The 57,283-nt window shown below is 67.6% G+C and carries 54 protein-coding genes (1 of these 54 cut by a window edge); 29 read left to right on the plus strand and 25 right to left on the minus strand.

The genetic code is table 11. From position 1 onward, the window contains the following. Positions 1-264: 264 nt before the first annotated feature. The 3 genes from holA to RIF23_RS12735 form a co-directional block, all read right to left on the minus strand. Positions 265-1,233, minus strand: a complete 969-nt coding sequence (gene holA, locus RIF23_RS12725; protein ID WP_310912705.1) for a DNA polymerase III subunit delta — start codon at positions 1,231-1,233, stop codon at positions 265-267. A gap of 195 nt (positions 1,234-1,428) precedes the next feature. After that, complete coding sequence (locus RIF23_RS12730; protein WP_310912706.1) at positions 1,429-3,858, minus strand: ComEC/Rec2 family competence protein; 2,430 nt, start codon at positions 3,856-3,858, stop codon at positions 1,429-1,431. Continuing rightward, positions 3,855-4,565, minus strand: a complete 711-nt coding sequence (locus tag RIF23_RS12735; RefSeq protein ID WP_310912707.1) for a ComEA family DNA-binding protein — start codon at positions 4,563-4,565, stop codon at positions 3,855-3,857. The genes RIF23_RS12730 and RIF23_RS12735 overlap by 4 nt, the downstream gene beginning before the upstream one ends. Positions 4,566-5,146: 581 nt before the next feature. On the opposite strand from RIF23_RS12735, the gene RIF23_RS12740 reads away from it, so the two are divergent. Then, positions 5,147-5,617, plus strand: a complete 471-nt coding sequence (locus tag RIF23_RS12740; RefSeq protein ID WP_310912708.1) for a GNAT family N-acetyltransferase — start codon at positions 5,147-5,149, stop codon at positions 5,615-5,617. 60 nt (positions 5,618-5,677) lie between these two features. Here RIF23_RS12740 and RIF23_RS12745 read toward each other — a convergent pair whose 3' ends face one another. From RIF23_RS12745 to RIF23_RS12755, 3 genes are all read right to left on the minus strand, one after another. Then, positions 5,678-6,085, minus strand: a complete 408-nt coding sequence (locus tag RIF23_RS12745) for an SSI family serine proteinase inhibitor (RefSeq protein ID WP_310912709.1) — start codon at positions 6,083-6,085, stop codon at positions 5,678-5,680. A gap of 285 nt (positions 6,086-6,370) precedes the next feature. After that, positions 6,371-6,649, minus strand: coding sequence for a 30S ribosomal protein S20 (rpsT, locus tag RIF23_RS12750; RefSeq protein WP_310912710.1), 279 nt, complete (start codon positions 6,647-6,649; stop codon positions 6,371-6,373). Positions 6,650-6,900: 251 nt separating this feature from the next. Next, positions 6,901-7,980, minus strand: a complete 1,080-nt coding sequence (locus RIF23_RS12755) for a hypothetical protein (protein WP_310912711.1) — start codon at positions 7,978-7,980, stop codon at positions 6,901-6,903. A 155-nt stretch (positions 7,981-8,135) separates the two neighbouring features. Here RIF23_RS12755 and lepA point away from each other — a divergent pair, with 155 nt between their 5' ends. The 4 genes from lepA (at position 8,136) to hemW (ending at position 13,542) form a co-directional block, all read left to right on the plus strand. After that, positions 8,136-9,977 carry a translation elongation factor 4 gene (gene lepA / locus RIF23_RS12760; RefSeq protein WP_310912712.1) on the plus strand — a complete coding sequence of 614 codons (1,842 nt, stop codon included), beginning with the start codon at positions 8,136-8,138 and terminating at the stop codon, positions 9,975-9,977. Between the two features lie 56 nt (positions 9,978-10,033). Beyond that, a complete protein-coding gene (locus tag RIF23_RS12765; RefSeq protein WP_310912713.1) occupies positions 10,034-11,062 on the plus strand; it encodes a LacI family DNA-binding transcriptional regulator in 1,029 nt (342 codons plus the stop codon). Between the two features lie 656 nt (positions 11,063-11,718). Further along, positions 11,719-12,237, plus strand: coding sequence for an MOSC domain-containing protein (locus RIF23_RS12770; RefSeq protein WP_310912714.1), 519 nt, complete (start codon positions 11,719-11,721; stop codon positions 12,235-12,237). A gap of 72 nt (positions 12,238-12,309) precedes the next feature. Then, positions 12,310-13,542: a radical SAM family heme chaperone HemW gene (gene hemW / locus RIF23_RS12775; protein ID WP_310912715.1), complete on the plus strand. Its 1,233-nt coding sequence runs from the start codon at positions 12,310-12,312 to the stop codon at positions 13,540-13,542. Positions 13,543-13,553: 11 nt separating this feature from the next. Here the strand turns inward: hemW and RIF23_RS12780 are convergent, their stop codons facing one another. Genes RIF23_RS12780 through RIF23_RS12790 form a run of 3 tightly spaced genes read right to left on the minus strand, consistent with a single transcriptional unit; the run spans position 13,554 to position 15,972 of the window. Further along, complete coding sequence (locus RIF23_RS12780) at positions 13,554-14,156, minus strand: DUF4870 domain-containing protein (RefSeq protein ID WP_310912716.1); 603 nt, start codon at positions 14,154-14,156, stop codon at positions 13,554-13,556. 25 nt (positions 14,157-14,181) lie between these two features. Beyond that, positions 14,182-15,033: a DUF4870 domain-containing protein gene (locus tag RIF23_RS12785; RefSeq protein WP_310912717.1), complete on the minus strand. Its 852-nt coding sequence runs from the start codon at positions 15,031-15,033 to the stop codon at positions 14,182-14,184. Positions 15,034-15,078: 45 nt separating this feature from the next. Next, entirely contained in the window at positions 15,079-15,972 is an 894-nt protein-coding gene (locus tag RIF23_RS12790) for a DUF3097 domain-containing protein (RefSeq protein WP_310912718.1), read from the minus strand. Between the two features lie 120 nt (positions 15,973-16,092). Between RIF23_RS12790 and hrcA the strand changes: the two genes are divergently transcribed. The 3 genes from hrcA to RIF23_RS12805 are packed head-to-tail and all read left to right on the plus strand — an operon-like array spanning position 16,093 to position 19,107. Next, positions 16,093-17,118 (plus strand): heat-inducible transcriptional repressor HrcA, encoded by a 1,026-nt coding sequence (gene hrcA / locus RIF23_RS12795; protein WP_310912944.1) that lies wholly within the window; start codon positions 16,093-16,095, stop codon positions 17,116-17,118. After that, positions 17,119-18,264, plus strand: coding sequence for a molecular chaperone DnaJ (dnaJ, locus tag RIF23_RS12800; protein ID WP_310912719.1), 1,146 nt, complete (start codon positions 17,119-17,121; stop codon positions 18,262-18,264). Positions 18,265-18,297: 33 nt separating this feature from the next. After that, on the plus strand, positions 18,298-19,107 hold the full coding sequence (locus tag RIF23_RS12805; RefSeq protein WP_310912720.1) for a 16S rRNA (uracil(1498)-N(3))-methyltransferase: 810 nt from the start codon (positions 18,298-18,300) through the stop codon (positions 19,105-19,107). 152 nt (positions 19,108-19,259) lie between these two features. Here RIF23_RS12805 and RIF23_RS12810 read toward each other — a convergent pair whose 3' ends face one another. Both RIF23_RS12810 and RIF23_RS12815 read right to left on the minus strand, forming a co-directional pair. Continuing rightward, a complete protein-coding gene (locus RIF23_RS12810; protein ID WP_310912721.1) occupies positions 19,260-19,931 on the minus strand; it encodes a hypothetical protein in 672 nt (223 codons plus the stop codon). Then, positions 19,928-20,488 (minus strand): SigE family RNA polymerase sigma factor, encoded by a 561-nt coding sequence (locus tag RIF23_RS12815; protein WP_310912945.1) that lies wholly within the window; start codon positions 20,486-20,488, stop codon positions 19,928-19,930. The genes RIF23_RS12810 and RIF23_RS12815 overlap by 4 nt, the downstream gene beginning before the upstream one ends. A 286-nt stretch (positions 20,489-20,774) precedes the next feature. Here RIF23_RS12815 and RIF23_RS12820 point away from each other — a divergent pair, with 286 nt between their 5' ends. From RIF23_RS12820 to era, 6 genes are all read left to right on the plus strand, one after another. Further along, on the plus strand, positions 20,775-21,128 hold the full coding sequence (locus RIF23_RS12820; protein ID WP_310912722.1) for an HIT domain-containing protein: 354 nt from the start codon (positions 20,775-20,777) through the stop codon (positions 21,126-21,128). 126 nt (positions 21,129-21,254) lie between these two features. Further along, positions 21,255-22,313: a PhoH family protein gene (locus RIF23_RS12825; protein WP_310912723.1), complete on the plus strand. Its 1,059-nt coding sequence runs from the start codon at positions 21,255-21,257 to the stop codon at positions 22,311-22,313. Positions 22,314-22,332: 19 nt separating this feature from the next. Next, positions 22,333-22,824, plus strand: a complete 492-nt coding sequence (gene ybeY / locus RIF23_RS12830; protein ID WP_310912724.1) for an rRNA maturation RNase YbeY — start codon at positions 22,333-22,335, stop codon at positions 22,822-22,824. Between the two features lie 41 nt (positions 22,825-22,865). Then, positions 22,866-24,236, plus strand: a complete 1,371-nt coding sequence (locus RIF23_RS12835; protein ID WP_407659468.1) for a hemolysin family protein — start codon at positions 22,866-22,868, stop codon at positions 24,234-24,236. Further along, the gene (locus tag RIF23_RS12840) at positions 24,229-24,594 is read left to right on the plus strand and encodes a cytidine deaminase (RefSeq protein WP_310912726.1); all 366 of its coding nucleotides are present in this window, start codon (positions 24,229-24,231) and stop codon (positions 24,592-24,594) included. The genes RIF23_RS12835 and RIF23_RS12840 overlap by 8 nt, the downstream gene beginning before the upstream one ends. Before the next feature lie 158 nt (positions 24,595-24,752). Beyond that, positions 24,753-25,703 carry a GTPase Era gene (era, locus tag RIF23_RS12845; RefSeq protein ID WP_310912727.1) on the plus strand — a complete coding sequence of 317 codons (951 nt, stop codon included), beginning with the start codon at positions 24,753-24,755 and terminating at the stop codon, positions 25,701-25,703. Positions 25,704-25,864: 161 nt separating this feature from the next. Here era and RIF23_RS12850 read toward each other — a convergent pair whose 3' ends face one another. Beyond that, entirely contained in the window at positions 25,865-26,608 is a 744-nt protein-coding gene (locus RIF23_RS12850) for an IclR family transcriptional regulator (RefSeq protein WP_310912728.1), read from the minus strand. 334 nt (positions 26,609-26,942) lie between these two features. Between RIF23_RS12850 and RIF23_RS12855 the strand changes: the two genes are divergently transcribed. Together RIF23_RS12855 and allB are read left to right on the plus strand one after the other, a co-directional pair. After that, on the plus strand, positions 26,943-28,181 hold the full coding sequence (locus tag RIF23_RS12855; RefSeq protein ID WP_407659469.1) for a DUF6986 family protein: 1,239 nt from the start codon (positions 26,943-26,945) through the stop codon (positions 28,179-28,181). A 170-nt stretch (positions 28,182-28,351) separates the two neighbouring features. Next, positions 28,352-29,728: an allantoinase AllB gene (allB, locus tag RIF23_RS12860; protein ID WP_310912729.1), complete on the plus strand. Its 1,377-nt coding sequence runs from the start codon at positions 28,352-28,354 to the stop codon at positions 29,726-29,728. Positions 29,729-29,989: 261 nt separating this feature from the next. Here allB and RIF23_RS12865 read toward each other — a convergent pair whose 3' ends face one another. Then, the gene (locus tag RIF23_RS12865) at positions 29,990-30,502 is read right to left on the minus strand and encodes a hypothetical protein (RefSeq protein WP_310912730.1); all 513 of its coding nucleotides are present in this window, start codon (positions 30,500-30,502) and stop codon (positions 29,990-29,992) included. 421 nt (positions 30,503-30,923) lie between these two features. Here RIF23_RS12865 and RIF23_RS12870 point away from each other — a divergent pair, with 421 nt between their 5' ends. After that, complete coding sequence (locus tag RIF23_RS12870; RefSeq protein WP_310912731.1) at positions 30,924-31,265, plus strand: hypothetical protein; 342 nt, start codon at positions 30,924-30,926, stop codon at positions 31,263-31,265. Between the two features lie 111 nt (positions 31,266-31,376). Here the strand turns inward: RIF23_RS12870 and manA are convergent, their stop codons facing one another. The 6 genes from manA to uraD form a co-directional block, all read right to left on the minus strand. Beyond that, complete coding sequence (gene manA, locus RIF23_RS12875; protein ID WP_310912732.1) at positions 31,377-32,567, minus strand: mannose-6-phosphate isomerase, class I; 1,191 nt, start codon at positions 32,565-32,567, stop codon at positions 31,377-31,379. Positions 32,568-32,806: 239 nt separating this feature from the next. After that, positions 32,807-33,619: an oxygenase MpaB family protein gene (locus RIF23_RS12880; protein ID WP_310912733.1), complete on the minus strand. Its 813-nt coding sequence runs from the start codon at positions 33,617-33,619 to the stop codon at positions 32,807-32,809. 64 nt (positions 33,620-33,683) lie between these two features. After that, complete coding sequence (locus tag RIF23_RS12885; RefSeq protein ID WP_310912734.1) at positions 33,684-35,222, minus strand: nucleobase:cation symporter-2 family protein; 1,539 nt, start codon at positions 35,220-35,222, stop codon at positions 33,684-33,686. Positions 35,223-35,594: 372 nt separating this feature from the next. After that, on the minus strand, positions 35,595-36,491 hold the full coding sequence (gene pucL, locus RIF23_RS12890) for a factor-independent urate hydroxylase (RefSeq protein WP_310912735.1): 897 nt from the start codon (positions 36,489-36,491) through the stop codon (positions 35,595-35,597). A 106-nt stretch (positions 36,492-36,597) separates the two neighbouring features. Further along, the gene (gene uraH, locus RIF23_RS12895) at positions 36,598-36,945 is read right to left on the minus strand and encodes a hydroxyisourate hydrolase (RefSeq protein WP_310912736.1); all 348 of its coding nucleotides are present in this window, start codon (positions 36,943-36,945) and stop codon (positions 36,598-36,600) included. Continuing rightward, positions 36,946-37,488, minus strand: a complete 543-nt coding sequence (uraD, locus tag RIF23_RS12900) for a 2-oxo-4-hydroxy-4-carboxy-5-ureidoimidazoline decarboxylase (protein WP_310912737.1) — start codon at positions 37,486-37,488, stop codon at positions 36,946-36,948. Positions 37,489-37,861: 373 nt separating this feature from the next. Between uraD and RIF23_RS12905 the strand changes: the two genes are divergently transcribed. From RIF23_RS12905 to leuA, 4 genes are all read left to right on the plus strand, one after another. Further along, positions 37,862-38,662 carry a hydroxypyruvate isomerase family protein gene (locus tag RIF23_RS12905; RefSeq protein ID WP_310912738.1) on the plus strand — a complete coding sequence of 267 codons (801 nt, stop codon included), beginning with the start codon at positions 37,862-37,864 and terminating at the stop codon, positions 38,660-38,662. A gap of 60 nt (positions 38,663-38,722) precedes the next feature. Next, on the plus strand, positions 38,723-39,652 hold the full coding sequence (locus tag RIF23_RS12910) for a 2-hydroxy-3-oxopropionate reductase (protein WP_310912947.1): 930 nt from the start codon (positions 38,723-38,725) through the stop codon (positions 39,650-39,652). A gap of 141 nt (positions 39,653-39,793) precedes the next feature. Next, positions 39,794-41,503: a glyoxylate carboligase gene (gene gcl, locus RIF23_RS12915; protein ID WP_310912739.1), complete on the plus strand. Its 1,710-nt coding sequence runs from the start codon at positions 39,794-39,796 to the stop codon at positions 41,501-41,503. A gap of 248 nt (positions 41,504-41,751) precedes the next feature. After that, positions 41,752-43,461, plus strand: coding sequence for a 2-isopropylmalate synthase (gene leuA, locus RIF23_RS12920; RefSeq protein ID WP_310912740.1), 1,710 nt, complete (start codon positions 41,752-41,754; stop codon positions 43,459-43,461). Between the two features lie 69 nt (positions 43,462-43,530). On the opposite strand, the gene RIF23_RS12925 is transcribed toward leuA, so the two are convergent. Next, positions 43,531-44,343: a CAP domain-containing protein gene (locus RIF23_RS12925; protein WP_310912741.1), complete on the minus strand. Its 813-nt coding sequence runs from the start codon at positions 44,341-44,343 to the stop codon at positions 43,531-43,533. Between the two features lie 179 nt (positions 44,344-44,522). Between RIF23_RS12925 and recO the strand changes: the two genes are divergently transcribed. From recO to RIF23_RS12945, 4 genes are all read left to right on the plus strand, one after another. Then, positions 44,523-45,254, plus strand: a complete 732-nt coding sequence (gene recO, locus RIF23_RS12930; protein ID WP_310912742.1) for a DNA repair protein RecO — start codon at positions 44,523-44,525, stop codon at positions 45,252-45,254. Next, a complete protein-coding gene (locus RIF23_RS12935) occupies positions 45,251-46,120 on the plus strand; it encodes an isoprenyl transferase (RefSeq protein WP_310912743.1) in 870 nt (289 codons plus the stop codon). The genes recO and RIF23_RS12935 overlap by 4 nt, the downstream gene beginning before the upstream one ends. A gap of 36 nt (positions 46,121-46,156) precedes the next feature. Continuing rightward, complete coding sequence (locus RIF23_RS12940) at positions 46,157-46,981, plus strand: SGNH/GDSL hydrolase family protein (protein ID WP_310912948.1); 825 nt, start codon at positions 46,157-46,159, stop codon at positions 46,979-46,981. Positions 46,982-47,056: 75 nt separating this feature from the next. After that, positions 47,057-47,866: an SGNH/GDSL hydrolase family protein gene (locus RIF23_RS12945; protein WP_310912744.1), complete on the plus strand. Its 810-nt coding sequence runs from the start codon at positions 47,057-47,059 to the stop codon at positions 47,864-47,866. 57 nt (positions 47,867-47,923) lie between these two features. Here the strand turns inward: RIF23_RS12945 and RIF23_RS12950 are convergent, their stop codons facing one another. From RIF23_RS12950 to RIF23_RS12965, 4 genes are all read right to left on the minus strand, one after another. Beyond that, on the minus strand, positions 47,924-48,343 hold the full coding sequence (locus RIF23_RS12950) for a Fur family transcriptional regulator (RefSeq protein WP_310912745.1): 420 nt from the start codon (positions 48,341-48,343) through the stop codon (positions 47,924-47,926). After that, a complete protein-coding gene (locus RIF23_RS12955) occupies positions 48,340-49,239 on the minus strand; it encodes a metal ABC transporter permease (RefSeq protein ID WP_310912746.1) in 900 nt (299 codons plus the stop codon). Before RIF23_RS12955 ends, RIF23_RS12950 begins: the two co-directional genes overlap by 4 nt. Continuing rightward, positions 49,232-50,032: a metal ABC transporter ATP-binding protein gene (locus RIF23_RS12960; protein WP_310912949.1), complete on the minus strand. Its 801-nt coding sequence runs from the start codon at positions 50,030-50,032 to the stop codon at positions 49,232-49,234. The genes RIF23_RS12955 and RIF23_RS12960 overlap by 8 nt, the downstream gene beginning before the upstream one ends. Positions 50,033-50,156: 124 nt before the next feature. Continuing rightward, positions 50,157-50,510 (minus strand): DUF6703 family protein, encoded by a 354-nt coding sequence (locus RIF23_RS12965; protein ID WP_310912747.1) that lies wholly within the window; start codon positions 50,508-50,510, stop codon positions 50,157-50,159. 155 nt (positions 50,511-50,665) lie between these two features. On the opposite strand from RIF23_RS12965, the gene RIF23_RS12970 reads away from it, so the two are divergent. After that, complete coding sequence (locus RIF23_RS12970; RefSeq protein WP_310912748.1) at positions 50,666-50,968, plus strand: antibiotic biosynthesis monooxygenase family protein; 303 nt, start codon at positions 50,666-50,668, stop codon at positions 50,966-50,968. A 198-nt stretch (positions 50,969-51,166) separates the two neighbouring features. After that, complete coding sequence (locus RIF23_RS12975) at positions 51,167-52,555, plus strand: glycine--tRNA ligase (protein ID WP_310912749.1); 1,389 nt, start codon at positions 51,167-51,169, stop codon at positions 52,553-52,555. Positions 52,556-52,811: 256 nt separating this feature from the next. On the opposite strand, the gene trhA is transcribed toward RIF23_RS12975, so the two are convergent. Beyond that, positions 52,812-53,513, minus strand: coding sequence for a PAQR family membrane homeostasis protein TrhA (trhA, locus tag RIF23_RS12980; RefSeq protein WP_310912750.1), 702 nt, complete (start codon positions 53,511-53,513; stop codon positions 52,812-52,814). A gap of 427 nt (positions 53,514-53,940) precedes the next feature. Between trhA and ppdK the strand changes: the two genes are divergently transcribed. Then, complete coding sequence (gene ppdK / locus RIF23_RS12985; protein WP_310912751.1) at positions 53,941-56,634, plus strand: pyruvate, phosphate dikinase; 2,694 nt, start codon at positions 53,941-53,943, stop codon at positions 56,632-56,634. 365 nt (positions 56,635-56,999) lie between these two features. Further along, positions 57,000-57,283, plus strand: the start of a protein-coding gene (locus tag RIF23_RS12990; RefSeq protein WP_310912752.1) for a YdcF family protein. The gene runs 685 nt beyond the window's last position; 284 of the gene's 969 nt are visible here — the first part of the coding sequence; it begins with the start codon at positions 57,000-57,002; the stop codon falls past the right edge of the window.

Raw genomic sequence — 57,283 nt, forward strand, 5'->3', positions numbered from 1 at the left:
TTTTCCCCGAGGGGAGTCGCACGCGGGCGTGCCGCTCTAGCCGCGCCGCGGGCGTTGTTGCACGCCCGGGGCGCTGCCCCCAGCCCGGCCGACGGACGAGCACGGGCGCACCCCACGGGACTCGCCTGGGCGGATCGGCGCGCATCAGCGCGGCCCGCAGCCCCCATGCGGCATCCGGGGAGAGTTCCCGGCCTGCGACCCTGCCCACCGAGACGGCCCGAACAGCGTCCCACCCCACCCCACAGACCCTCCAAGAAACAGGCCCTAACGCCGATCCCGTGCGGAGACGATCTCCAGCACCGCCCGTTCCAGGGCGTAGGCGGGGTCCCGACCGGCGCCCTTGATCTGTACGTCGGTCTCGGCCACCACCTCCAGAGCACGCCCGAGGCCAGACACGGTCCACCCTCGCGCCTGCTGCCGCAGGGTCTTGATCTTCCACGGCGGCACCTTCGCCCGTTTGGCCAGCTCCCCGTCTCCGACTCCGCGCGGTGGATCAGCCACAACCGCCAGTCCGCGTACGGCCCCAGCCAGTGCGCTGTTGATCAGCACCGGTGCGGTGCCGATCGCCAGGGACCAGCGCAAGGCCTCCAGCGCTTCGGCTCGCTTGCCCTCCACGGCCCGGTCCGCGACGGTGAAGCCGTTCGCCTCGGCCTTCCCCGAGTAGTAGCGCGCCACCGTGTTCGCGTCCACGCTGCCCTCAGTGTCGGCCACCAACTGGGCACATGCCGCGGCCAGCTCCCGCAGGTCCGATCCGACCGCGTCCACCAGAGCCTGGGCCGCATCCCGGGTGACCTGCCGTCCCGCCGCATCGAACTCTCCCTTGACAAAAGCGAGCCGTTCGCTGGGCTTGGTTGGCTTGGGGCAGTCGGTGCGTGTGGCACCCGCCTGGATGGCGGTCTCCAACAGGGCCTTGCCCTTGGCGCCGCCGGCGTGGGTGAGAATCAGTACCACGTCGGGCGCCGGCTGTTGAATATACGGAGTGACCGCCGACACCAGGTCCTTGGTCAGGTCCTGGGCGTCCCGAAGGATCACCAGCCGTCGCTCCCCGAACAGCGACGGAGACGCCGCCTCGGCGAGACTACCCGCATTGACCTGGGCTGGGCTGAGTTCATGGACATCCACGTCCTCCTCGACGCGCCGGGCCGCGGACACCATGCGCGCCAGGACGCGCTCGACGAGCAGCTCCTCGTCACCAACGACGACGTGCAGCGCAGACAGTTCGGGTGCGGCCATGTCTCACAGCATGCCACGGTGTGCGGGCACATGGCGTCTCGGCTGCATACCCCGCGTGAGCCGTCCAGGGGTGCTCACACCTGTGCTGCCGTGCCTCGGCCCCCGCACCTGAACCGGAGCCCCCCGCGTTCGGGCCACTGTCCGGTGTCCGTACTAGGAAATACCGGGCCATGAAGCGAACACGGCCGGGTGCAGCTACGGGGCCTGGGCGTCGGCGCCCCGAACGCGGGCCACGGGACCGTCCCCCGTGGCCACAATTGCGATGTCGCCGTGTAGATCGGTGCGGTAGTTGCGCTCGGTGAGTTGGGTCAGCTGCGCCCACGTCTCGGGTGTGGGATGACCGTGTGGGTTGTTCGCGCCGAGGGAGGTCACGGTCAGGCGGGGGCGGGTGGCGGCCAGAAACTCCGGGACCTGGGTGCCGGCACCGTGGTGTGGCGTCTTGAGCACGTCCACGTCCAGCTGGGGGGTGCGGCGGTCCACCAGGACCTGTTGCGCGGGCTCCTCAACGTCCCCGGTGAGTAGGACAGTGACCCCTGGCTGCACCGGGTCGCTCCACTCGGCCCGCACCACCACGCTCTCGTCGTTCACACTCGGCGCGTGTTCGGGCTCCGGCCACAACACGTCCAGGCGCCATGGCCCGACTCGTGCTCGCTGTCCCGGCCGGGCCTCGTGCAGGTCCACACCGCCGCGCTGGAGTAGCTGGCCGGTGGGGCTGCTCGCGAAACCGGGTGGGGCGAGTCCCGTGGTGACCTCCCGGTGCCGCAGCACACCGTTCACCCCGCCCGTGTGGTCGGCGTGGTCGTGCGTCACCACCAATAGGCCGACCTCCCAAACCCGCAGCTCGCGCAGGCAACGCTGCATGGTTACCGGATCCGGTCCGGCATCGACCACCACGGCGCCCGCGCGACCGGCCGAGAGGACCAGGCCGTCGCCCTGCCCCACGTCGCAGGCCACCATGATCCACGACCGTGGTGGCCAGGGCGGGGCCACGACTTGCACCGTCAGCGCGACCAGCAGGAGTGCCAGGGAGCCGGCGGCGAGTGGGGCGCCCCACCGCCCGCGTAGGGTCACCATTGCCGTGAGTACCAGCGCCAGGATCAGGGCTCCCGAAGGCCCGCCGGGCCACGGAACGGTACCGTACGGAATGCCGGCCGACTCTTCCGCGATCAGGGCCAGGACCGCAACCGGCGCCGCCGGCAGCCACACCAGCCACTGCGCCGCCTCGACCGAGACCATCGCCACCAGTGCTACGCCGAAACCGGCCACGGTGGCTGCGGGAACGAACGGAGTCGCCAGCGCGTTCGCCGGAACGGCGATCAAGCTGACCTCATCGGCCAACAGCACCAGCACCGGATAGCAGGCCAGCTGGGCCGCCAAGGCCACCGCGACCGGCTCCGCAACCGGCCGCCCCAGCCAGGGCGACCAGGATTCGCGCCACCGGGGAGCCAACACCAGCAACCCGCCGGTGGCCAGAACGGACAGCGCGAAGCCGAAGGAACGTGCCAGATCGGGAGCGACGACAACAGTGCCCAGCACGGCCACGGCCAGTACCGACAGCCCGGCCCGGGGCCGCCCCAGCCCCAGCGCCACCAGGCCCAGCCCGCCCATGACCGCTGCCCGCACCACGCTGGGTTCCGGACGACACACCACGACGAAGACCGCGATCGTAGCCGCGCCCGTCGCAACCTGCACCCAGACCGGGGCACGCAGCAGGCGAGCGAGACCCAGCGTGCAGCCCAGCATGATCGCAAGCTTTGCTCCCGACGGGACCATGATGTGTGTCATTCCGGTGACTCGGAAGTCCTCGCTGATCCCGGCGTCGAGTTCCGCGCGGTCCCCCACGACCACGGCCGGAAGGAGCCCCCGCACGGGTTGTGGGAGGTCACTGCTCGCCGCACGCAGCCCCGCTCGGGCCTGGCCCGCACGCTGGTGCGCCGGGCTGGGCGCTGCCACGGCCGTCGGGGTGCCGCGGGGCAGCACAAGCGCGGCGGTCAGCGGGTCCCGATCCGCGGGAACCAGGCGGGCCTTGGTCACGACCCGTTGGCTGGGAACCAGCCCAACCCAGCTGGCCCCGGAGACCAACACCACCACCCGGGGCTGGTGATCTAGGCGGTGCCCGTCCACGGCGGTCACCGCGGCCGGGAGGATGTGGGTCGGTTGCCCGGGCTGGGGTGGCTGGCCTCGGGGGCGCGGATCCCCGCGCACCGTCATGGTGAGCTGGACACGCTCCTCGCCCTGGGCCAGCGCAGTCACCGCGCTGCGCTCCACAACCGTTCGCTGGTGATAGGCCGAGAGCGCTCCCGCGGTGGTGCCGAGCGCGGTGACGAGCACCACCACACCGGCGGCGCGTGTCCCGCCCCGCATCAGCATGCCCAGGCCACAGAGGCCACCCAGAGCACACGCGGTCAGTGTCAGCCAGGTCGCGCCGTCCGTGGTCGCACCCAGCCAGGCGCCGAGCCAGGTCCCGATCGCGACCACCGACAGGAGTACCGCACCTCGGTCCGGGAGAGGGGGAGGGTGGGCCTCGTCGGTGACGGTCCCGGGACAGCGCCCGTCCTTGGTGGTGCGTCTGTCCCGGCGCAGGTGCGTTGGTGCCAACGATCGGCCCCGGGGAGTTTCGCTCACTGGTTCTGCGCCACGACGACACGCTCTTCCAGATCGGTGAATCGCTGTTCGCCGATGCCCCGTACGTCGTTCAGCTGTGCCACATCAGTGAACCCCCCGTTGTCCTCCCGATGCTCGACGATCGTCTCGGCCAGGACCGGGCCCACCCCGGGCAGCTCCTCCAGGTCCTCGACCGTCGCCGTGTTGAGTTCGACAGGGGTATCGTCGTCACTGCCGGACCCCGCATGTTGCTGTGCCTGTGGCCCTACCGGAATCTGCTCCCCGTCGATCACCGGGCGGGCCAGGTTCAGCGCCTCAGTGGCGCTGTCGTCGGCTCCCGGAGCGAGCCCACCGGCTGCGTCGATCGCGTCGGCGACGCGAGCACCCCCCGGAAGTGTCACCAGGCCCGGGGCATCAACATCCCCGGTGACATGCACCACCACCTCCCCCGGCGGGGATTCCTCTGGGCCCGGGGTGGCATCCGCCGGTGCAGCCACCGACGGTTCGCCCGACGGCGAGGCGGGATCCAGATCCTCGGCCGCGGGCTGTGGGCCGGCACGCGCCGCGCCCAGGAGCCACCACACACCGGCCGCCAACGCCAGGAAGAAGGCCACGGCCACGACCGCGGTCACCAGGCCGGCCCGGGGGGTGTCCACCCCCACAGGGGTGGGGTCGATGCCCAGGCGGGCCAGCACCCCCCGGAGTCCGTGGAGGGGTTCGTCATCCACCACCGGCGCCGGTACGTAACCCGGGGGTGGGTCCTCGGGGGTGCGGGTGGACTCTGGAGCCCCGACGTTCCCAACGACCGGGGGTGCTGCGTCCGTGGTGTCCGTAGCGTCCGTGCCGTCTGCCGCGCCGGGACTTTCGGAGGGCGGCCTCCGGATCTGGGCACTCGGGGTCCGCGCATAGGGCGGGGGTGGAACCGGGGCGTGCGGTGTGGTGGGGGAGGCAGCGGCGGGGCCACACCGGTCCGGGGTGTGGCCTGGGACAGCGTTGTCGCCAACACCCGGGCTGGAGGAGGCCGCGGTGGCGTACGGAGGTGGCGGAACGTCTTCCGCCCCGGCCGACGGGGAACGAGACACGTCCGACGGAGCAGGGGCGGGCGAGTTGCCGTCTGTGGCGGACTGTGGGGGACACGGGGGACACAGCGCCGCCAACCGTCGCAGGGACCGATCGTCATTGGGGTTCGAACGTCCACGCATGCGGGCACGTTAGCTCCGGAGCCGTCCCGCCACCAGAACGAAACGTCCGGATGTGGACGGGCTCAGGGGGCTGGCCCGCGGAGATCTCGGGGGGAGAGAATTCCGGTGTGGCAACAGAGATCCGTACCGCAGATCCACTGGACTACGAGCGCATCGCCGCCGTGCTGGACGCGTGGTGGGGGCGCGACGTCGGCTCGATACTGCCCCGCCTCTTCCTCGACCATTTCTGGCCCACCAGTTTCGTCGCCGAGAGTGCCGGGAACCTCAGCGGGTTCCTCGTCGGCTTCCTGTCCCCGGCTGATTCGGAACTGGCCTATGTCCATGCCGTGGCCGTGGCACCGGACGCCCGCAGCCACGGCCTGGCCCGGGAACTCTACAGCCGGTTTCTCACCCATGCCCGAGCGGCGGGGCGAACCCGGGTGCAGGCGATCACCGTGCCGCACAACCATGCGTCCATCGCCTTTCACGAAGCCCTCGGCTTCGAGGTGTCGGGGCCAGTACCGGACTACAACGGCCCGGGGCGCGACCGCGTGGTTTTCGAACGCAGAATTCCCCACGTCGAGGCGGGGAATCGCTGACCCCGCCCGGCTCGCGCCTCGGGCCCTACCGCCCGGGCCCCCGGGCTCCACAGCCTCGACCTAGAAGTCCAACACCCCGGACGTCTCGACGTCGGCAACACAGGAATTCGAGTAGGTGTTCGTGAACTCGACATCCCGGTCGTTCCAGGTTCCGGTGACGGTGACGGTGACCGGATCCCAGATCATCGGGCAGAATCGTCCCGATTCTGCCGGAATTTCTTCGATCTCGCCGTTCACGGAACGCAGGGTGTCACAGGCCTCCCGGGGGCTGGGGTGACTCCCCCCGTCGGGGGTGCAGTTCAGGGTTGCTGCGCCAAGGACCGTGCCTCCGATCTCGGTACCCTCGTACATCTGAAGGTCCAGGCTGGCCGCGGGCTCATACTCATGGCCTGCGGCCGGTGCCGCGAGGCTCAGGGATGCAGCGACTCCCAGGGCCGTGACCACAGCCAGGTTACGGGGCAGGTTCATTGCGCACTCCTCTTGTGAAGGATTTCAGAGTCAATTGATTATGGCATCCGATGCTTGTGGCTGGATGCCGGTACACAATAAACATATTTGCCCGTGGGGCGAGATCACAATGTGTCCGGGGTCACGTTTCTTGTCAAGATCATTTCGATCTGGAGATCATTTTCTGTTTTTGTGGATTTTTTCGGATGGGGGGGATGATGATCGTGTGTCCGAATATTCGGATACACGAAACGGCCCCGCCCGGAACGATCCGGGCGGGGCCGTGCGGAAGCTCCGGGGCTGTGGTCAGCCGCCCTGCTCCGCCAGCTTCTTGTTCAACCGGGCGGCCATCCGACGCTTGCGGTTGGCCGCCTGGTTCTTGTGGATAACGCCCTTGCTTACGGCCTTGTCGAGCTGACGCGCAGCGTCGCGCTGGAGCGTACGCGCCTCCTCGAGCCGGCCCGCCTCATTGGCCAACCGGAACTTGCGGATCGCGGTCTTCAGCGAAGACTTGACCGCCTTGTTGCGTACCCGGCGCTCTTCGTTCTGCCGGACGCGCTTTCTCTGCTGCTTGATGTTCGCCATGCGGGAGCGTGCTCCAAGATCATCTACTGACGTGTCGAATCATCGCCTGGCCAGAGGCGCGGGCAGCCGATCCGCGTGTGGCCGGGCCATGTCCGACATCCGGGTTCCAGGGCTCAACAACGGAACGTGGAACATCCGAGACACGGACTTCCATTATGCCTCCTCTGGCGGAGTGCTCGGTACCGGCCCATCGCTGGTGACGCCGGAGACAGCCACGGTCCCGCCCCACTCCCGTCGCGATGCTGGCGCGGTCACCATCCCCAGTCTCGGGCGAAGTCCGTACGCTGCTGGGCCTGCGCCTCGTCCAGGAGGTACAGCGCCATTCCCACCGGCGCGGGCGAATCCGTCGTGCCTTGCTCTTCGGGAGCCTGCTCCGCCTCCGCTGTGCCCGTCGCATCTCCGGCCTCGGCCGCCGGTGGGCGTTCCTCACTTCTGGACCAGCCCAGCTGCACCGCCTCGATCGCCGTCGTTACCGTCTCCGCTCCGGCGTTTCGTCCCCACGCCTCGTCCCGGTAGGCCGGGGCACCGATCCGTACGGACACGTCGTGGGGCACACTGTCGAGCAGGAGCGCGGTCTGCCGGACCATGAACCCCCCGTACAGGGACTCCATCGGCATCCGGGTGTCATGTCCGGGAAGGACAACGCTGTCGACGTGCTCGCTGATACGCGCCACATACCCGGTGGACCAGAAGGACTCGGACCGTGTCGCCAGGAACACGGGAAGTCGGAGTCCCGGGATGAGTTCCAGGTGCTGGCTCTGCACCGACAGAACCGCGTCCGAGTCGAGTCGGTCGCGCGTCTGTTCCAGAAGCCGGGGCAGGCTCGGGTCGTTGGTCGTGACTGGGCTGATCGCATAGTGCACACCGGAGAAGCCGGCCGCCACGACCTCCTCCGCCGTCGCCACTGTCGTGGAGAGCGTCGCGTCGTCGAACCGGTCCTCGGTCAGCGACGATCCCTGCGCCGTGTGACTGATCCAGGCCAATACCCGTGTGTCCGGAGCGGCCTGCGACACGGTGTCGAGGAACTCCGTGGCGTCCGTATACCCCTCCGGGTCGAGTTCCCCGTCCGCAGAGAGTTCACCGACGTGGACGTAGATCTCGGCGAGTTCCGCGTGTTCCAGGGTCTCGATCAGGGCGTCCCGCTCCTGTGGTGTTGGGCTCTGTGCGGCGTCCACCCAGCTGCCCGACACCCAGGCCGCGTCCGCCCCCATCGATGTCGCCTCGGGGGTCGCCTCCCCGGTGAACTGCATACGCAGCAAGAGCCCAGCAGCCAGCACCACGAGCAGCACCGCGGCGAGACCCGCGAAGATCCGTTGCAACAGCCACGTCAACGTCAGCCTCCGCTCCTGGCATAACCTGGGTGTCACGCTCCGCGGATCCCGTCTGGGCCCGGCCCGGAACACGGTACCGGCAGCGGAGCGATTCCGGTCGACCCAGGGTCGGCTGGAGGCCAACCCGACCGTCGAGCGACCCGAAACGGACCACGGTGCCACAGCCAAACCGGACGGACCCCGCGCTGATCCGCAACTTCTGCATCATCGCGCACATCGACCACGGCAAGTCCACGCTGGCGGACCGCATGTTGCAGCTCACCAACACCGTCACCGAGCGGCAGATGCGCGAGCAGTACCTGGACCGGATGGACATTGAGCGCGAGCGTGGCATCACCATCAAGTCCCAGGCGGTGCGTATGCCGTTCACCGCGCTCGACGACGAGACCTATGTGCTGAACCTGATCGACACTCCGGGCCACGTCGACTTCAGCTACGAGGTGTCTCGCTCTCTCGCCGCCTGTGAGGGGGCGCTCCTGTTGGTGGACGCCGCCCAGGGCATCGAGGCGCAGACTCTGGCCAACCTCTACCTCGCGCTGGAGAACGACCTGGTGCTCGTTCCGGTGCTGAACAAGATTGACCTACCAGCTGCGCAGCCCGACAAGTACGCGGCCGAGCTGGCGGGCATCATCGGGTGTGACCCCTCCGACGTTCTGCGGGTGAGCGCCAAGACCGGTGCGGGGGTCGAGGACGTACTCAACGAGGTCGTTACCCAGATCCCCGCCCCGGTGGGGGAGGCCGAGTCCCCACCCCGGGCGATGATCTTCGACTCCGTCTACGACACCTACCGAGGAGTGATCACCTACGTCCGGATCGTGGATGGCCAACTGGACAGCCGCGCGCGGGTGCGCATGATGTCCAGTGGGGCCACCCACGAGATGCTGGAGGTCGGTGTGATCTCCCCGGAACCGACCAAAGTGGACGGCCTCGGTGTGGGCGAGGTCGGCTACCTGATCACCGGGGTGAAGGACGTACGCCAGTCCAAGGTCGGTGACACCGTGACCCTGGCCAGTCGCGGCGCCACCGAGATGCTGCCCGGATACCAGGAACCGCGTCCCATGGTGTTCTCCGGGCTCTACCCGATCGACGGATCCGACTATCCGGTGCTGCGGGACGCCCTGGAAAAACTCCAGCTCAATGACGCTGCCCTGGATTTCGAGCCCGAAACGTCGGTGGCGTTGGGCTTCGGATTCCGCTGCGGCTTTCTCGGGCTGCTCCACCTGGAGATCACACGGGCCCGCCTGGAGCGGGAGTACAACCTCGACCTGATCTCCACCGCGCCCAACGTGATCTACCGCGTATTCATGGAGGACGGCACCGAGTACCGGGTGACCAACCCCAGCGAGTTCCCCGAGGGCAAGACCGCAGAGGTCTACGAGCCGATCGTGCGGGGGACGGTGTTGGCTCCGGCCGAGTTCGTGGGACCGATCATGGAGTTGTGCCAGGCTCGGCGCGGCGTCATGGGGGGGATGGACTACCTCTCCGAGGACCGGGTGGAGATGCGCTACACGCTGCCGCTCGCCGAAATCGTCTTTGACTTCTTCGACCAGCTGAAGTCCCGCACCCGGGGTTACGCCTCCCTGGACTACGAACCCGCCGGGGAGCAGGCCTCCGAACTGGTCAAGGTGGACATCCTGTTGCAGGGGGACAAGGTGGACGCCTTCTCGGCCATCGTCCACAAGGACAAGGCCTATGCGTACGGCGTCGAGATGACCAAAAAGCTGCGTGAACTGATCCCCCGCCAGCAGTACGAGGTTCCGATCCAGGCCGCGGTCGGTTCGCGTGTGATCGCCCGTGAGACCATCCGTGCGATTCGTAAGGACGTGCTCTCCAAGTGCTATGGGGGAGACATCACCCGTAAACGCAAGCTGCTGGAGCGCCAGAAGGAGGGCAAGCGCAAGATGAAGATGGTCGGTCGGGTCGAAGTGCCCCAGGAGGCGTTTATCTCCGCACTGGCAACCGACGGCGAGTCCTCCGAGAAGGATCGCAAGAAGTAGCTCCGGCCTGAGCCGGGCCGTCGGTCGGGGCGGTTCCGCTCGGCTAGAGTGCTGGCATGGGTCCACGACTGGCCGACATCGCCCGGCAGGCAGGAGTCAGCGAGGCGACCGTCTCCCGCGCCCTCAACGACAAGCCGGGGGTGGGTGCGGAAACACGTAAGGCTGTGCTGGCGGCCCTCGATGTCCTGGGTTACGAGCGTCCGGCCCGGTTGCAACGGCGCTCGGCGGGCCTGGTCGGCATGGTGGTGCCGGAGCTGGAGAATCCGGTCTTCCCGATGTTCGCGCAGGCCGCAGAAGGGGTGCTCGCCCAGCGTGGCTACACGCCGGTGCTGTGTACCCAGACCCCGGGTGGGGTGGCCGAGGACGAGTATGTCGAGCTGCTGCTGGAGCGCAACGTCTCCGGCATCATCTTCAACTGCGGCATGCACGCCGATGTCACGGCCCAACATGACCGGTACCGGGAGCTGCTGGAGCGTGGGATCCCGATCGTGCTGGTGAACGGCTACTCCGAACGGGTTCCCGCGACCTTCGTCTCCAGCGATGACACTGCGGCCGGGCGAATTGCCGTCGAACACCTCGCCGCGCTCGGGCACACCCGGATCGGTTTTGTCAGTGGTCCCGAACGCTACGTCGCCGTGCGTCGCAAACTGGCCGGATACCGGGAGGCCATGATCGAACGTGGGCTGGGGGACGCGGCAGCGGACCTGGTGGAACTCTCCCTGTTCGGGGTGGAGGGCGGGCATGCCGCTGCATCGGCCCTGTGGGCCCGCGGTGCGACCGCCATCGCCTGCGGATCCGATCTGATGGCCCTGGGGGCGGTCCGGGCCGCCCGCCAGCGCGGTCTGGAGGTTCCCCGGGACGTCTCCGTCGTGGGCTATGACGACTCCCAACTCATCGCCTTCACCGATCCTCCCCTGACCACCGTGCGGCAGCCGGTTCCCGCCATGGCAGAAGCCTCCGTCCGAGCGCTGTGCGACGAGATCAGTGGCTACCCACCTGCACGTACCGAGTACATGTTCGGCCCGGAGCTGGTGGTCCGTGGTTCCACCGATGTGGTGCCCGCCCGGAGGCTCGCCGTGGGGTGAGCCCGGACTGGTTCCGTGTGCCACGATCCCTGGATCGTGGGTGTGGAGCTGGGAGTGGGGCGGACCGGCGCATTTCCCGGGGTGTACCCGGTCTGTGTGGGCCTCCCGCTGCCCGCGGCGCTGGGGCCGCGCAGCGTCGTTCGGTGGGCTCGCGCTTGCCGCACCGGGGTCAGCGTGCCCGGCCGGGAGGCGTCCTACGATGCCCCCGCGGGAGGGTGCGGTGGTGGGGGGAGACGGGGCCGGAACCTGGTGGGGCGCATCCACGCTGGCCCCGCAGGTGCCGTGGTGCGGGGAAGCGCTACCAGGTGCCCCGCCGCCAGCGGCCACGGCGGCGCCACCAACCGGCACCACCGTCAACCGTCGTTCTCCACCATGACCGTGTGGCTGGGGCCGCGCCCCCAAGCACGTCACGAGCGGCGAAGACGAAGACTGACGACACAGCACAACGTTCCCCGTCCGTACCTGACGCCACGACCACATCCGGCCTGGGGCGGTGCCCAGGGGCATGGGCTCGGGGGACGTAGGGTGCTGCCATGGCATATCTGCGATCTGTCAACACCGGGCACGCGGTCGATGCACCGTGGGCAGGTTCGCTCCAGCGCACCGCGATCGACAAGCGGCCCATAGTTGGCCCGGTACCGGTGCGGACATACGGCGTGGGCAGTGATGAACAGGCCGATCGGGCCAATCATGGTGGGCGGGACCAGGCGGTCTACGCCTATGCCCGAGAGGAGTTGGACCTGTGGGAGGGCTGGCTCGGTCGGTCCCTGCGCGACGGCGTGTTCGGCGAGAACCTCACCACGTCGGGTCTCGAGGTCAGCCGCGCGCTGATCGGGGAACGTTGGCGGATCGGCAGTACGCTCCTGGAGGTCACCCTGCCGCGGATCCCGTGTGGTGTGTTTCGTAGCTGGCTGGACGAGAAGGGATGGGTGCGCAGGTTCACGGAGGAGGCCCGAACCGGGGCCTATCTGCGGGTGGTGGAGGAGGGGGTGGTCGAGGTGGGCGCCCCGATCACCGTGGAGTACCGCCCCGACCATGACATCAGCCTCTCCGGCGCATTCCAGGCGCTCCACAATCGAGATCTGGAGCTGCTGCACCGAGTCCTGGCCATCCCGGGACGTTCCGAATCCTGGGTGACGGATGTCGCCTCGGTGGAGCGAAAGCTCGGTCGGTAACCAGCCGACGGAGCCAAACCGGTCCGGGGCCACGCGGTTTGGACGACGTGCGGAATCACCGAGACTGGGGGTATGCCCAGTGTTTCTCCGGACGGTGCCCCGGTTCCCACTGACGGGAGCCTCCCAGCGAGTGCCACGGCCAGGCTCGGCGACCGCCCGTTCGGCGTGTATGTACACGTGCCGTTCTGTGTGACTCGCTGCGGCTACTGTGACTTCAACACCTACACTGCGGCGGAGCTGCTGAGCCGCGACGGAACGGCGACGGCCACCCGGGAGGGATATCCGGAGCTGGCACAGTCGGAGCTACGGATGGCCGGTCGAGTGCTCCCTCCGTCTGCCCCGGAGGTCTCGACCGTGTTCGTTGGGGGAGGCACCCCGACCCTCCTGGCAGCAGAAGACCTGGGGAGGATCCTGCGTGTCGTCGACAGCGTCTTCGGGCTGGCCGCCGACGCCGAGGTCACCACGGAGGCCAACCCCGAAACCGTGGATCGCGACTATCTGATGCGGCTTCGAGACGCGGGGTTCAACCGCGTTTCCTTCGGTATGCAGAGCGTACGGGAACACGTTCTTCGGGTCCTGGAACGAAGCCACACGCCCGGCCGGCCCCAGCAGTGTGTGGACTGGGCACGCGAGGCCGGTTTCGAACACGTCAACCTCGACCTGATCTACGGGACCCCGGGTGAGAGCGAGGACGACTGGCACGCCTCCGTGACTGCGGCCGTCGAGGCGGCCCCGGACCACGTCTCCGCCTATTCACTGATCGTGGAGGAGGGAACGCGCCTGGCGGCACGTGTGCGTCGGGGCGAGCTGGAGGAGCCCGACGGCGATCGTCTCGCTGATCGCTACCTCCAAGCCGATGATGTGCTGACTCGCGCGGGATACAGCTGGTACGAGGTGTCCAACTGGGCCCGTGGCGAATCCGCGCACAGCCGGCACAACCGGCTCTACTGGACCGGTGGGGACTGGTGGGGGGTCGGCCCGGGTGCGCACAGTCATATCGGGGGGACACGCTGGTGGAACGTCAAACATCCCGGGGCCTATGCCCAGCGGCTGAACGAGGGGGTGTCGCCGGGGGCAGCCCGTGAGGTGCTTACCGAGGACGAACAGCACCTCGAGCGGATCCTGCTGGAACTTCGGTTGTCCAGCGGAGTTCCGCTCGAGGTGCTGTCCGTCCAGGGACGGCAGCGGGCCCGGGAGGTGGCACAGCGCGGCCTGCTGGACCCTGGGGAGCTGGCTGGAGGGCGCGCCGTACTGACCCGCACCGGTCGACTGTTGGCGGACGCCGTGGTGCGGGAACTCACCTGATGGCCGCGTCCTCAGCTGACCATGCGGATGTTCACCGGGTAGCGGTACCACTCGCCGCGGTTGGCCGCCAACGCCGCGAGAATACAGAAGATGATGTCCACCACCAGCACGACGAAGAAGGTGAGCAGACCGATCAGGACCAACATCAGCACCAGCGAGACGAGGTAGCCGATGAGGACCGTGATCTGGAAGTTCAGGGCTTCCGCGGCGTGGTGTCGGATGAAGGGTGACTCGTCCTTCTTCACCAGGTAGAGAATGAGGGGAACGACGAAGCCGAGGAGTAGACCTCCCAGGTGACAGAACAGGCCCATCATGGGCTCGTCGGAATTCTGCGGCCCACCGGGATGTCCCTGACCTGCCTGGTATCCACCCGCCTGCCACTGGCCCGCCTGGTAGGGCGACATGCCAGCCTGATTCGGATCCGGATAGCCCCAGTATCCGGCCTGGCCACCGGTCGGATACTGGCCGCCCTGCGGGTACTGACCACCGGAAGGGTGCTGGTGCCCCTGCGGATATCCGGGTGCCTGACCTCCGGTGTTCTGGCCGTACTGGTCCCACCCGGGGGGTTGGTTGGGCTGTTGCCACTGCTCACCGTCGTTCTGCGGGTATCCCATACGGTTGTCCCTTCAAAGCTGTTGGTTACCGGAGGATCCGGAGTGCGAGTGGGTAACGATAGTTGCGGCCACGGTTCACACTGATCGCGGCCAGCACCCCGAAGATGATGGCGACAATCCAGACCACCGCGATCAGTGTGGAGCCGATCCAGGAGATGTCTGGTGCGAATATGCCCAGTCCGAGGAACAGGACGGTGGTCAGTACGTAGCCGAGCAGCAGTAGCAGCTGGAAGCCCACCGCCTCTGCCGCCTGAGCCCGAACGTAGGGTGACTGGTCCTTGCGCATGAGGTAGATCACGAGGGCGGGAAGCCATCCGAGGCAGGCCACGACCACACCCCCCAGGTGGGCAATCATCGAGGCAGTCCGCTCGGACGATCCAGCTGCCCCCTCCGGGTGGGGTGGTGGGCCGTAGGGCTGCTGGGGGTGGCCGGTCTGGGGTGGTGGTCCGGGTGGGGCGGGATGGCCGTAGGCGGGTTGTCCCCCGGTGGGGTAGCCGCCCTGGTTCGGGGGAGGCTGGGGTCCCGGTGGTGGCCCCGGTGGTGGTCCGGGGGGTGGCCCCATGGGCTGCTGCCCTGGCTCCGGTGGTGGGCCGTAGGGCTGCTGGGGGTGGCCGGTCTGGGGTGGTGGTCCGGGTGGGGCGGGATGGCCGTAGGCGGGTTGTCCCCCGGTGGGGTAGCCGCCCTGGTTCGGGGGAGGCTGGGGTCCCGGTGGTGGCCCCATGGGCTGCTGCCCCGGCTCCGGTGGTGCGCCGCCCCAGCTGGGTGCGGGCTCACCCTCGGTGGGGACATAGCCGGGCGGTTCGTCCCCAGCGGGATGGCCAGGCGGTGAGGCGCCAGGCTGGTCCTGGGGCGGGTGGTTGGATGGATTCTCACTCATGTGCGTCCAGCTATGTCGCTTTGGCAGGTCGGTTCTGTACGGAGCCTAGTCGCGATCATGGCAGGCATTCGAACGTCCCGGGTGTGCGGCCGGATCCGTCACGAAATCGATCAACTCCTCAACCCGGCCGAGCAGCTCTGGTTCCAGATCCCGAAAGTCACGGACCGAGTTCAGAATGAACCTCCAGGCAGCACCAGGCTCCATCCGCCAGCCCAGGGCGTCCAGAACCCCCTCTTTCCAGGGCACCCCCTGCGGAATCTCCGGCCATGCGGAGATGCCCACCGCACCTGGGCGCACGGCCGCCCACACATCCACGAACGGATGCCCGACCACGCGCACGTGCGCGGAGCTCACCTGCTCGGCGACCCGGCTCTCCTTCGAGCCCGGAACCAGGTGGTCCACGAGAACACCAAGGCGCCGGCCCGCTTCGGGAGCGAAGTCCGCAACAACCGCCGGAAGATCGTCAACTCCCGCCAGCTCCTCCACGACCACGCCCTCAACCCGCAGGTCGTGGCCCCAGACCCGTTCCACGAGTTCGGCGTCGTGACGCCCCTCCACATAGATGCGACTCTCGCGGGCAACCCGGCTACGTAGTCCGGAGACCGCGATGGAACCGGAGGCGCTGCGATGCGGCCCCCGGGAGGATCGGTTCGACGAGGTGGGGCGCACCAGGGACACCGGGTGCCCGTCGACGAGGAAGGCGGCGGGGTCAAGATCGAACACGCGCCGGGTCCCGTGGCGGTCCTCCAGCGTGACCGAACGTTTGTCCCAGGTGGTGACGGCCCCGCAGAAACTCGAGTCAGCGGTTTCCACAACCAACCCGGGTTCCAGTGGGATGTCCGTAATGCGGTCCCGATAGGGTCGACGCCAGTCGCCTGCGAGGACGTCTGTGCTGTACTGGCGCGCGGGCTGTTGCTGGTCGGCGCGATGGGAGTGCACGCCTGCCGATCCTAGCGCTCGCGGCGGAGGTGAGCAGGTGCTGGCTCGCAGTTAACAGCGGAACTTGGCATTCCGCGTAGAATTAGCACTTAAGGACTCGGAGTGCTAGGAGGTGAGCGCGTGCTGGACGACCGCAAACTCGCGGTTCTGCGTGCCATCGTCGAGGGCTACGTGTCCACCAACGAACCCGTGGGCTCGAAGGCGCTGGCGAGTCGCCACAACCTCGGGGTGTCGCCCGCGACTATTCGCAACGACATGGTGGCACTGGAAGAGGACGGATACATCGCGCAACCGCACACCAGTGCCGGCCGTATTCCCACAGACAAGGGGTACCGGCTGTTCGTGGACCGGTTGTCCGCGGTTCGCCCGCTGTCCGCGGCCGAGCGACGTGCCATCGAGAGCTTCCTGTCCGGTGCGGTGGATCTCGACGAGATCGTTACCCGCACGGTTCGGCTTCTCGCACAACTCACCCGGCAGGTTGCGGTCGTGCAGTACCCCTCCCTGACCCATTCCACCGTGCAGCACATCGAGCTGGTTCCCCTGGGCGGGACCAGGGTGATGATGGTGTTGATCACCGACACGGGGCGGGTCGAGCAGCGGGTTGTCGAGGTGGCTGAGGAGAGTGGCGAGAACATCACCAACGTCGCCGTGGAGCATCTGCGTACGGTGCTGAACACCGTCGCGGGCGGTAAATGGCTCACCGAGGTGCCCGACGCTGTCGCCGATCTTCCTGCCCAGCTTCCGCCTGAGGAGCGTCCGCTGGCTGCGTCGGTGCTCTCAGTGCTACTGGAGAGCCTGGTGGAGCGCCATGATGAGAAGGTGGTGATGGGCGGGACCGCGAATCTCGCCGCGGTGGATTTTTCGGCTAGCCTGCGGGACGTATTGGAGGCGTTGGAAGAACACGTCGTTCTGATGCGTTTGCTAGGTGAGGCCGGGGATCCGTCCATGCTGACGGTGCGTATCGGCGCGGAGAATTCCCACGAGGGGTTGCACTCAACCTCCATCGTCTCCGCCGGATACGGCGTTGGGGACCAGGCTCTGGCCAAGCTCGGGGTCGTTGGCCCGACTCGAATGGATTACCCAGGCACGATGGGAGCTGTACGCGCAGTGGCACGGTACGTCGGCGAGATTGTTGCGAGGCAGTAAGTGGCCCGGGACTACTACGAGATTCTGGGAGTGCGGCGTAACGCCACTCAGGACGAGATCAAGAAGGCCTATCGACGGCTGGCGCGGGAGCTGCATCCGGACGTGAACCCGGACCCGGCGACCCAGGACCGGTTCAAGGAGGTCACGCAGGCCTACGAGGTCCTGTCCGACCCCGAGAAGCGTCAGATGTTCGACATGGGCGGCGACCCCTTCGGTTCCGCGCAGGGCTCCGGTGGGTTCGGCGGCGCCCAGGGCTTCCCCTTCGACGACATCATGAACGCCTTCTTCGGTGGCGGTATGGGCAACGGTGGACGCGGTGGTGCCCGGGAGCGGGCCCGTCGGGGACGTAACCGCCGTGTCCAGGTCCAGTTGACCCTTGCTGAAGCGGCCTTCGGAGTCGAAAAGGACATCACCTTCCCGGTGGCGGTCCTCTGTGAAACCTGTAGCGGAGCGGGAACCGCCCAGGGAAGCAAGCCGGAGACCTGTGGTACCTGCTCGGGGCGCGGTGAGGTCTCCCAGGTGACCCGCTCGTTCCTGGGTCAGGTCATGACCACCCGTCCCTGCCCGCACTGCTCCGGTGCGGGAGTCATTATCACCAACCCGTGTGCGGACTGTTCCGGGGACGGACGGGTGCGGCAGAATGTCACCCGCACCGTACGGATCCCCGCAGGAATCGACGAGGGCGCACAGATCCAGCTCGCCGGTGAGGGCGAGGTGGGCCCCAACGGCGGGCCGCGTGGAGACATCTTCCTCGAGGTCGTTGTCGAGAAGCATCCCCTGTTCGAGCGGCACGGCGACGATTTGCACTGCACGGTGACCGTGCCGATGACCACCGCCGCGTTGGGCTCCTCGTTCACGATCGAGACCCTGGATGGTCCGGAGGAGATCGAGCTTCCCGCGGGTACCCATTCCGGGCATGTACTGACCATGCCGGGGCGGGGCACCCATCGGCTGCACGGGCCGGGGCGCGGGGAACTTCGGATCCAGGTGGATGTGGAGACGCCCACCAAGCTGGATGAGGAACAGCGTGAGCTCCTTCGTCAGTTGGCGGAGCTGCGTGGGGAGAACCAGCAGCCGGATAAGCTCAGCCCGGGGCATGGCGGACTGTTCTCCCGGCTGCGGGACGTGTTCAGCGGTGCCCGGTAGCCACGGTGTCGACGACCGCCGCGCGGGGCACCGGTGACTCCCCCGCTGTTTCTGATCACCCCGGAGGAGCTCGACGGGGATCGGATCGTACTGGCGGGGGCAGAGGGCCGGCACGCGGCCGCGGTCCGGCGGCTGCGTGCCGGTGAGGTGGTCGACCTCGCCGACGGTGCGGGCCGCCGGGCCCGGTGTACCGTCCAGGATGTCGCTGCCGACCGCAGTAGCGTCTCCTTCGTCGCCCAGACGTACACCACCGAACCCGTTCCCCAGCCCTGGTTGACCGTCGTCCAGGCCATTCCCAAAGGTGAACACGGAGAGCTCGCCGTCGAGTTGTTGACCGAGGCCGGTGCGGATCGGATCGTGCCCTGGGAAGCAGAGCGCTGTGTGGCCCGTTGGCGCGTCGAGGGTGGTCGACGGGACAAGGCACTACGCAAGTGGCGTGCGACAGCCCGGGAATCGGCCAAGCAGTGCCGGCGCGCCCGAATCCCGGAGGTGAGCGATCCGGTGCGTGGACCGGACGCGGCCGAGCGGCTCTCCGGAGCTGGCCTGGGGCTACTGCTCGATAGTGAGGACGACAGTGCGGGGGATCCCGGGAGTAGCCCCGCAAGCTCCCCGGATGGCGCTGGTGATGCTCCCACGGCGCCCATCGTCGACACCGATGTTCCCTCCTACGGGGAGATCGTGATCGTGGTTGGCCCGGAGGGCGGGTTCAGCCCTCCCGAGTACCGGGCCTTCGCCGAGGCCGGCGCGCAGCGGGTCCGGTTGGGGCCGACCGTGCTCCGCTCTGCGACCGCTGGTTTCGCAGCGCTGACAGTCCTCCAGGCCCGTACTGGCCGGTGGCGCTGAGTCGGATTCCCGCAACCGGTGCGCATCGCCCGGAGCTGTGCCCCACTCCTGCCGGGACACAGGGCCGGGGCGCGTGTCACCGCCATTCGACCAGCCGGCGACAGGAACGGAGGCCCCGGGACTGCGGGCAGGCGAGCTCTGCCCTCCCCGCTCTACTCCGCGTCATTCGGGTCCGGACTCGGTTCCGGGTCCGGCTCCTCGTCCGCGGGGCTCTCGGTGGGGCTGGGGGCGTCCGGCGGCGGGCTGGTGGGGGAGCTGTCGTCCTCCCCGGGCGCGGGGGTCTCGGACTCGTTGAGGCACTCCTCGGCCTCGTCCGCGGTCAGTTCGGCGACCTCGGCACCCTCGCTTGCGGCCAGCAGCTCACTGGGCTCGACCGAACACGCCTCGGCCGCAGCCCTGAGCTGCTCCTCGGGGAGATCGTTGCCCTGGGGGACGGGGGCGGTGGGTGAGGCGGTGTCGTCCTGCGGTGTGCGTTCCGGCTCCTCCGTGGGGGGTTCCGGGGGAGTGACCTCACCAGCGGCGGTCTCTTGGGTGGCCTCGGGGGTGCTGCGCGGGCTGGGTTCCTGATCACCCGCGGTCAGCAGGCCGCCGCGGAGTTGCGGCATGCTGAGCATGACCGACGTCGCGAGCAGCACAGTGACGGCCACGGCAACCGCGGGACGCAGCCACATCCCTAGCAGGTTGTCCAGCCAGGCGAGGCGGTGGGTACTGGTGCGTGCCCGGATGCGGTCCAGGGCATCGCCACTTGTGCGTACGCCGTCGACCTCGGAGCGCAGGATCGCGCGCAGGCGCTCCTCGCTGTTCTCGTCCAGGGGTTCAGTCATTGTTTGTCCTGCTCCAGGACCGAACGGAGCGCGGCAACACCCCGAGCGGTGTGACTCTTGACTGCACCGCGGCTGATGCCCATCGCGTCGGCGATCTGCGCCTCGGAGAAGTCTCCGTAATATCGCAGGACGATCGCTTCACGCTGCCGCGTGGGCAAAGTGCGAAGCGCCTCGATCACCGCGCTGCGTTCCAGCTCGCCCATGGCGCCGTACTCGGCACTCGGAGCGTCCGGAAGGCCTTTGGGGGCGTACTTCTCCACAACGGCGCGGTGCCGGAGTACCGACCGCGCACGGTTGACCACCGACTGGCGGAGATAGGACAGTGCCTTGTTCGGATCCCGCAGGCGTCGCCACGCACCGTGCATGGCGACGAAAGCGTCCTGGACCACTTCCTCAGCCGTGGCTACGTCCCGGACCAGGAGAACCGCCAGCCGGACCAGTGGTCGGTAGTTTGTGGTGTACAACTGGGTCACGGCCTGATCGGCATCCCACACTGTCGTATCCGCCCGGTCCGCGGCTTCCGCGGGGGCCGGGGACGTAGGCGTGCTCACCGCCATTGCTTCGGTCACACTGGGGGGACGCGCGCCCTTGTCGCTGGGTTTACGAAAGGGCATTCGGCTCTTCTCGTTCACTGCTCGCGCCGGACAGTCCGGGTGCGCTCGCCTCCTGCGGCAAGCAGACGGCGCAGGGTTCCACAATAGCGCGCACGCCCACGATCCAGGATCTCCTGGCCCCGTTGGGCCGGTGCCGCAGCAGCGTGCCGGGTACGCGTGGGGACGGTGTCGACGGCATCATGGCCAGGTGGAATCGAGCAGTATCCGCACGGACGATGAGGAGGCCCTTGTGGCCGAACGTGATCCCGAATGCCCGTTCTGTGGAATCGTGGCAGGTGAGATTCCGGGGGAGGTGCTACGGGAGGGGCCGCAGACGATCGCGGTGCGCGACATCAATCCGCAGGCGCCCACCCATGTCCTCGTTCTGTCCCGGAGCCACTTCCCGGATGCCGCATCCGCAGCTGCCGCCGGAACCGGCATTCTCGACGAGCTGGTATCCGAGGCGCACGAGGTGGCCAAGGCCGAGGGTGTGTCCGACGGCTACCGGCTGGTACTGAACACCGGGCTGCGCGGCGGACAGACCGTTTTCCACCTACACGGACATGTACTGGGGGGACGTGGAATGGAGTGGCCACCCGGATGAGGGGGCTGCGCGTGCACCGGGAATCGGGCACAGGATTGCTACTATCGGGGCAGGAGAGTCGATAGTGCGCTCTGGTGGGCGCCCGTGATCACGAGAGGCAGGGCGAGGCGGCCGCAAGGCCACACCATGGTCGAGTCAACACAGGCGAGCACCCAAGTGCGGATCGTTGTTCCGGAAGAACACACGATGGTTGCACTGCTGGGATCGCGGGACGAACTGCTGCGCACAGTCGAAGACTCCTTTGCCAGCGACATCCACGTTCGGGGAACCGAGATCACCATCACCGGGACCTCGACGGAGACCGCGCTGGTGAAACGGGTGTTCGAAGAGCTATTGCAGCTGGTCAAGAACGGGACCCCCCTTACTCCCGAGGACATCGAGCGCACTATCGGGATGCTGCGGCCGGTCGGGGCCGAGGAGCCGCCGCAGGCCGAGGTTCGGCCTGCGGACGTGCTGACGATGAATATCCTCTCGGCGCGGGGCCGCACCATCCGGCCGAAGACGCTCAACCAGAAGCACTACGTTGACGCGATCGACGCACACACGGTGGTTTTCGGGATCGGTCCGGCCGGGACGGGAAAGACCTACCTGGCCATGGCCAAGGCGGTGAAGGCCCTTCAGGCCAAGGAGGTCAACCGGATCATCCTGACCCGTCCCGCGGTCGAGGCGGGAGAGCGACTGGGGTATCTGCCCGGCAGTCTGTACGAGAAAATCGACCCGTACCTGCGCCCCCTGTACGATGCACTGCACGACATGCTGGACCCGGAGTCCATCCCCAAGCTGATGTCATCGGGAACCATCGAGGTCGCCCCACTGGCGTATATGCGGGGACGCACCCTGAACGACTCCTTCATCATCCTCGACGAGGCACAGAACACGTCGGCCGAGCAGATGAAGATGTTCCTGACCCGGTTGGGTTTCGGATCGAAGATCGTAGTGACCGGTGATGTCACCCAGATCGACCTGCCAGCCGGGCAGACGAGTGGTCTTGGGACTATCGAGAACATCCTGGGGGGAATCGACGACATCGCGTTCCGTCGGCTGGAGTCCACGGATGTCGTCCGACACAAGCTGGTCAGCGCCATCGTGGACGCCTACGGACGGCATGACGAGCGGTCCCGAAACTCCTCGGACGGGGCGAGGTCGGGCAGGCAGCGCCGTTCCGGACGCGACAGGCAGCGCTAGAGGAGCGGAACAACATCCGATGAGTATCGAGGTCGCCAACGAGTCCGGCACTGAGGTGGCGGAAGGCCGGCTGTCCCAGTTGGCTCGCCACGTGTTGGACGCCCTGCGCGTGCATCCCCTCGCCGAGCTGTCGATTGTGTTGGTGGACGAGGAGCCGATGACCGAGCTTCACGTGCGCTGGATGGACGAGCCCGGACCGACGGACGTGCTCTCCTTTCCCATGGACGAGTTGCGGCCGGGTGGTACCCGTCGTGCCACGGAACCGGGGATGCTCGGCGATGTGATCATCTGCCCCCAGGTGGCACAGCGGCAGGCCCAACAGGCCGGGCACAGCATGCAGGACGAGGTCGACATGCTGTGCACGCACGGTATCTTGCACCTGTTGGGCTACGACCACGCAGAGCCGGAGGAACACAAGGAGATGTTCGGCCTCCAGGCCGAGCTCCTGGCCAGTTTTCGGGAGGGCACCACCGACACCCCGAGTGCCGTGGAGGATGGCCACCAGCGATGAGCCCCGACGGCCCTGGTGCTGCCGTCCAGGTGGCGGTGAGCATGCCCTTCGGTTCCATCGCCGCCCTGCCCGTTCCCCGGGCCGGAGTCCTGGGCTCAGCTGGTTCCTGGTCGGCCACGGTGCTGGTGGCAGCGGTGCTGTTGTCCGGGTTCGCTGCCGCGATGGTCAGCGTGGAGGTGGCGCTGACCCGGGTCGTGCGGACCGTGGCGACGGCGGAACCCGACGGGGGGATCGGCACTCGCTGGTTGCGTGCCATCGCCGCGGACACCACCCGCTACGTCAACGTGCTGCTGCTGGTGCGGGTGAGCTGTGAGGTCCTGGCCGCCCTGCTGTTGATGGTGGCCCTGGTCGCGCTGTTGGGGTTGGTGTGGCACACCGTCGTCCTGGCAGCGCTGATCATGATCGTGGCCAACTATGTCCTCATTGGGGTTACGCCACGGATTCTGGGCCGGCAGTTTCCCGAGCCGGTGGCCCGCTCCGGCGCCGTGTTCCTGTATCCGACGACCTTGGTCCTGGGGCCGCTCGCGCAGGCTCTGGTGATGCTGGGGCGAGCATTGACCCCTCCCGGACGTGGCGATCGGGAACGCCCGTTCACCAGTGAGGACGAGCTGCGACAGCTGGTGGATCTTGCCGAGGAAGGCCACGTTATCGATGCCGAGGAACGCGAGATGATCCACTCGGTGTTCAAGCTGGACGACACCCGCGTACGCGAGGTGATGGTTCCACGCACCGACATCGTCTTTCTGGAGTCGCGGCTTCCGGTGTTGGACGGGCTTTCCGCGGCTTTGGACAGTGGGTATTCCCGGATTCCGGTGGCAGGGGAGAACCTCGATGACCTGGTGGGGATCGTCTACGTGAAGGACATGGCCCAGGCCGCGGTCCAGGGGCAGGGTTCGGTGCAGCTCAGGGTGGGCGACGTCATGCGTGCGGCGACCTATGTGCCCGACTCCAAGCCGATCGACGGCTTGCTGCGGGAGATGCAGCAGGACCGCACGCATGTCGCCGTGGTCATCGACGAGTACGGTGGCACTGCCGGGCTCGTCACTATCGAGGACATCGTGGAAGAGATCGTCGGGGAGATCACCGACGAGTACGACGACGAGACCCCACCGGTGGCCTGGATCGGTCCGGACACCGCGCGTGTGGTGGCTCGGCTTCCCTTGGGGGAACTGGGGGAGCTGTTCGGGGTCAGCATCGACACCGAGGATGTGGGGGACGTGGCCACGGTTGGTGGTCTCCTGGCCTACGTACTGGGCGAGGTTCCGGTCACCGGGTCCCGGGCCGTCTACGGTTCGTTGGAACTGGAGGCGGAGCACCTCTCGGGGGACCGGGAGCGTACGGACACGGTGCTGGTGCGTCGTGTGCCCATACCAAGTGAGTCGCAGGACGGAAAGTCGGACAGTAATGAGTGACGCGTCACAGTCGGGGGGCGGCCCGTTGGATCCGGAGGACGAGAAACTGGTGGTGTTGGCGCGGTCGGCCCGCGCCCGGAACCAGGCCGTTGCGGGGGCGGCGGTGCGGGACGAGACCGGCCGCACCTACGCCGCCACGACGGTACAGCTTCCGTCGTTGGAACTGTCCGCCGTCCAGGCCGCGGTTGCGATGGCCGTGTCCGGTGGGGCCGAGGCGCTGGAAGCCGCCGTTGTCGTCGGTGACGAGGACCAGGCAGCGGCCGCGGATGTCGCGGCGGTCGGGGATCTACGCGCGGACCGGCTCCTGATGGCCGCCCCGGACGGGAGTGTCCACGGTACGGTCCGCCTCGAGAGGTAGTCCTCGGCCAGGTCGGGCCCCGTGGTGCGCGTCCGCGGGGTGTGTGGTTGGTCGTCGCCGGATCCGGACCACGGTGGTGATGGGGTGCGGATGCCGTGGCGGGGATCCGGTGCCGTGGGGCGGTTCGTTGTGCGTGCGGGACGGGGGACACTGGAAGTATGGACGACTCGGACCTGGAGCGGCTGCGCATGCCCCTTCCGTCCTACCCGGACGGTTTTCGCAGTGGATTCGCCTGTTTCGTCGGCAGACCCAACGTGGGGAAGTCGACGCTGATGAACGCCTTGGTCGGGCAGAAGGTGGCGATCACGAGTACCCGGCCACAGACGACGCGGCGTGTCATCCGGGGGATCGTGCACCGTGACGATGCACAGCTCATCGTTGTGGACACTCCGGGTCTGCACAAGCCCCGGACCCTGCTGGGGGAGCGGCTGGACAGTCTGGTGCGATCAACCCTGGTCGAGGTGGACGTCGTGGGCTTGTGTATTCCCGCGAACGAACCGATCGGCCGGGGCGACACCTATATTGCCGAAGAGCTGGCCCAGCAGCAGACCCCTGTGGTGGCCATCGTCACCAAGGCCGATCTCGTCGACCGTGAGCAGCTGGTGCAGCAGCTGGTGGCGGTCGACCAGCTGGGGGACTGGACGGATGTTGTCCCGGTCTCGGCGACGGACAACTTCCAGACCGACACCCTCAGGGACGTGCTGTTGGGGCATCTTCCGGAGGGGCCGCCCCTGTATCCCGACGGCGAGCTCACCGACGAGCCGGAGGAGGTGTTGGTCGCGGAACTGGTGCGGGAGGCCGCACTGGAGGGGGTGCGCGACGAACTTCCCCATTCGATCGCGGTCGTGGTGGAGGAGATGTCCCCCCGGGTCGACCGGGACGGATTCATGGACATCTATGCCTCGGTCTATGTGGAGCGCACCAGTCAGAAGGCGATCGTGATCGGTCACCGCGGCAGTCGACTCCGGGAGGTTGGGGCCCAGGCACGACGGCAGATCGAAGGGCTGCTGGGTCAACGGGTGTATCTGGATCTTCGGGTACGCCTGGCCAAGGACTGGCAGCGCGATCCCCGCAAGCTGCGTCGTCTCGGCTTTGATCAGCAGACCTGACCGCGTGCTCCGGCCTTCGGGAGGTGGACACCGGCCGCAGCCGTGCCGCGCCCGGCTGGGGACACGGCACGGCTCCGCGAGAGGCGACCGCTGAACCCGGCCCGTCCCGCGTGGGGGCCACCGGTTGGCGCAGCCGGCCGGAGCCGGGGCTGTGCCGTGCCTCAGTCCGCCGAGGTGGAGCTGCGCAGCTCGCTCGCGAGCTGCGCAGCCGTCTGTTGCAGGAGCGGCGCGGAGCGCTGCACCAGATCCCAGGTCACCCGTGCCTCGGGGCCGGAGATGGACAGTGCGATCATGGAGGGTCCGCCCTGCACGGGCAGTGCGACACACCGCACCCCGATCTCCTGCTCTCCGTCGTCGACGGCGTAGCCACGTTGGCGGATGGTGGACAGCTCGGCGGCGAACGTGTCCGGTTCGGTGATGGTGCGTTCGGTGGCGGCCGGCATGCCGGTGCGGCGCACGATGGCCAGGGCCTTGTCTTCGGGCAGTTGGGCGAGCAGGGCCTTGCCCACACCGGTGGAGTGCGGCAGCACCCGGCGTCCCACCTCCGTGAACATGCGCATAGCGTGCGGGGAGGGAACCTGGGCGACATACACGACGTTATCCCCGTCCAGCATCGCCAGGTTCGCGGTTTCGCCCAGCTGTTGGACCAGCTGCGCAAGATGGGGCTGGGCCCACGTGCCCAACATGCGCGAAGCGCTCTCGCCGAGTCCGATCAGACGCGGGCCCAGGGCGTACCGCCGGGAGGGCAACTGTCGCACGTACCCGTTGCTCACCAGGGTTCGGATGATGCGGTGAATGGTGGGTAGGGGGAGGCCGGAGGAGTCCGCGAGTTGGCTCAGCGACAGTTCGCCGCCGGCCGCTGCCATGATCTCCAGCAGGGCGAAGGCCCGGTCGAGGGACTGCACGCCTCCTGGACGCTCCCGCGTTTCGGATGAGGTTGGTGAGCTGGGCACTGTCTGGTTCTCCATCCCTGCGATTGCCCGGGTGTGGCGGGCCCTGCGGTCGGTGCTGTGCAGTCCATGGTCACCTATACGGCGCCGCTGCGCTGTCGTCAACTATCGCACTGGTTGTCGTTCCGAATTGTAGAAGTTATTGTCCACTATATAAAAGTATGAGGGATGTGTCGTTGATTTCGAGGAGTGCGTAGTGGCCAACGGCAGCGCAACGGACAGCGCCACCGAAAATGCGTCCGGGCGCACATCCGCGCACCGTGGTACCGAGCGGGTGGATGTGACCGGAATCGTTTCGGGGCTGACCGAGCGGCTCAGTGCCGCGGATCGCCGTCTGCTCACCCAGTATCCGGGCCAACGCGGTGGACGCCAGCCAGTCCACACGGTGTATGTTCCGGCCGACCAGGTCACGCGGGAACTGAGTACTGACTGGGGAACCCGCGCCCTGACGGCCCTGACCGAGCACGCGCCGGACGCGGAGCAGCTCGCGCAGGCGACGGGGATTGACCTCGACGCAGTGCGGGCGAGCTATCCCCGGGTGCTGTCCAAACTCCGCGCCGAACCCATCGAGGATCTGCGGGTGGACCTCGAGGACGGGTACGGGAACCGGGACGAGGCCACCGAAGACGCTGATGCGTGTGGGGCTGCCCGTGCGGTGGCGGCCAGCCTCGCGGCGGGAACCTGCCCACCCTACGTGGGGCTGCGCATGAAGGGCATGGAGGCGGGCGGGCGGGCCCGTGGAGTGCGCAGTCTCGCCCTGTTCCTGGAGACCCTGCTGTCCGAGCACGCAGGCCTCCCGGAGGGGCTGGTGCTCACCTTGCCCAAGATCACCTCCCTCGAGCAGGTGGAGGCGATGGTGTGGACCACCGAGCAGTTGGAAGCCCAGCTGGACCTGCCCGCGGGGCGACTGACCTTCGAGCTTCAGATCGAGACGCCACAGTCGGTGCTGGGACCAGACGGTACCGCGACGGTGTCCCGCATGGTGCAGGCCGGAGCGGGGCGGGTGAGTGCGCTCCACTACGGAACCTACGACTACAGCGCCGCCTGCGGGGTGACCGCTGCCTTCCAGAGCATGGCACACCCTGTCGCCGATCACGCCAAAGCGGTCATGCAACTGGCCGCTGCGGGGACGGGGGTATGGCTGTCCGACGGGTCCACGAACGTCCTTCCCGTGGGGACGCCAGCCCAGGTGCATGAGGGGTGGCGTCTGCATGCCCAGCTGGTGCGCCGCTCGCTGGAGCGGGCCTACTACCAGGGCTGGGACCTCCACCCCGCCCAGTTGCCCACCCGGTACCTGGCCACCTACGTCTTCTACCGCGAGGCCTTCGGTCCCGCGGCCGAGCGGTTGCGCGCCTACGTCACGGACTCCGGAGGATCGGTTCTGGACGAGCCGGCCACGGCTCAGGCCCTGGCTGTGGCCCTGGTGCGCGGAATGGACTGCGGCGCGCTGGATGCCACCGAGGTTGCGGATGCGGTGGGAGCTCCCGTACCTGAGCTACGGGAGCTCGCGAGCCGCCGGGTGGGATAGGTGCGAACGCCCGTCTGACCACCACTGTCATCGGCAGCCACAGCGTGGGATGGGGACGGGGACGGGGACACTGCCCGAGGCCATGGCCCGCGGGCACTGGGGCCGCGGGGATATGTGTCGGGATGTGTAGCACCGGCCCGAGGGCCGGTACGGCAAAGGAGACAACAGCTATGACGCAGCGCGAGCACGGTGCTGACCTCGATATTCACGCGCGCCGCGCGATCACACCACAGGGGGAGCGATCCATCTCCATCCGGGTACGCCACGGACGGATCGCCGAGCTCGCGGAGTACCGCCCCCCTGTCGAGCGCACCGGGCATCAGAGTTCCGAATCCCCGGATGTTCCCAGCGTTGACCTGGGAGAGGACGAAGTCCTCCTGCCCGGGCTGGTGGACAGCCACGTACATGTCAACGAACCCGGACGCACCGAGTGGGAGGGCTTCGCGACGGCGACCCGAGCGGCTGCGGCCGGGGGAATCACCACCATCGTGGACATGCCGCTGAACAGCATTCCCCCAACCACCACGGTGGAGGCCTTGCACACCAAGCAGGACGCGGCCCGGGGGAAACTGGCGGTGGACGTCGGGTTCTGGGGGGGTGCGGTCCCCGAGAACCTCACCGCTCTCCCCGATCTCTACGCACACGGGGTGTACGGGTTCAAGGCCTTCCTCTCCCCGTCCGGGGTGGAGGAGTTCGGGCATCTCTCGGCCACGCAGTATCGCCAGGCGGCCGAGACCATCGCCGAACTCGGCGGTCAGATCATCGTGCACGCCGAGGATCCGAACGTGCTGTCGGAGGCCCCGCCGGCGCACGGCACCGAGTACGCGAACTTCCTGGCATCGCGTCCGGACACCGCCGAGCACTCCGCCATCCAACTGGTCATAGACCTGGCCCGTCGCACGGGGGTGCGTTCCCACGTGCTGCACCTGTCCAGCGCAAGCGCAGTGCCACTGATCGCCGACGCGCGGGCCGAGGGCCTCCCCGTGACGGTCGAAACCTGTCCGCACTATCTCACGCTCACCGCCGAGCGGGTTCCGGACGGAGGCACCTCCTACAAGTGCTGTCCACCGATCCGGGACAGTGTCAACCGCGACCGGCTGTGGTCGGCGCTGCGCAGCGGCCTGATCGACTGTGTGGTCTCCGACCACTCGCCCAGCACGCCGGAGCTTAAACACCTGGACACCGGCGACTTCGGAACCGCCTGGGGCGGGGTCTCCTCACTCCAGGTGGGGTTGTCGGCAGTATGGACCGAGGCTCGGCAGCGCGGATACACCCTGGCCGACGTGGTTCGGTGGATGGCCGAAGGGCCGGCTCGCGTTGCCGGAATCTCTGACAAGGGACGTATTGCCGTCGGTGCCGACGCCGATTTCGCGGTGCTCGCGCCTGAGGAGACCTGGAATGTATCCGCCACCGCGCTCCAGCACCGTAACCCTGTGAGCGCCTACGACGGGGCCGTCCTGCACGGGGTCGTACGCCGTACCTGGCTGCGCGGTCACGAGGTGACGGGGGACTCAACCCCGGTCGGGGTGATGTTGAGCAGGACCTGAGACTCCCGACGTCAGGTACCGGCAGGAGCGGCCCTGGGGGTGGCGGTCACCCACGCCGATTCGCCAGCGGTATGGCCGTGGGAGCGGATCGGCGTGGCGAGCCCGCACGGCCTCGGGAACCGGGAGTGTTTCTTGAACGCTTTCGGGTCAGGGAGCGGCTTTCCGGGGCGAGGTCGCGCAAGCCGAGGTGCGAACGGCATCCTGGCGAAGCCGCCCCAGTAGGGGCGCAGACGCGAGCCCGACATGGTTCAGAAACAGGACCTAACCGTTCTGTCGGGAGTGTCGACGTCGTAGGTCGGCTTGGGTGTCGTAGAACAGGGTGGACTCCCCACGCCACAGCAACACGACGACAGCCAGGCCAACCAAGAGTTGCCCCGTGTCCAGGACCAGGCTCAGGGCGGTGGCAGCCTGGCCCAATCCGATGACGTAGAGCAGGGCGTAGCCGCAGAACAGGACCGTCGCCACGCCCCGGGCCCAGGCGTACCCGCGCGCGTTCAACAGAGCCATCAGCAGCCACGTCCCCACCAGCAGCGCCGTGAGGGTGAGGCCAACGGCGACACTGAGGCCGGTCGTCGCGCCCACCTCTTCGCCCGGGCCTGGACCGAAGCCGGCGTCCTGTTCCAGCTCGGCTGTGGTCTCGGCAACCCGGAGCAGAGATAGGACCGATCCGGTCAGGCTGATCGTGGCGCCGAGGACCATTAGCCACACTGCCGCGGTGATCGACCGGGGGCGGGCATTGCGTGGGACCGCCGGTGCGGGGCGGGACGTGGACATGTCCGCACCGTATCCCAGTACGGTGCGGAAGCGGCCCGTGGGTGCCGACCGCTGGGTCCTCGGTTCGCCGGGCGGGTCTGGCCGATGGGTCATGGTGTGGCCACGATGGGCCGCACCGCGGGCGTGGTTCCTACCGGACGTGGCCTGGACGGTGGTGAACGGGCGGATCGATCGGCACCACCGCATCCAGTGGTACTGGGGCGGGCCTTGCCGGGGCCGGTTGCCACCGGCGGCGCCGCTGGTGTGGCCGAGCCGTTCGTCGGGGGAAGTAATGGTGGATGGGGGCTCCCCTCGCTCGCGGTCAACGCGGGAGACTAACGCGGGAGACTGCGCACAAGCGGCGGTGCTACGGCTGGGCAGCTACCGCCGTGGCCACCCGCATACCGCGCCCAACAACGTTGGCTCGGTGAAAGGAGCCACCATGTCGTTCCCGCCGTCCCGCACGCCACCGGAGGACCCTCCCCTGTCTCCCGGCGCGAAACTCGGGGTCAGCCTCGGTGCCTGCTGCGGACTCATCGTGTTCGGATACCTCGCATTCGTCCTGATCGGTGCACTGTTCAGCCTTGGCGGAGATGATCCGAAAGAGGCAGAGACGTCCGAGCAGCACCAGGAGCCCGATGACGCCAGCGGAGGCGCGGAGGATCATGGCCAGCAGCTCGTCGACGACGCCCGTGCCGCCCTCCGCGGCGGCAACGTGCCCGAGCGAGCCGACATCACCCTGATCGCCGACGACGCGAACCACATTCGGGTCGCCACGAAATGACGACATCCCACAGCTGGGCGATGCTGGACGGAGAGTGGGTACCACCTGCGAAGGTGCCCAGGAGCAGGAGCAGGTGGGGTAACCATTGGCCAACGGCGACGCCACAGCGACTCAGGTTCCCGGGGCCACCAGTACCAATCGCCCCGCTCCCGTGATCGTGGCGGTCTCGTCCGCTGCGGGGAGGAACGCCGATTCGCCTCGGCTCAGCGCCAAATACTGCTCGCGGGTGTGCAGGTGTGCCTGATCGGTGAGGCAGAGCAAGACCCGGGGGAGACCCCCGGGAACGGTGACCGGGTCCGCACCTGGTTCGATCATGGAGAGGACGAACTCCTGGGTGGGTGCCACGTAGCGCATCACGCGCCCGGAGCGTTCGGGACGGACATAGGGCACCGGCAGGGGGGTGAACCGTACCGTGCGCAGTAGTTCGTTCACGTTCACGTGCTTGCTGGTCAGCCCCGCGCGAAGGACGTTGTCCGAGCTGCCCATGACTTCGATGGCGGTGCCACGTAGGTAAGCGTGAACGTTTCCCGGGGGAAGGAACAGGGCTTCGCCGGGTTGAAGTTCGATGCGGTTGAGGAGAATCGAGGCCGCCACACCCGGGTCGTCGGGATGGTGCTTGGCGAGTTCCAGAACGGTGTCCCCGTGCCCGAGTACGCCCGGGGTGTCCCGTTGGCCGCCGTGTCGGTGGTGCAGCAGGGCCGTGAGGAGCTGGTCGCGTTCCGAGGGCCCGAGCCGGAGGAGCCGGGTGAACGCAGCCCGCAGGGCGGCGGCGGGTTCGGGGGCGGTGAGGTCCACGCGCAGGCGCCGGATCACCGGGTCGTCGATCTGGCCCAGCTCCTGGCTGATGCTCTGCGGCTGGCGGAAGCCACACAGCGCCACGAACGGCTCGAGAGCCACCAGGAGTTCGGGTTTGGAGAACGGGTCGGGGTAGTTGCGTTCGGGAGCGTCCAGTGGGATTCCCGCCGACTCCTCGTGTGCGTATCCGGCGCGGGCCTGGTCGGCGTCCGGGTGGGCCTGGAGGGACAGGGGCGAGGCTGCCGCGAGCATTTTGAGAAGGTAGGGAAGGCGGGGACCGAAGCGGTGGGTGGTGCGGGAACCGAGGAGCCCGGTGGGGTCAGCGCTGATCGCGGAGTCCAGGGGGGTGGTCCCGTGCGGATGATGCAGCATGCTCGGCGCGGCCGGGTGGGCACCGAGCCAGAGTTCCGCCTGGGGCTCGCCGGTGGGGCTCACGCCCAGCAGCCTGGGGATCTCGGTGCGGGATCCCCAGGCGTAGGGGCGCACCTGGTTGGTCATCCGGTGCATCGAACTCCTCGGAGCCACTGCGATGGTCAGAATGTGATCCGGCCGCATGTTCGCCCGTACCTGGCCGCCATGGCCGGCGTGGTGGCGCCGCCACACGGCGGTGGGGCACCAGTCTCCGACATGGCCAGCACAGACATTACCGCGGGGTAGCATCCGGCCGGGCCGTCGCTCTGCCGTCGTGCGTGCGGCTCGCGTGCGCCGGTCAGAGCGGCTTTGGACTCCCCGCGTACCCGGGGGAGTCAGCGGCTGGCGCTCGCCGGCCGCATGCGTTGACGCATCGTACGCAGCACGATCCGTGACGGCAGATGGCGGATCGGTGTGCCCAGGTGTGGATAGGTCCGGGCGAGGCCGGCGAGGATCGTGGTGAAGGCTCGTTCGTGTCGCGGTGTCCAGGTGAGGCCGAATTGCTCACGCATCCGGGGCGGCAGGAGGCCGGCGGTCAGGAGGCGCTGCGCGGCAGTGACCGGGCGCAGGGAGATCTGCGCTGGGTGCAGTACCTGTGTGGCCAACTGGCGGGCTTCCTCGGTGACGGTCAGCGTCGCGATCATGTGGCGCCAGTACTCCCGGAAGGCGGCGGGCGTCTGTGGCCAGCGGTGTTCGGGACACCCGAGCATCGTGGCCAGCACGGCGTAGTCGCGGTGGGCCTCATCGAGTTGCTGCGGCGACAGCGGTCCCCATACGCGCTGATAGGCATCCAGCTGGGAGTCCAGAATCGTCGCAGCCACCCAGACTTGGAGCTCGGGGTCGAGGGCGTTGTATCCGGGGCCGTTGATCCGTCGGTGGATACCCCGCACGGCGTGGCCGATCCGCTCGGCTTCGCTTCGGGTCCCCAGGACGGTTCCGTAGATGTAGGCCAGGCTGGACCGCAGCCGCTCCACTGGACGACTGCTGAAATCGCTGTGGTCGGCGACACCGCGTGCCACGGCTGGATGGGCCAGCTGGAGCAGGATCGCCCGCCCCGCCGGTAGCAGTACCGCGGCGCCGTCCGCGGTTACGGTGCGGATCACGGAGTCGGGGGGAAACAGCCCCTCGCTGGCGTCGCACTCGCTCACGTACCCATGCTAGAACGGCTGGCCCGTCGATGACGGGCCAGCCGCGCGGGGATGCTAGGGAAACCTAGTCACGTCCGGATACACCGGAACGCTGCTCTGCGGTCCGACCAGCGTCGTCGCTGGCCGGCTCCCGCTCCGTCCCGGTGCCGTCCGAGGAGTCGGCGTCCTCCGGCGGGTATTCCTGATCGAGGGTGGGCGCGGAGGCGAACACGGACGGGGACTCCGCGTACTCTCCCTTGCCGATGATGTTGAAGCAGATGTTGAGGACGATCGCGACGACCGCCGCGCCGACGATGCCCGAGTGCAGGACCAGCGCGATCGCCTCGGGGAAACGTTCGTAGAAGTCCGGGACGGCGAGCGGTATCAGTCCGAATCCGAAGGAGGTGGCCACGAGGATGACATTGAGGTTGTCGGAGAAGTCCACCTTGCCCAGGGTGCGGATGCCGCTGGCGGCCACGGTCCCGAACAGTACCAGGCCGGCGCCGCCGAGCACGGGCATCGGGATTTCACTGACGACCCGGCCGAGTACCGGGAAGAGCCCCAGGGTGATCAGGATGAGGCCCCCCACGGCGACCACGTAGCGGCTCTTGATCTTGGTGAGCGCCAGCAGCCCGATGTTCTGGGCGAACGAACTGCCCGGGGTGGCGTTGAAGATCGGGCCGATGATGGACAGGCTGACGTCGGCCCGCAGCCCCGCCGAGATCCGCTTGGAGTCGATCCTGGAACCGGTGATCTCGCCGACCGCAATGATGTGCGAGGCCCCCTCGGTCAGGACCACGAGCATGATGATGCACATGGTGATGATGGCCCCGACCTGGAACTCGGGCGGGCCGAAGTGGAACGGTTCACCGAAGGAGAAGATGGCTCCGTCCCCGACCGTGGAGAAGTCCGTGTGGCCGAAGGGGATTGCGATCACTGTGCCGGCGACGATGCCCAGCAGGATGGAGATCCGCCCCAGGAGACCGGGAAGCACCCGGGAGAACAGCAGCACGAGGGCGAGGGTGACACCGGCGAGTGCGATGTTGCCCAGCGGTGCGCTGTCCGCACCGTCGGTGTCGATGATCCATCCGGCGGCCACTGGCATCAGGGACAGGCCGATGACCGTGATGATGGTCCCGGTGACCACGGGTGGGAAGAAGCGGATTAACTGTCCGAAGAACGGGGTGAGGAGGAGTGCGAAGATTCCTCCCGCCAGGGAGGCACCGAATACGGCCTGGAGTCCGTCCGTCTCGGCAATGGTGGCGGCCGCGCTGACGGGAACGAAGGAGCAGGCCACCACGATGGGCAGCTGTGCCCCCACGCTGCGGTGCCCGACGCTCTGCAACAGGGTCGCGATCCCAGCGACCAGGAGCGCACCGCTGATCAGGATGCCCTGTTCGATTGCACTGACGTCGGCGGCTCCGCCGATGACGAGCGCTGGAGCGACCGCTCCGGCGTACATGGTGAGGATGTGCTGAAGTCCGTAGGTGAACAGTAGTTGTGGGGGGAGGCGTTCGTCTTCGGGACGACGGGAACTGTTTCCGTCACCGGAGTCGCTCGCGTTGGCTTTCGTTGTGGCTGTATTTCCGGAGTCGTCGCTACCGGCGGACGTACGGAATCTCATGGCCAGTGTCCAGCCCTTCGCGCGTTCGATCGGTGCGGTCCTGGGATAGGCGTCGCCGTATCAGGACGGCCCGAGGTGTGACTTGTGGGGATGAGATTCGGGTGGTGAATCGGGTTGGTGGCTGCTGGCCCGTCCCGTGCGGCGGTGGGCCGCACGGGACGGAGGTGACCCGGCTTTGGAGGCCCGCAGGCCGGGTCGTGACGGCCCCGTCGACGTGTCGTGTCCGTGGCTGCACCCCGAGCGGGGCCGGGCCTGGTTGGGCGTGTCGCACCCGGCGGCGTTGGGAGCCCACGGGGGAGTAGCCCTGTCGGGGCTGGGGTTACTCCCCCGCTGAGCGCCTGGGCGGGTGCCTTGGCCGCGGTTCGGGCGGGACTACACGAAGCCCGGGATGGACTCCCAGGCCCGTCCGGCGGCCGGGGCGTCGTCGCGTTCCACGGTCGCTTCGATCTTGCCGTAGGGGCGATCGGCCGCGAAGAACACCTCGTTAGGGTTGTCCAGCCCGAAGGGGGACAGATCCACGAGGAAGTGATGGTTGTTGGGCATGGAGAACTTGATCTCGGCGATCTCGGGATGGTTCTCCAGGACGGTACGGCCCATGGTGTAGAGGGTCTGTTGCAGCGCCAGGCTGTGGGTGGTGGCGAAGGCTTCCAGTAGTTGGGAGCGAACCGAGGCGTAGGTCTTGTCCCAGTCGAGCCCAGTGCCGATGTAGCGCCACCGGGCCGTGATATCGGTCGCCAGGATGCGGTCCGTCGTCTCCGGAAGCGTCGTGTAGTGGGTCTTGGGATATCCGTGGAACTCGGAGCCGGTGCTCTTGAGAACGGTGAGCCCGTCGAAGCCGGAGACGACCCATTCCTGGTCGCCGTCCTTGGTCACCACCGTGGTGCGGGTTTCCGAGCCGGCGCGGACGAAGGAGTGGTCGTGCGGTCCGTTCGCGGTGTCGATCCGGTTCCAGCCATAGGAGTGGATCTCCTGGCGGGCGCCGTGGATGTAGTCGTGTTCACTGACAAAGTGCTGAGCCAGCAGGAGCGCGAAATCCTCGATCGCGCCGATGCCGCCGTTCTCCTTGGCCTTGGCGTAGACCGTGTTCTTCTGGGTGTCCGTGGCCAGACAGTTGCTGTTGTCGCCCACGGTGTGGACGGATTCCATGTCCCCACGGAGCTGCGAGGTCACACACACGTCCTCGATCTCGTGTACGGGGGTGTCCCTCGTGACACGGACCAGACGTACCTCGGCCTTGCCGTACTGGTTGTCACCAAGTCGAATGCCCACGGTGGGCTCCCTTCGGGTGGTGTGCCGGGTGGCTGGGTGGCTGGAGTAGTTCGGCGTGGCCAGGGTCGGATCAATCCTGACCGGCGGATCGGGCGTGGCTGGGGAGTCAGCTGCCCCGGTAGGTCGAGTAGGCGAAGGGGCTCAGCAGCACGGGAACGTGGTAGTGCGCCGCCTCGTCGGCCAACTCGAAGCTGATCGTGATCTCGGGGTAGAAGCCGCGCTGACCGGTCCGCGTGAAGTAGCTGGAGGTGTCGAAGGTGATGCGATAGACGCCGGCCGGCAGTTGCTCGGGGCCCAGGTCGCTGACGCGGCCGTCCTCGTTGGTGGTGCCGGTGGCGAGACTGTGCCAGGTACCCGGCTCGTCGCGCTGTTCCAGGTGAACGGGAACCCCCGAGGCGGGTGTGCCCAGCGCTGCGTCCAGTACGTGGGTCGTGACGTGACTCCGGTTGCTCATCTATGCCCCTCGCCCGTTGATCAGTTTCTCGATACGCAGCAGCGCGATCTTGCGGAGCTCGTCGGCGACGACACCCAGCTCTGTGCTGGCGTCGTTGTCCAGCCGGGACCGCAGGTCCTCGAGCATGTCCGCGCTGGAGCGGCCGCTGGCGCAGACGAGGTAGATGTGCCCGAAGCGCCGTTCGTACTCTTCCTGGCCCGCGCGTAGCGCCTTTTGGGTGTCCTCCGTCGCTGTGGCCATGCCGGACTGTTCGCCGCGGGACCAGCTGGCCTCGGTGCTGGCGCCCGTGGCTCGTTCCCCAATCCGCGGGTGTCGCGCCAGGGCCGAGGACACCTCGTCCCTGGTGATGGTGCGGGCGTGCCGGTCGGCCGCGGCGAGCAGTCCGGTGAGGTCAGCGAAGGGCCGCTCTGCCTCCAGTGCCGCCACCCAGCGGTCGATGTCCAGACATGCGCTGAACTCCGAGTGGAACTCGGCCTGCGCACATTCGTTGACCCAGGCCAGACCAGCATCGGTGCCGCTGGTTGGGGGTGGATGATCGGGCATGCTCTCTCCAGGGATCCAGACGACCACATCCCGACCGTGGCTGGGGGATCGGCGTCCGATCGGTGGCTGTTATTCCGTACTACAGAAGTCAATTTCTGTAGTACGGACTCTAAACGCGGGTGATCGTGTGTTGTCAACACCGCCCAGTTCTGTGTCCTGCGTCACCTGGCTTCTTGGGATGTTCATACAACTCTGCTGATGCTGAGTTGTATCTTCCTCTGAAATTGAGGGTTTTCCGCATGTGTGGCCGAGGCATGGAGGTGGCGCGGAGCGTGCGGAGCGAGGGGCTTGACACGGCTGATCGCTCGGCGCACACTCAAACTAGTTTCCTTTTTATGGAATTTATTTTCCGCTATCCGAAATGGACGGAGTTATGAGTCACTCGCTGGCGTACACGGTGAACTGCTCCCTGCTGTTCACCGAGCTGCCCCGCAACGTCCGCCCAGAAGCAGCGCGCTCGGCGGGATTCACAGCGGTGGAGTTCTGGTGGCCCTTCACCGAGCCCGTGCCCACGGACTCCGAGGTCGACGACTTCGTTCGTGCCGTCGACAACGCGGGCGTACACCTGACCGGCCTGAACTTCTTCGCTGGGGATATGCCCGGCGGTGACCGGGGAGTTCTGTCCTCACCGCAGCGCTCGGCCGAGTTCCGGGAGAACATTGACGTGGTCGTCGACATCGGGCGTCGCCTCGGCGTTCCCGCCTTCAACGCCCTCTACGGCAACCGGGAACCCGGCACAGATCCAGCCGAACAGGATGAGATCGCCCTGGAGAGCATTGTCACCGCGGCCAAGGCCGTGGCCGCTATCGATGGCACCGTGCTCATCGAGCCGGTCAGTGGGTCACCGGAGTACCCCCTGCACACCGCCGCGGACGCGCTGTCCGTAGTCCGTGCCGCTGGGCAGCGCGGCGCGGACAACGTGGCCCTCCTCGCCGACTTCTTCCACCTCGCGGTGAACGGTGATGACCTGGACGCGGTCATCGCCGACCACGCCGCGGAGTTCGGCCACGTACAGATTGCCGATCATCCAGGCCGCGGCGAACCGGGAACCGGCGAACTGCCGCTGGACGACCTGTTGTCCCGTAGCCAGGCAGGCGGCTACTCGGGCTGGGTTGGCCTCGAGTACAAGCCAACCGTCCCCACTGTGGACAGCTTCGCCTGGCTCACATCCTGACCCGGTCCGGATCCGGACCCGAGGAACGATCGACCAGCCACCGCATCGCAATCATCCGACATCTACGAGGAGCACGAGGAGCACACCGTGTCCCAGACCGGACGCAACGTCGCCTTCATCGGACTCGGCATCATGGGCCTACCGATGGCCAAGAACCTGGTGAGCGCCGGGTTCTCCGTGACCGGATACAACCGTAGCCCGCACAAGTCCGCCCAGCTGGCCGAGGCCGGGGGTAGCGCGGCCGCGAGTGTCGCCGAGGCCGTGGGCGGCGCTGACACAGTCATCACGATGGTTCCCGACTCTCCCGACGTCGAGGCGGTGCTGCTCGGTGAGGACGGCGTCTTCGCCAACGCCAAACCCGGCGCCCTTGTCATCGACATGAGCACCATCCGGCCCGACGTTGCTCGCACCATGGCAACCCACGGTCACGACCGAGGGTTCCGCGTCCTCGATGCTCCCGTCAGCGGCGGCGAAGCCGGCGCCGTCGAGGGCAAGCTCTCCATCATGGTGGGCGGACACCCGGAGGACTTCGAGTCCGCACGGTCCGTCTTCGACGTGCTGGGCACCACCCCCGTACTGGTGGGACCTGCCGGTGCCGGGCAGACGGTCAAGGCCGCCAACCAGCTCATCGTGGCCGGACACCTCGAGCTGCTGGCCGAGGCACTGGTCTTCTTGGAGGCCCACGGCGTGGACACCCAGGCCGGCCTGGAGGTGCTGGGCGGGGGGCTCGCCGGCAGTACTGTGCTCGCGCGCAAGGGGGAAGGCATGCGCAACCGCAGTTTTCAGCCCGGGTTCCGCGCCGAGCTCCACGACAAGGACCTGGGGATTGTCACCGCGGCGGCCCGCGAAGCCGGAGTCACCATTCCCCTCGGGGCGCAGGTCGCCCAGCTCGTTGGTGCGCTCAAGGCCCGCGGCGACGGCGGGCTCGACCACTCGGCCCTGCTGAAGCTGGTCGAGGAACTCTCCACTCGTCCGAACCAGAGCGAGTGATCAGGATCGCCGACGGGACCCGCGCCCGGAGCCGCGTCTCATGTCTGGCTTCACGCGGAGACCGGACGCTTCCGGGGTGATTGGCCGCACCCCGGGGGTCCCGTCGGCGGTGAATCAACCCCCTAGCGAAGGGTTTCACACATGGTACAGATGCCCGCAATGAACGCCGTCGTCGAGGTGCTGAAGTCCGAAGGCGTCGATGTCGCCTTCGGATGCCCGGGCGCCGCCATTCTGCCCCTGTACAAGGCTATGGAGCAGGTGGGCGGCATCGAGCACCTGACTGTGCGTCACGAGGAGGGCGCTACCCACATGGCCGACGGGTGGTCCCGGACCACCGGAGGCGTCGGTGTGGCGATCGGTACCTCCGGGCCGGCCGGAACCAACATGATCACCGGGCTGTACACCGCGATGGCCGACTCCGTGCCGATCGTGTGCATCACCGGCCAGAACCGCACCGACCTGTTGGACAAGGAAGGTTTCCAGGCCGTCGACATCGTCGAGGTTGCCAAACCCGTCACCAAGTGGGCGGTGCAGATCAAAGAGCCGGGTACGGCCCCGTGGATCTTCCGGGAAGCCTTCCGTATCGCCCGCGAGGGGCGCCCCGGACCGGTCCTGGTCGATATCCCCCTGGACGTGGCCCTGGGGCAGATCACCTACGACTCGGAGATCGACGCCCCACTACCCGTCAGCACCGTGCACCCCCACCCACCGCGGGTGGAACGTGCTCTGGACATGCTGCTGGCCGCAGAACGGCCGATGATCCTCGCCGGAGGCGGCGTCATCATTTCCGAAGCCTCCGCAGAATTGACCGAACTCGCCCGGACACTGCGCGTACCGGTCCAGGTCACCCTCATGGGGAAAGGCTCCTTCGACGAAGACAGCGAACTGTACGCCGGAATGACCGGAGTCCAGACCTCCCAGCGCTACGGCAACGCCTCCTTCCTGGAGTCGGACTTCGTCCTCGCCGTCGGTGCGCGATTCGGGGACCGGCACACCGGACAGATCGACGTCTACCGCGGGGAGCGAACCTTCGTCCACGTCGACATCGAAGCGACCCAGCTCGGACGGGTCTTCGAACCAGACCTGGGGATCGTGTCCGATGCGCGCCTCTTCCTCCGGGAACTCCTCGCCGCCGCCCGGCGCCGCAACGCCCGCGCCGAGGTGGAGCCGTGGATCCGTCGAGTCGGGGAACTCAAACAGACCCTGACCCGTCGGGAAGACTTCGACTCCGTGCCGATCAAGGCACCACGCGTCTACAGGGAGATCAACGAAGCCTTCGACGACAGCGCCTACTTCGTGACCGCGATCGGCCTGTACCAGATCTGGGGTGGGCAGCATCAGAAGGCCCACCGGCCACGCCACTACCAGGTCTGTGGCCAGGCAGGCCCCCTGGGCTGGGAGATCCCTGCGGCCATCGGGGTGAGGAAAGCCCTGGCCGACACGGAGCCCGACGCGGAGGTCGTGGGTGTCGTCGGTGACTACAGCTTCCAGTACATGGTGGAGGAGTTGGCAGTGGCGGCACAGTACAACGTGCCGTTCGTCCTCATCATGCTCAACAACGAGTACCTGGGGCTGATCCGACAGGCAGAGATCCCCTACGAGATGAACTACCAGGTCGACATCCACTACGACGCCTACGGCTCGGACAACGTCAAGATCATGGAGGCCTACGGCTGCACCGGCCGGCGGGTCTTCGACCCGGGCGAGATCCGCGAGGCCATCGACTGGGCACGTAAGGAGGCCAGTACGACCTCGCGGCCGGTGCTGGTGGAGATCATGATCGAACGGGAGGCCAACACCCCACACGGGCCGGCCATCGACGCCGTCAAGGAGTTCGAGCCCGACCAGTGACCCTCATGCGCCGCGCGCCGGGTCTGTCCGGAGCGGACGTGCCCCACGTGTGGCACACACCCCGAACTCGGGGTGTGTGCCACACGTGTCCGGGGCGTCTGTTACCGTGTCTCGAAGTATGGTGCTGCACGGGCTGCTTCTCCTTAGCTGCCGCGGCGGGGGCCGTTAGGCCGGCTCCCTCGTCGCGGAGTTTGGCCTGTCTCTGTCGGCCGGAGCCCGAAGACACCCACATTCCAGGAGGAGCACCCATGGTGCCCGAACAGCAGCCCAGCTCCATGCCCTTCCAGCGCTATCAGGAATTTCCGCGGGTTGACCTGCCCGACCGGACCTGGCCCGGCGCCACGATCCGCTCCGCGCCCCGGTGGCTGTCCACCGACCTGCGTGACGGGAACCAGGCCCTGATCGAACCGATGGATCCGGAGCGCAAGCTGGAGATGTTCCAGCTCCTGTGCAGCATGGGCTACAAGGAGATCGAGGTCGGCTTCCCCGCGGCCAGCCAGACCGACTTCGACTTCATCCGCACGCTGATCGAACGGGATCTGGTCCCGGAGGACGTACAGATCTCGGTGCTGACACAGGCCCGCACCGACCTGATCGAGCGCAGTGTGCAGAGCCTGGTGGGCGCCCACCGAGCCACCGTGCACCTGTACAACGCCACCGCCCCGGAGTTCCGTCGCGTCGTCTTCGACGTCGACCGTGCCGCCTGCAAGGCGATCGCGGTCGACGGCACCCGGGACGTGCTTCGGTTCGCCGAGCAGTACCTGGGTAGTACCCCCCACTTCGGATACCAGTACTCGCCCGAGATCTTCATCGACACCGAGTTGGATTTCGCGCTGGAGGTCTGTGAGGGCGTCATGGACGTCTGGCAGCCGGGTCCCGGTCGGGAGATCATCCTGAACCTGCCGGCGACGGTCGAGCGCTCAACACCCAACATCTACGCCGACCAGATCGAATGGATGAGTCGTAACCTGTCCCGGCGTGACCATGTGTGCCTGTCGGTGCATCCGCACAACGATCGGGGAACCGCGGTCGCCTCGGCAGAGTTGGCGGTGATGGCCGGCGCGGACCGGGTGGAGGGCTGCCTGTTCGGACACGGGGAACGCACCGGCAACGTCGACCTGGTCACCCTGGCCTTGAACCTGTTCAGCCAGGGCGTGGATCCCCAGGTCACCATCTCCGACATCGACCACGTTCGTCGCGTGGTCGAACACTGCACCCAGCTGCCGGTGGCACCCCGCCATCCCTACGGTGGCGACCTGGTCTACACCGCCTTCTCCGGCTCCCACCAGGACGCCATCAAGAAGGGTTTGACGGCGCTGGAGAACGACGCGGCCCAATCCGGGGTTCCGGTCGAGGAGTATCCCTGGAACGTGCCGTACCTGCCGATCGACCCCAAGGACGTCGGGCGCACCTACGAGGCCGTTATCAGGGTCAACAGCCAGTCCGGAAAGGGCGGGGTGTCTTACGTCCTACACCGGGATCACGCCTTGGATCTGCCGCGGCGCCTGCAAATCGAGTTCTCGCACGTGGTGCAGCAGCACACCGACGGGGAGGGAGGCGAGTTTTCCGGGGAGCGGATCTGGGAGATCTTCGAGAGCACCTACCTGGACGAGACCACCGCACCGGCAGTGGTCGCGCACCGCTCCACCAACCAGGACGGCAGTTATCACATCAGCGCCGACGTGCAGGTCCAGGACGAGATCCGCGAGATCACCGGAAGTGGGCACGGCCCCCTGTCGGCGTTCTGTGACGCGCTGACCCAGATCGACGTCAAGGTGCGCGTGGTCGACTATGTGGAACACTCACTCAGTGCGGGAACCGACGCCCGTGCCGCCGCCTATGTGGAAGCGGAGGTCGACGGCACCGTCGTGTGGGGCGTGGGTATTCACCAGAACATCACCACTGCTTCGCTGAAGGCGGTGTGCAGCGCCGTTCGCCGCGGTTCCACCCTCGTCTAGGCTGGCCGGCGGCCCGGCGCGGCTCCGAAGCGCGGTGCGTCCGTGCTCCGGAGCCGCGCCGAGGAAGGCCTACTCCCAGCCGAATTTCTGGGTCCAGTACCGCTCGTGTTCCCCCACCCCGATCGAGGCGAAGTCACAGTTGAGGATGTTCTCCCGGTGGCCGGAACTGTTCATCCAGGAGTTGACCACGGCCTGGGCCGAGCCCTGGCCGGCGGCGACATTCTCTGCGGCGTAGGCATGGTAGCCGTGCTGGGCCGCGCGTTCGGCGGGCTCCTCGTCGTCCGGGTTCACATGGGCGACATAGTCACGCTCGGCCATGTCCTCGCTGTGTGCCTGCGCGGCTGAAGCGAGCCGGTCATCGACGCGCAGGGGGCCACATCCCTCCTCCGCACGCTCCGCATTGACCAGGTCGACAACGGTATGGGACGTGGCCGAGACGGAGCCGGGGGAGGAACTCCCCTCCTCCGGTGCGTCCGTGTCCTGCGCGTCCGGGTCCTCGCTGTCGTCCTCGTCGTCGTCCGTATCCGAGGATTCGACCGTGACCTCCTCGGAGGTGTTCTCGGGAGAAGGCGGGGGCGCATCGGGGGGATCCGCTGAGACGACGGTGCCGCCATCCTCGTCGAAGAACTCCTCGGGACTCAGCGTTTCCTCGTCCTCGGCGGTCACGTTGGGACCCGTGGCCCCGGCGGAGCCATGGTCGTCACTCTGGGGGAACGAGGCCACCGTCATCGCGCCGGCCACCCCGATCCCGGCCGGGACGGCCAGTAGTGCTCCCAGCAGTGGCAGTCCCCAGCGGGCTGTGCTCCGTGTGCTGGACGCCTCCCGTCCGGGGGACCGGCGCCGCGAACCGGCGTACCGTCCACGGCGACCCTGTCGTGCCATGATGTTCCGTCCTCAAGCAGCGGGAATGTTTCGGACATATCGTGTCAGCCCGTGATAGTAGAGGAAACTGGAGAAAAAGGGGAGACCGGTTCGTGTGGGAATCCCCGCCTTCAGCGCGTGGATCTCCCGCCCGGCCGGGGCCGGGCACGATCGACGGCAGCATCGGTGACAATGGGGGAGTGAGCCTCTACCGTGACGAGGGAGTCGTGCTCCGCACCCAGAATCTGGGGGAGGCCGACCGCATCATCACCCTGCTGACCCGGTTCAACGGGCTTGTGCGCGCAGTCGGCAAAGGTGTGCGCCGCACCAAGTCGCGTTTCGGCGCGCGGCTGGAGCCCTTTACCCATGTCGAACTGTTGGTGCATACGGGCCGCAGCCTGGACGTGATCACCCAGGCGGACACGGTGCGGTCGTATGGGGGGCCGCTGGCCGAGCACTATCCCCGCTACACGGCAGGGGTTGCCATGCTGGAGACGGCGCAACGGATCACCGGGGTAGAGAAGGAGCCGGCCCAGCAGCAGTTCCTGTTGTTGGTGGGTGGGCTGCGCACCCTCGGTGAGGGGCGACGGGAGCCCCGTATGGTCCTCGACGCCTACCTGCTACGCTCACTAGCTACCGCTGGATACGCTCCTGCGCTGGACGAGTGTGCGCACTGTGGCGCGCGTGGCCGGCATGCGTCCTTCGCGATCCAGGCTGGGGGGATGGTCTGTGCTGCCTGCCAGTCCACCGGCGTGACCACGCCCGCTCCGGAGACGCTGGATCTGATGATCGCGCTGCTCACGGGAGACTGGACGGCGGCGGAGGCCAGCGCGCATCGGCACCGCAGCGAGTGCAGCGGTTTGGTGGCGGCGTATCTACAGTGGCACCTGGAAAACGGAATCCGATCCCTGCGTCTCGTGGAGCGTCGTTGAGTCTCTCCGAACCGTCCACAGCGGCCGATTCGTCCGGCCCGCGGTTGCCGGATCCACATCCGAGTGGTGTCCGGCCCCCGCAGCTGCCGCCCGAACTCGTACCCCGCCACGTCGCCATCGTCATGGATGGCAATGGGCGTTGGGCCAAGCAGCGGGGGCTGGCCCGCACCGAGGGGCACCGGGCCGGGGAGAGCGCCCTGTTTGACGTGATCGAGGGTGCCCTGGAGCTCGGCATTCCGTATGTGTCCGCCTATGCCTTCTCCACCGAGAACTGGAAACGCTCCCCTGAGGAGATTCGTTTCCTCATGGGATTCAACCGGGACGTCGTCCGCCGCCGTCGGCTCGAGATGCACGAACGTGGGATCCGGGTGCGCTGGTCGGGACGCCGGGGACGGCTCTGGAAGAGCGTTATCCGGGAGCTGGAGGAGAGCGAGCGCCTCACCCGAGACAACGACCGGCTTACGCTCCAGTTCTGCGTGAACTACGGTGGTCGGGCCGAGATCACCGATGCCGCTGCGGCGGTGTCCCGGGATGTGGCTGCCGGGCGGCTCAAGCCGGAGCGCATCACCGAACAGGCCCTGGCCGCGCGACTCTACGCCCCGGATATTCCGGACGTGGACCTGTTCGTGCGCTCCTCCGGCGAGCAGCGGTTCTCCAACTTCCTGCCGTGGCAGCTCACCTATGCGGAGATGGTCTTCCTGGACACGCTGTGGCCGGATGTCGATCGGCGCCACCTCTGGCACGCGTGCGAGATCTACGCGAGTCGGGACCGTCGCTACGGAGGCGCGCTGCCGAACCCGGTGGAACCAGCCCCGGCACACGAGACGGGCGCAGCCGCGCCACAGACCGCGGCAGTGCAGGAATAACCGGAGTAACAGGGGTAAACAGGGGTAACTGTGAGCATGATCGACCTGGGCCGGGACCGGCTGACCTACGTCGCCCTCGGGGACAGTTTCACCGAGGGGGTGGGCGATCCTGCGGTTCGGGAGCCGGGTGAGGGCACGGACGCGCAGGCAGCTGCGGATGGTGGACTCTACCGTGGCTGGGCGGACCGATTCGCCGAGCATCTCGCCGCGCACATCCCCGAGGTGCATTACGCGAACCTCGCTGTGCGCGGCAAGTTGCTGCGGCAGGTCCTCGCGGACCAGATGCCCGCGGCTCTGGCGATGCGCCCCGATCTCGTCACTCTCTGCGCGGGCGGAAACGACCTGCTACGTCCGGGAGCGGATCCCGACCTGCTGGCCGCACAGCTCGAACGCGCCGTTCGGCGCCTACGGGACCAGGGCTGCGACGTGGTGCTGTTCACCGGCGTGAACATCGCCTCTGGTTTCATGCGGGTGCTCCTGGGGCGGTTCGCGCGCTACTACCTCAACGTGCGTTCCATCGCCGACCGCACTGGTTCCGTGCTGGTGGACCAGTGGTCCATGTCGGTGCTGCGGGACCCGCGGGCCTGGGAATCAGACCGGCTGCACATGTCCGCCGAGGGGCACCGCAGGGTGGCGCTGCGCGTGTGTGACACGCTCGGGGTGCCCACCGTTGAACGCTGGGACGAGCCATGGCCGGCCGCGGACCCCGTTGACTGGCGTACCGCCCGGAGTGCCGACGCCCGCTGGGTGGGGCAGTTCCTCCTGCCATGGGTCGGCCGGCGCCTGAGTGGACGTTCCTCCGGGGACGGGGTGCAGCCCAAGCGTCCGGATCCGACCGAGGTGCGCTCCCTGCCGGTGTGAACCGGGCAACAGCGGGTGTCCACAGCGGAACCTACTGTCGCGTAACCCGGGGGGTTGCAGGCATCATCATTCGGTATGAGTGGTTTTGCCTTCGATCGAGACGGCGTACTCTCCTACGTGGCACTCGGCGACAGCTTCAGCGAGGGACTGAGCGATCCGTACCCGGACAGCGCCGAAACACCGCATGGACATTTCCGCGGGTGGGCGGATCGCCTGGCCGAGCGGCTGGCCGACGAGGTGCGGGAGCTACGCTACGCCAATCTCGCCGTACGAGGGCGCCTGGCCCGGCAGATCGTCACTGAGCAGGTGCCACGGGCCGAACAGCTCCAGCCGGATCTGGTCACCCTGGCTGCCGGGGGCAACGACATCCTGCGCCCCGGGGGTGACCCGGACCAGATCGCCACCATCGTGGACCAGGGGATTAGCCGGCTGCGCGCCACGGGGGCACATGTCGTACTCTTCACCGGCATCGACCCCGAGTTCCAGCCGGTGATGCGCCCACTGCGCGGCAAGATTGCCGTGTACAACATGCATCTCCGCGCCATCGCCGATGCCCACGACTGCTCCGTGGTTGACCTGTGGGCGATGCGCGTGCTCGGCGACGCACGCGCGTGGAGCTGGGACCGGCTGCACCATTCCTCGGAGGGGCACCGCCGAATCGCACTGCGCGTATGTGAGGTCCTGGGGGTGGATCCCGGAGCGGACTGGCGCGAGCCCTGGCCGGAAAGCCCCCAGGTGGCCTGGGCCGACGCACGCCGTGCGGACGCACGGTGGGCGCGCGAGTTCCTCGTGCCCTGGATTGGCCGGCGGCTGACCGGACGCTCCAGCGGGGATGGAGTGTCCCCGAAACGTCCCGACCTGGCTCCACTGCGGGTGAGCGGATAGGCGCAGACCCCGGATGGCCGGACCCGCCCCCAACACGTCCCGGATCGATCCAGGGGGTCAGTCTGGGCGTGCGGACTGAGCCGCGTCTGCCGGGACCCCGCTCGGGGCGCAGTCCGCGCAGGTACCGAACACTTCCACGGTGTGGGTGACGTCCACGAAGCCGTGCTCGGCGCCGAGGGCCTCCGCCCATTTCTCCACGGTGGGCCCCTCGACCTCCACCGTGCGGCCACACTGCCGGCACACCAGATGATGGTGATGCCGGTCGGTTACGCAGGCGCGGTACACGGCCTCGCCGTCGTCGTTGCGTAGAACGTCGACTTCGCCGGAGTCACTCAGCGCCTGCAACGCTCGATAAACGGTGGTCAGGCCGATCTTCGAGCCCTCGGCGCGCAGGTCCGCATACAGGTCTTGGGCGCTGCGGAATCCGGAACTCTGGTTCAGCGCCTGCCGCACGGTCTCACGACGGCGAGTGTTCACGTCGATACGCTCCCCTGGTCGGTTCGGGGTACATCCTCGACGTTACCCTCCGCGGTTGGATCCCCGCTCCACTCCGACGTCTGTGCACCGCGACGCAGTAGCCGGCCCCCCGCGACAGACACGGTGAACACCGCCAGTGCGATCAGAACGATGGTGGCCCCCGGAGCCACGTCCACATAGTAGGCCGAGGACAGCCCGGCGAGGGCACTGAGTACACCGATCCCCATGGCCAGCAGGATGGTAACCCGAAAGCTCCGGGTGAGCTGTTGGGCGGCCGCGACCGGAACCACCATCAGCGCACTTACCAGGAGCACTCCGACCACGCGCATGGCGATCACCACAGTCAGCGCGGCCATGATCCCGATGAGTAGGCTGAGGAAGCGGACGGGAAGCCCTGAGGCGCGGGCCACCTCTTCGTCCTGGCACAGTACGAAGAGTTCCCGCCCGAAGTAGGCCACCACGGCCAGCACCAGTGCGGCCAGCACACTGACAACGTAGACGTCCTGTTCGGTCACGCTGCTGACCGAGCCGAAGAGGTAGGCCGTCAGTGTGGCGTTGGTGGCACCGGGAGCCAGCCCGATCAGGAACACACCCCCGGCGATTCCCCCGTAGAACAACAGCGCCAGGGCGACATCCCCACCGGTGCGGGCCCGCACCCGCATCACCTCGATGATGATCGCACCCAGCACGGAGACGATCACAGCGGTCAGCACCGGAGAGGTGCTGGTAAGAAAGCCGAGGGCGACGCCGGTCAGCGCGACGTGGCCGATGCCGTCCCCCAGCAGGGCCAGCCGCCGCTGCACGATGAACGTCCCGATAGCCGGCGCCGCGAGCCCCACGAGAACGGCAGCCAGGAGCGCTCGACGCATGAAGTCATAGTCGAGCAGGTCAAGCACCGGGCAGTCCTCCGAGCTGGGTGGCGTCAAGGGTGTCGCGCCCGGACCCGACTCCGGTGGGCCCGGCATGCGGGTGGATGTGCTCGTGGCCGGGGGCGGCGCAGTCTCCGGTCGGCTGGGGTGGGGGACCGTCGTGGGTGATCCGCCCATCGGACAGCACCACGGCGCGGTGTACCAACGGTGCCAGGGGGCCAAGCTCGTGGAGCACGAGCACAATGGTGTAGCCCCGGTGGGTCAGGCGTTCCAGGGCGTCGGCCAGGGCCTGCTGATTGGCGGCGTCCACCCCGGCCATGGGCTCGTCGAGGAGGAGGGTGTCCGGCCCTCCGGCGAGGGCGCGCGCGATGAGGACACGTTGCTGTTGGCCGCCCGAGAGCTCGTGCACCGAGCGGTTGGCCAAGGTGGTCAGACCCATACTGTCCAGCGCCTCGGTGACGAGTCTGCGGTCGTCCCGAGCCCCCGTTCTCAGGATCCGTCGCAGCAGCGGGCGGGACCAGTGGCGAGCTATTCCGCCCGAGGCGACAACCTCGCCCACGGTGGCGGGAACACCGCCGCCGGCAGCCAGACGTTGGGGTACGTAGCCGATGCGCGGCCATTGACGGAATCGGCGCAGTGGCGTGCCGTGGATCTCCACACTGCCTGAGGTCAGGGGAACGATGCCGAGCAGGGCCCGCATCAGGGTGGACTTGCCCGAACCGTTCGCTCCCATGACGGCCACGGTCTCGCCGGTGCAGATGTCCACGGATATGTTCCGCAGCACCGGTGTGTGTTCGTATCCGGCGACGGCGTGGCGCATTCGGATCGCGGGCGTCCCCGACGTGGCGGACTCGGAAGCGGCACCGGGTGGTGCGCCGAGGTCGAACTGGACGGGTGAGGAGTCGACGGACACGATTCCAGTCTGCCGACAACGAAAATGGTTGTCAAAATAGTCCGGTTTGTGCTGTCGCCAGTGCCGCAAGAATCCCCACGGCCAGGCAGCGCACCGTTCGGTGACCGGTGTCCAGCCGGGGCCAGGCCAGAAACGCCAGCCAGGCGATAGCCAGCGCCAGCAGTGTCAGGAGGAGCGCGCCGACGATCCCAGAGACCAACAGGCCGCCCAACAGGAGTCCCGCCAGGGTCACTGGGAGGAGCCATGCCGGAGCCTGATGCAGCCACACCAGCACGGTCGCGCTGCGACGTTCGATCTCGGTTCGCAGGGCACCGGCATTGGGGGTGTAGAAGGTGTCTCCCGAGGGCAGTGGCCGTGGGGGCCGGCGACGGTGGTTGCCGAACACGGGACTCCTAGCGTGGTCTGGCTCTGCCCCGCCCGCGGGAATCGCGGGCGGGCGGTCGTCTGTGGCCCAGACTAGCTCTGCCCGGGGTTCGGGGGGTGGGCATCGGGGCCCGCGAGATCTGGCCCGGCCGGTGCGGTGGGCTAGGCTGGCGCGCAATGATCGTCGTCACCCGGCACAGCGTGTCCTCCGATCCGGAGGCCACCGCGGAGTTCCAACAGCAGGCCCGCACTGTTCTCGAGGCGTTCGCAGAGTGTGCCGGCTACCAGCGGGGCACACTCGCCCGTTGTGCTGATGATCCGCAGCTGTGGACGATCGTCACCGAATGGGCGGGACCGGGCTATTATCGCCGAGCTCTGTCGGCGTTCTCCGTGCGGATGGTTGCCGTGCCCCTGCTGTCCGAGGCCTGGGACGAGCCCTCGGCCTTCGAGAAGTGGGTGGAGGTGCCCTCGGCCTCCTGAGGCCCCGGCTGTCGAGCCGGACGTCTCGTGTCGGGCCGGCCTCCTCGCGGCCGAGGGTGTGCTCCCAAGCAGGGTACGCAGTGTTCGGAACTGGTGCGCAGGGTGCTCGCATGTCCAATAAGCTGGACCTTTCGACACGTTACGCATCGCGTTCCCGCGATCCACCGACCGCCAGCCGGATGGAGAGTCAGTACAGCTATGGCCGTCAAGTCAGAGACCGTGGACGCCCTCGTCAACCTGGCAAAGCGCCGGGGCCTGGTCTACCCCTCGAGCGAGATCTACGGAGGGCTGCGCTCCGCCTGGGACTACGGCCCACTGGGTGTCGAGCTCAAGAGCAACATCAAGCGCCAGTGGTGGCGTGCCATGGTGCAGCAGCGCGAGGATGTGGTTGGACTCGACTCCAGCGTGATCCTGGCGCGGCAGGTGTGGGAGGCCTCGGGACACGTCGAGGCGTTCGTGGATCCGCTGACCGAGTGCATGTCCTGCCATAAGCGCTTCCGGTCTGACCACCTTCTGGAGGCTTTCCAGGAGCGGCACGGCCGCGTTCCGGTGGAGGGACTGGCCGAGATCCCCTGTCCGAACTGTGGCGCCAAGCGGTCGTTCACCGAGTCCCGGATGTTCAACGCACTCCTGCGGACCTACATCGGGCCGGTCCAGGATGAGTCCGGGCTGACCTATCTTCGACCGGAGACGGCCCAGGGCATCTTCATCAACTTCCTCAACGTGCAGCAGTCCTCCCGTAAGAAGGTCCCCTTCGGCATCGGACAGGTCGGCAAGTCCTTCCGTAACGAGATCACCCCGGGCAACTTCATTTTCCGAACGCGTGAGTTCGAGCAGATGGAGATGGAGTTCTTCTGCGTCCCCGGGACGGACGAGGACTGGCACCAGCACTGGATCGACACGCGCCTCGAGTGGTATCTGGATCTGGGAATCAATCGGGACCACCTGCGGCTGTACGAGCATCCCCAGGACAAGCTGGCCCACTATGCCAAACGCACCGTCGACATTGAGTACCGCTACAACTTCACCGGCCTGGAGTGGGGCGAGTTGGAGGGTATCGCCAACCGCACCGACTACGATCTCAAGACCCACGCCGAACATTCGGGCGCGGACCTATCCTTCTTCGATCAGGAGTCGGGCAACCGCTACATTCCCTACGTCGTCGAGCCGGCCGCCGGTGTGGACCGTGCGATGCTGACGTTTCTCCTGGACGCCTACACCGTCGACGAGGCTCCCAACAACAAGGGAAAGCTGGAGAAGCGGACCTACCTGCGGCTGGACCCGCGGCTGGCCCCGGTCAAGGCGGCCGTGTTGCCCTTGTCGCGCAACTCCGAGCTGTCGCCGCGCGCCCGGGAACTGGCGCAGCGCCTGCGGGCCAGGTGGAACGTCGAGTTCGACGATGCGGGTGCGATCGGTCGGCGTTACCGGCGGCAGGACGAGATCGGCACACCGTTCTGTATCACGGTGGACTTCGACACCCTGGAGGACGAGTCCGTCACGGTGCGGGAACGGGATTCGATGAGCCAGGTGCGGGTCTCGCTGGACAAGGTCGAGACCTACCTCATCGAACGTCTTCCGGGCTGCTGAGCCGCCAGGAGCCCGTCTGTTTCACCTGGCTGGTCAATGGTGGGAGGCGGCCGGACCCGGGGGGATATGGTCTCCGGCCGCCTCCGGAGGCACACCGTCCCGGTGGTGCCTCCGTGCCGAACCTATCGGCTCTCGCGGGACTCGTTGAGTGGTTTCTGCGGAGTTCTCCCCGCGTGTAAGCGAATCGTGACCAACGAGTGTGTTCGTGGGGATCAATCCCCCACTCAGGCGCCTGTGTCGGGCTGGGACGGGGGTGTCAGGTCGCAGTCGTGTACACCAGGAAGGACACCGCGACGTACTGGCACACGAAGGCCACCACGGTCAGGGCGTGGAACACCTCGTGGAACCCGAACCAGCCCGGGTGGGGGTCGGGCCATCGGGACGCGTAGGTGACAGCGCCCAGGCTGTAGAGGACTCCGCCGACCAACACCAGAATCCACACGACGGTGGGCGTGGCCAGCACCAGGTCCCGGGCGAACACAACGGCGATCCACCCCAGCGCCAGGTAGCAGATGGTGGACAGCCAGCGGGGAGCGCTGGGCCAGCACACCGTGAAGGTGACCCCGATCAGGGCGGCCGTCCAGACGGTTCCCAGCATCCACTGGCGTAGCGGACCAGACAGCGCCAACACGAGGAATGGGGTGTAGGTGCCGGCGATGATCAGGTAGATGTTCGCGTGGTCCAGGCGGCGGAGTAGGGAGTGGGGGACCGGGGACCAACGCCCCAGGTGATAGGCGGCCGAGACCGCGAACAGCAGAACCGCCGTGGCGGCATAGATTCCACTCGCCGCACGTGCTGCCGGGGTGGGAGACAGCACGATCAACACGATGCCCGCCGCCATAGCCAGGGGGGTGGTGCCCAGGTGCAGCCAGCCCCGCAGCCGCGGACGGTGGGGATGGTGGCCGGACGGCCGGTCGGCCACCGGGGGCCGGGTGGGTGACGTGTCCGTGGACGACATGTGCTCCTCAGTCCGGGTCGTGGCCGGGGTGCCGTGGCGCCACGGCACCCCGGCCGTGCGCTCCGCCGCCCACCGTAACCTACGCAACCGTAGGTTTTGGCTGGGTGCGGAGTGAGACCTTCCTCCCATCGAAATTGGTCCAGTCCTGTTCCGCTGGCGCGGAATGCGTGTCCTGCTCCGGGGTCATGTGAGGATTCACGCTGTGACCTGCGTCATTGTCGATGGGTTCGGGATGATGGTTCGGAATGCGTTGGCAGTGCGCGCGCATCATGTATAGACCTTTGGTCCATACCAAAGAATAGGGTTTGCGCTGGAAAAACGTGGAGAAGGCGATGGGGTGAGGAGCCCGAGAATGGCTGCGGGGTACAGTCGCGCCATTCGCGACGCGATGTCCACGTCGCCATCCAGCACAGCGAAGGAGCTTCCCGTGCCGAAGTACGTGTACGACTTCACCGAGGGGAACAAGGATCTCAAGGACCTCCTCGGCGGGAAGGGCGCGAACCTCGCCGAGATGACGAATCTCGGGCTTCCGGTCCCGCCCGGTTTCACGGTCACCACGGAGGCATGCCGGTACTACCTGGAACACCACGAGCTGCCCGAGGGGCTGGACACCGAGATCGAGGAGCACCTCGCGGTCCTGGAGACGACCATGGGCAAACAGCTGGGGCAGCCGGACGATCCCCTGCTGGTGAGTGTCCGGTCGGGCGCCCGCTACTCGATGCCGGGGATGATGGAAACCGTTCTCAACGTCGGGTTGAACGACGACTCGGTGGTCGGTCTCGCCGCTCAGTCCGGGGACGCCCGGTTCGCCTGGGACTCCTACCGGCGTCTGATCCAGATGTTCGGGCGAACTGTCCTCGAGGTGGACGGCGAGCTGTTCGAGGACGCAATCTCCGCAGTGAAGCACGACCGTGGCCTCACCGAGGACGTGGAGCTGACCGCCACTGACTGGCAGTCACTCGTGACCACCTTCAAGGAGATCGTCCGCCAGGAAACGGGACGGAGCTTTCCCGAGGACCCCCGCCAGCAGCTACGGGAGGCCGCCCTCGCGGTGTTCGAGTCCTGGAACACGCCCCGCGCCGCCCTATACCGGCGCCAGGAACGGATCCCGGTTTCGGCCGGCACGGCCGTCAATGTCTGTGCGATGGTGTTCGGGAACCTCGGGCCGGACTCGGGAACCGGAGTGGCCTTCACCCGCGACCCTGCCACCGGCCAGCAGGGCGTCTACGGCGACTACCTCAGCAACGCCCAGGGGGAGGATGTCGTGGCCGGTATCCGTAACACGGTTCCACTCGCGGACCTGGCCACCATCGATCCCGACAGTTACTCCGAGCTGCTCGCCATCATGGAGCGGCTGGAGAATCACTACCGGGACCTGTGCGACATCGAGTTCACGATCGAGCGGGGCAAGCTGTGGATGCTCCAGACCAGGGTCGGCAAGCGTACCGCCGCAGCCGCCTTCCGGATCGCCAACCAGTTGCTGGACCAGGGGTTGATCACCCTGGACGAGGCGGTGCAGCGGGTGACCGGCGAGCAGCTGGCCCAGCTCATGTTCCCGCGCTTCGATGAGGAGCCTGCCGGGGGCGCCCCCCGGCAACGGATCGGTCGAGGGATGAACGCATCGCCCGGGGCTGCGGTCGGCAAGGTCGTCTTCGACTCCTACACCGCGATCAAGTGGTCCCGCAGCGGTGAGGACGTGATTCTGGTCCGGCGCGAAACCAACCCGGATGATCTGGAGGGCATGATCGCCGCACGCGGCATCCTCACCAGTCGCGGCGGTAAGACCTCGCACGCGGCGGTTGTGGCCCGCGGCATGGGCAAGACCTGCGTCTGTGGCGCCGAAGAGCTGGACGTGGACACCAAGAATCGCCGGATGAGGACACCTGGTGGTGCGGTGGTCGAAGAGGGCGATGTCATTTCCATCGACGGCACCAGCGGGGAGGTCTATCTTGGAGCGGTTCCGGTAACCGACTCCCCGGTGGTGCGCTACTTCGACGGCCAGCTCGATCCGGCATCCGACGAAGCCGACGATCTGGTTCGGGCCGTGGACCGGCTCATGCACTACGTTGACGCCGCGCGGCACCTGTACGTGCGCGCGAACGCCGACACACCGCAGGACGCAGCCCGCGCCCGGCGGATGGGTGCGCAGGGTATCGGCCTGTGCCGCACGGAGCACATGTTCCTGGGAGACCGACGCTCCCTGGTGGAGCGGCTCATCCTGGCCGACACCGATACCGAACGGGACGAGGCCCTGGCCGCACTGCTGCCACTCCAGCGCGCGGACTTCACCGGGATCTTCGAAGCCATGGACGGTCTCCCGGTCACCGTGCGGCTCCTGGACCCACCCCTGCACGAGTTCTTGCCCGATATCACGGAACTGTCGGTCCGCGTTGCTGTTGCCGAGGCCCGCGGCGAGGCCCGGGAGAACGATCTGCGACTGTTGCAGGCCGTGCACCGGTTGCACGAGCAGAACCCGATGCTCGGGCTGCGCGGGGTGCGCCTCGGCTTGGTGGTTCCCGGGCTGTTCACGATGCAGGTACGGGCCATCGCCCAGGCCGCGGCGGACCGGATCGAGTCCGGGGGGCGGCCGTGCCCGGAGATCATGATTCCACTCGTGGGTACCGTCCAGGAGTTGGAGATCATCACGGAGGAGGCGCAGCAGGTCCTGGGTGAGGTCGCCGACGAGCGCGGCGTGCAGCTGGATATTGCACTCGGCACGATGATCGAGCTTCCCCGGGCCGCGCTCACCGCTGGCCAGATCGCCGAAAGCGCGGATTTCTTCTCGTTCGGCACCAACGACCTCACCCAGACCGTGTGGGGCTTCTCCCGGGACGATGTCGAGGCGTCCTTCTTCTCCTCCTACCTGGAGAAGGGAGTCTTTGGTGTGTCTCCGTTCGAGTCGTTGGACACGGATGGGGTCGGCCGGCTGATCCAGCTGGCGGTGGACGAGGGACGCGCCGCCAAGAGCGACATCAAATTGGGCGTGTGCGGCGAACACGGGGGAGATCCGGTCTCGGTGCGTTTCTTCCATGCAGCGGGTCTCGACTATGTGTCCTGCTCACCGTTCCGGGTTCCGGTGGCACGATTGGAGGCGGGACGCGCGGCCGGGCACGCAGAGTAGCTCGCCAGCAGCTCGGTAATTCGGCCGTGGTGGTTGCTGGTGGAGGCGTCCCCAGGGCCGCCTCCACCAGCGCCACCGCGCCCCGCGGGGTGGGCTTGAGGCGGTTCAGGCCGCTGGGGGTAGGGGGGCCACACAGTCCCTGGGGTGGGTAAAGGCTGGTGGGAGCTGGGGCGCGCTGCACGGGGACCCCAGCCGCCATCCGCGCACCGGGCTGGACCGGAGCCGACGTGGGTGCAGCCGCGGTACGGGAGTGAGAAGGTGCCACCTGTGTGGCCCCGTACGTCTCCTTTGGGGTTTCGACGGGCAGTCCACCCGATTCTTGGCTATTCTCAATCGAGATGTTGACACAGAGCAGGGGGTGAGACGTGCCGAGCGCGGGAGGCCGAAGTGAGCGGGAACCGCTCGATGGCCAGCGGCCAGCCGCACCAGACGCGGCTGTCACCCGGCAGTTCGTACGAACGGAGACCGACGAACCGGCCGACGCCATGGCCACCCAGGTTTTCGCGCGGCCTGGGGACGAGCCCTCGCCCCAAGCCAGCGCACCGCGTGCCGAGACCGGCGATAGCCCCACCGGATCCCGGGCGGGGGCCACCCAACCCATGCGGCGGGAGCCGTCCGGGCCCTCGTCCCCTGCCACCGGACCGGACCG

Origin of the sequence: Lipingzhangella rawalii (assembly GCF_031628175.1) — a bacterium.
GTDB classification, from domain to species: domain Bacteria; phylum Actinomycetota; class Actinomycetes; order Streptosporangiales; family Streptosporangiaceae; genus Lipingzhangella_A; species Lipingzhangella_A rawalii.

Excerpts from the sequence above, each read along its gene's own strand:
- leuA (WP_310912740.1), top strand. The coding sequence starts at position 41,752 with ATGGTGCCCGAACAGCAGCCCAGCTCCATGCCCTTCCAGCGCTATCAG.
- RIF23_RS12870 (WP_310912731.1), top strand. The coding sequence starts at position 30,924 with ATGTCGTTCCCGCCGTCCCGCACGCCACCGGAGGACCCTCCCCTGTCT.
- ybeY (WP_310912724.1), top strand. The coding sequence starts at position 22,333 with ATGAGTATCGAGGTCGCCAACGAGTCCGGCACTGAGGTGGCGGAAGGC.
- uraH (WP_310912736.1), bottom strand. The coding sequence starts at position 36,945 with ATGAGCAACCGGAGTCACGTCACGACCCACGTACTGGACGCAGCGCTG.
- RIF23_RS12905 (WP_310912738.1), top strand. The coding sequence starts at position 37,862 with ATGAGTCACTCGCTGGCGTACACGGTGAACTGCTCCCTGCTGTTCACC.
- RIF23_RS12810 (WP_310912721.1), bottom strand. The coding sequence starts at position 19,931 with ATGACTGAACCCCTGGACGAGAACAGCGAGGAGCGCCTGCGCGCGATC.
- uraD (WP_310912737.1), bottom strand. The coding sequence starts at position 37,488 with ATGCCCGATCATCCACCCCCAACCAGCGGCACCGATGCTGGTCTGGCC.
- hemW (WP_310912715.1), top strand. The coding sequence starts at position 12,310 with ATGCCCAGTGTTTCTCCGGACGGTGCCCCGGTTCCCACTGACGGGAGC.
- rpsT (WP_310912710.1), bottom strand. The coding sequence starts at position 6,649 with ATGGCGAACATCAAGCAGCAGAGAAAGCGCGTCCGGCAGAACGAAGAG.
- RIF23_RS12960 (WP_310912949.1), bottom strand. The coding sequence starts at position 50,032 with ATGCGCCACGCCGTCGCCGGATACGAACACACACCGGTGCTGCGGAAC.
- trhA (WP_310912750.1), bottom strand. The coding sequence starts at position 53,513 with ATGTCGTCCACGGACACGTCACCCACCCGGCCCCCGGTGGCCGACCGG.
- RIF23_RS12970 (WP_310912748.1), top strand. The coding sequence starts at position 50,666 with ATGATCGTCGTCACCCGGCACAGCGTGTCCTCCGATCCGGAGGCCACC.
- RIF23_RS12825 (WP_310912723.1), top strand. The coding sequence starts at position 21,255 with ATGGTCGAGTCAACACAGGCGAGCACCCAAGTGCGGATCGTTGTTCCG.
- allB (WP_310912729.1), top strand. The coding sequence starts at position 28,352 with ATGACGCAGCGCGAGCACGGTGCTGACCTCGATATTCACGCGCGCCGC.
- manA (WP_310912732.1), bottom strand. The coding sequence starts at position 32,567 with ATGCACCGGATGACCAACCAGGTGCGCCCCTACGCCTGGGGATCCCGC.
- RIF23_RS12885 (WP_310912734.1), bottom strand. The coding sequence starts at position 35,222 with ATGAGATTCCGTACGTCCGCCGGTAGCGACGACTCCGGAAATACAGCC.
- RIF23_RS12835 (WP_407659468.1), top strand. The coding sequence starts at position 22,866 with ATGCCCTTCGGTTCCATCGCCGCCCTGCCCGTTCCCCGGGCCGGAGTC.
- RIF23_RS12945 (WP_310912744.1), top strand. The coding sequence starts at position 47,057 with ATGAGTGGTTTTGCCTTCGATCGAGACGGCGTACTCTCCTACGTGGCA.
- RIF23_RS12925 (WP_310912741.1), bottom strand. The coding sequence starts at position 44,343 with ATGGCACGACAGGGTCGCCGTGGACGGTACGCCGGTTCGCGGCGCCGG.
- RIF23_RS12745 (WP_310912709.1), bottom strand. The coding sequence starts at position 6,085 with ATGAACCTGCCCCGTAACCTGGCTGTGGTCACGGCCCTGGGAGTCGCT.
- RIF23_RS12785 (WP_310912717.1), bottom strand. The coding sequence starts at position 15,033 with ATGAGTGAGAATCCATCCAACCACCCGCCCCAGGACCAGCCTGGCGCC.
- RIF23_RS12940 (WP_310912948.1), top strand. The coding sequence starts at position 46,157 with ATGATCGACCTGGGCCGGGACCGGCTGACCTACGTCGCCCTCGGGGAC.
- holA (WP_310912705.1), bottom strand. The coding sequence starts at position 1,233 with ATGGCCGCACCCGAACTGTCTGCGCTGCACGTCGTCGTTGGTGACGAG.
- gcl (WP_310912739.1), top strand. The coding sequence starts at position 39,794 with ATGGTACAGATGCCCGCAATGAACGCCGTCGTCGAGGTGCTGAAGTCC.
- RIF23_RS12780 (WP_310912716.1), bottom strand. The coding sequence starts at position 14,156 with ATGGGATACCCGCAGAACGACGGTGAGCAGTGGCAACAGCCCAACCAA.
- RIF23_RS12840 (WP_310912726.1), top strand. The coding sequence starts at position 24,229 with ATGAGTGACGCGTCACAGTCGGGGGGCGGCCCGTTGGATCCGGAGGAC.
- RIF23_RS12815 (WP_310912945.1), bottom strand. The coding sequence starts at position 20,488 with ATGGCGGTGAGCACGCCTACGTCCCCGGCCCCCGCGGAAGCCGCGGAC.
- RIF23_RS12865 (WP_310912730.1), bottom strand. The coding sequence starts at position 30,502 with ATGTCCACGTCCCGCCCCGCACCGGCGGTCCCACGCAATGCCCGCCCC.
- era (WP_310912727.1), top strand. The coding sequence starts at position 24,753 with ATGGACGACTCGGACCTGGAGCGGCTGCGCATGCCCCTTCCGTCCTAC.
- RIF23_RS12765 (WP_310912713.1), top strand. The coding sequence starts at position 10,034 with ATGGGTCCACGACTGGCCGACATCGCCCGGCAGGCAGGAGTCAGCGAG.
- RIF23_RS12975 (WP_310912749.1), top strand. The coding sequence starts at position 51,167 with ATGGCCGTCAAGTCAGAGACCGTGGACGCCCTCGTCAACCTGGCAAAG.